Here is a 56247-nt window from a genome sequence, read left to right on the forward strand (position 1 = left end):
TTTCGTGGGCTCGGAAAAGGGGAAAAGAGACAGCCGCGCCATCGGCCAACGTCGCCCGATTGAGCAGAACGAGCGCGCAATGGCTTGCGAGAAAGCAGATCAAACCCGCAAGCCCGACCAGCGTGAGATCATGCCGCCCGGTGATGCACGTCAGAACGGTAAACATGGGAAAGGCCCTCGATTTGAGGGGCACGCTAAGCAGTGGGCGCTTAAGGAAGGTTGAAATGGGTAGGGCGGATGGGTGGGAAATGGGGCTGTTTGGGCGGGTTGTTCGGTGGGTTGTGAGATTAGCGTTTACGGTGGGTGTCTGGGTATGGTGAATGAATTGGTGCGGTGGGGATCGAAGTGCTCATCGTAACGTTCGAGCTTCTCGCTCCCGAGTTACAGCAAGGCCAAATGGACAGGCGTGCGGAATACGCTTGTGACCATAGATCCATCTGGCGATATTGCAGATCTCAAATCAGGATGTGAAAGGCGGCAGATGACGTCGCTGGCGTTGATCACAATAACACCGTGTGCAGCAATGCTCATATCTGCATGCATCATGCGAAGGGGATTTCGGACCTGGATTTCATTGCTGCTGGCTTGCTCCGCAGTGGCGATTGCAGCCTTCGAGCTGCGAAGCGGATTTAAGCAGACTTGTGAAATAGCCGAGAGCGAATGCGTCGGCGTGACCGCCATTGTGTATCTCATTCCGCGCTGTGGGGATGTTTGCAATCGCTTTGCTATTTCGTCTGGTTGCGATCCACCGAAGGTAGCCGTGAACGATCGAGAATGACCGCTTCGGGGCCGGAAGCGGACCGTCCACTATGCGTTTCGACTTCACGGAGAGCAGCCACTCAGCGGCCTGTCACCCTTGGGAATGCCAATCTCCGACAGCAATTTCGCTAGCCCATCTGTGGCGTTGGGCACGGGACGTCAGCCGCGCAATATGGACTGCCCGGCAAGGAGGGGAGCGTATCCGGCAAGTCGGTGGGATATGAACTCTGTGAAAAGCCGGACGCGCTTCGTCTTGCGTGTCTCTCCCTGCGTGAGAAGCCAGATCGTCGCACGTGATTTCAGATCGATGCCCGGAACTCTCGCCAGCAGGTGATCGGCATCTCCGACGAAACAGGGCAGTCTGGTGATACCGATCCCTTGCCTTGCCGCAGCGATCTGCGCGTCGGCGTCCGGCGTCCTGAACGGAACCCCTGTGGCGCGAAACTCCCCTTCGTCGACCCAGTCCGGAAGAGCCTGACCGCCGATGACGATGGGCCGGATTGGATCCGGCGCACCCGCACGCCACGCGGCCAGTCTATCGCGGGAAATATAAACGCCCGCGAGCAGATCCGGACCTTTCAGGCCATAAAGATTGAGCGGCAGGGTCTTGCGATCGGAGACCATCCGGATCGCCAGATCCGCCTCACGGTTGGTTAGATTCACGACCTCGCCGGTCGATACGACCTCCATCTCGATGTCCGGATGCAGACGCGCAAAATCTGCGATATCCGGCATGAGCAGGTGTGTCGCGAGGAACGGGGGCAGCGTCACCCGCAGAAGCCCGCGTACACTCTGATCGCGCCCGAAGACACGCGTCTCCAGTTGACGCGACGAGGCTTCCATCTGGCTCGCGAACTCGAGAACCTCCTCGCCCGCGGCCGTCAGGCGGTAGCCCGAAGGCAGCTTTTCGAACATCTGCGCCCCGAGGTGCTCCTCGAGCTGAGCAATACGTCGAAGCACGGTCGCGTGGTTGACGCCCAGGCTCTTGGCGGCAGCCCGCACTGAGCCGCCACGCGCAGCGGCAAGAAAGTAGCGAACGTCATCCCAGTCGATCATGGTCCATTCCCGCGCCGCATAGAGGGCGGCTTCCGACGACCAGTCTACCCTACTGGGCGGGATTGCGCATGATCGTCGCTGCGTTCGATCACGTAAGTGGATCGTTTTCGCACCAGGGATGCGCGCGATTGCGCACTCATCGCCTGGCGCCAACGACCCCATATCGAGGCTGTCGGAGGATATCTCCGCAAAGCGATGACCCGAGACACGACACAAGGAATGCATGACATGTCCAGATTGAACGGAAAGACCGCCGTGATCACGGGCGGCGCCACCGGTATCGGCCTCGCCGCTGCAAGGCGCTTCATCGAGGAGGGTGCCCTCGTCTTCATCTACGGCCGTCGGCAGCAAGCACTCGATGCGGCTGTGGTTGAGCTTGGACCAAACGCCCGCGCGGTGAAGGGCTCGGTCTCGGATGAGGCCGATCTGGATCGGCTCTACGCGGCGGTGAAAGCCGAGCGCGGAATCCTCGACATCGTGTTCGCCAATGCCGGGGCCGGAAGTCCGCTTCCTCTCGGCCAGATCACCGCCAAGCACATCGACGACACTTTCGACACCAACGTGAAGGGCACGATCTTCACGGTCCAGAAGGCGCTACCCCTGATGGGTCCAGGCGGTTCGATCATCCTGACGGGATCGAGCGCCGGGACCACCGGCGCCCCGGCATTCACCGCCTACAGCGCCAGCAAGGCAGCTGTGCGCAATCTTGCACGGACCTGGGCGGAGGATCTGAAGGGTACCGGTATCCGGGTCAACGTGCTGTCGCCCGGCGCGACGGCGACCGAACTCGCGAAGGAGGCGCTCGGAGAGGAGGGCCAGAAGGCCTACGGCGCGATGACCCCGCTCCAGCGCATGGCCGATCCGGCGGAGATCGCGGCCGCTGCCGCCTTCCTCGCGTCGGACGACAGCAGCTTCATGACCGCCAGCGAAGTCGCCGTCGACGGTGGCCTCGCCCAACTCTGACCCCGGCGCGGTTCCGCGCTTAACTTACACACAGCGAAAGGCAAAGATTATGAAAGCACTCGAAGGTAAAATCGCAGTCATCACGGGCGGAAGCAGCGGGATTGGCTTGGCCACAGCCAAGCGTTTCGTGGAAGAAGGTGCGCAGGTCGTGATCATCGGGCGACGCGAGAAAGCCTTACAAGAGGCCGCGGCCCTTATCGGGAAAAACGTGACAACAGTCGTGGGCGACGTCTCGCGCCTGGAAGATCTGGACCGGCTCTACGCCACCGTGAAGGAGAAACATGGTCACATCGACATTCTCTTCGCAAACGCGGGCGCAGGTACGGTCGCGCCGCTGGCGGCAGCGACTGAGGCCCATTTTGACCAGACCTTCGATGTGAATGTGAAGGGTCTGTTCTTTACGGTGCAGAAGGCCCTTCCTCTCTTCAAGGACGGTGGTTCGATTATCCTGAACTCTTCGGTCTCGAATGTGATGGGGCTGCCAGCGTTCAGCGCTTACGCAGCAAGCAAGGCGGCTGTTCGCAGCTTCTCGCGGTCTTGGACCCAAGAGCTGAAGGACCGCAATATCCGCGTCAATACAATGAGCCCCGGCGCGATCGAGACCCCCGCCTTGGCGACCACGACCGGCCTCACCGCTGAGCAAGCCGAGGAGGCGGTCGCCCAGTTTGCCGCACAGATCCCAATGGGTCGGAGGGGCAAGCCAGAGGAAATAGCGGCGGCGCTCACGTTCCTCGCTTCCGATGAAAGCTCCTACATCACCGGTATCGATCTCGCCGTCGATGGTGGTTGGGCGCAGGTCTGACCCGGCGTCAACACAGGATCGGAGAAGCATTATGAGCTACGCAATCATCGGCTTCGGCAATATCGGCCGAGCTCTGGCCAAGGCGTTTTCCCGCAACGGCATCGAAGTAGCCGTTGCAACCACGCGCGACCCGGAAAACTTTGCTGCTGATGCGGCCGCGATCGGGCCCGAAGTCATTGCCAAAACGCTGGCGGACGCAGTCAAGGCGGACGTCATCTTCTTGGCCGTCCGTTTCGAGGCGCATCCGGATGTCGCGAAAGCGCTGCCGACCTGGCAGGGCAAGACGATCATCGATGTGACCAATGCCTACGGCGTGCCCCCCCGAGGACCTGGTAGGACAGCCGTCTTCCAAATTCGTCGCGCAAGCCTTCCGTGGTGCAAGGCTGGTCAAGGGTTTCAACCACTTGGGCGCTGCCGTTCTTGCCCAAGATCCTGCCGTGCAGGGCGGCAGGAGAGTCGTGTTCCTGGCGAGCGACGACGATGCTGCCGCCGCGGAAATTGATACACTCGCAGAAAATCTCGGTTTCGCGCCCATCAAGCTTGGCGGGCTGGCGGAAGGCGGGCTGCTGGTCCAGGCGCGCGGCAAGAGCTGGGGTCATCTGATCTTCAAGGATCTGGTCAAGTTCGACGGATAAACGACAGCCCTACCGACTGGACCACGGTGTACGGATCGGATCGAGCGCGATCCGATCCCAGCGAAATGGAGATATTCCCATGAGTATTGAAAAAAACATCCAGACCGTGAAGGATTTCTTCGCCGCGATAAGCCGCGGCGACAGACAGGCTCTGTTGACGCTGGTTGCCGAAGACATCAGCTGGATCATTCCGGGCGAGGACTGGCCGCTCGCTGGCACGCACCGCGGACACGCGGGACTGGCAGATTTGCTGGAGACGGCATCCAAGTCGATGGAAACCTCCACGGAACCCCGTGAATTCGTAGCGCAGGGAGACCGGGTTCTCGCCGTCGGCTTCGCCAGCGGGAAGGTAAAAGCCACGAACAAGACGTTCGAGGACGAGTGGATCTTCGCCATCACTGTCCGGGACGGCAGACTGACCGACATCCGGGAATACATCGACACGCAAGCGTTGGCACGCGCCGCGCAGATGGACGTGTCCGGGCCCGTATAGCGCAGGCCTTCTGCAACCATCGGCTTTCGCTGAAGGTGAATGAGCCGCGGATCGCCGTCTCGCGTGCCGAGCGCTCGCCGAATACCCAACCCTAAAAGAGATTGAGATGTACGACCAATCCAAATTATCCGAGTTGATCCGGTTCGCACGCATTGACGCGGGTACCACCGTCATCGACGTTTATCCAGGCGACGGCGACTGGACGCGCCTGTTCTCCGACATCGTTGGACCCGAAGGTCGAGTCACCAGCTTCGTGCCGGCCGAAGTCGCGCATTTCAAGAACGATCCGGTCGGCCTCATGCGAACTATCGCGCAAGAGCCAGGCCGGGAAAACGTCGAAGCAATGTCAGCGGACCTCGTGGCAATGCCGGAGTTCACACAGCCAGCGGATGTCCTGTGGCTGCACCTGTTCTACCACGATCTCCACACCGCACTGATGCAGGCCAGGGGCGCGACGGCGGCCGACTTCAATCGAGCTGTCTACGAGCGACTGAAGCCCGGTGGGTTCTACGTCATCGTCGATCACGCCGCCGCCGCCGGGGCCGGCACAGGTGATGCCCAGTCATTGCATCGCATCGACCCTGCCTGCGTGCGCGAGGAGGTGGAAGCTGCCGGCTTCATACTGGATGCGGCAAGCACGCTGCTCGCGAACAGGAACGATCCGCACTCGATCAAGGTGTTCGATCCCTCGATCAAGGGCGAGACCGATCGCTTCGCCTATCGGTTTGTGAAGCGGTGACAAGTGCCGGCGCCAACCTCAAGTCGGCCTCCGAAGGAGGCCAGGATACTGCTCAACTGCGCCAGTCTGCAGCACGTCAGCTTTAGGAACTCGCTGGAGAGCCTGCAAACGTCAAGCTTGGGCAAATGCAAGAAGCAGCGTCGCGGCCGTCACGCCCCCTCACCGCCCATGAGCTGGTATCGTGATCGGGGTGCTGGTTGTTGCTCGCTTTGATTGCCGCAGCCCAGTCGGCGCCGTTGGTTTCGGTCGCGCCGGTGTTTTCTATGCTGGTGATCGTATCGAACCAGGTCACCATGTTTTCGGTGCAGGTATTGGCATGCGGCGCGAAGGCATTCGAATCGTCAAGCGAATTCTCAGTGGCAGGTCATCAGGTCAAGTTCGGTCAGGCTGTGGGCGAGCCCCGGGCCGGCGACTTAGACTAGATCTCCCCAATTTCACCCAAGCACTGTAGTAGCGGACTTGGATGAGGGGAATCTAGAATGTCGATCTTGCTAAGAAGTTTGTCGCTACTGGTTGGAATAACATTGGCGGTACCAGCCTTTGGCAATTGCCTAACCGCCAATGAGACCAAACAGGGCGTGCTGCTGACCAGAGAGGCGCCTTTCTATTCCGTATTCTACAAGCCGGACGGCCCGGGTCTCACCGAACAACGGCTGATGGAGCGCGACGGTTCGTTGCAGCCGGTCTCGGCTGTATATTTGCACCCCTTGCTCGTCGAAAAGAGAGTGAGTGCCAGCGGGACGCATGAACTGAAATACGCGAATGCGATTGCGTTAGACGATCTACCGCAGCAGAAGAACTGGCAATCCGAGACCACGCTTTTCATCAATAGCAAAAAATCCGTTTCGGGCACGACTTTCATGAGGTTCGACGGCTTGAGAGAGGAAACTATTGCATCTTGTTCCTACAAAGTCTGGGCCATCAACAGCCGTCTGGAACTGACGGAATTGCCTCCGATTATTTTCGAACAATATTATTCCCCCGAGCTTCATCTCGTTCTTCGTTCGGTGAGGCTGAGCGCCTCCAACCAGCCCTTGAGCGAGGTTCGATTTGATCGGTTCCAAATTGGCTGGGGCAACTAGGGACATTGTCCACTCTATCATCCCAGAAAGCCCGCTCTCTAAGGCTTCTGCGCGATAGTGGGGCGCTCCCTCCTTGCCTACCACTCTGTCGTCGCGAGTCGATGCGACCGCTCGCCCCCTATCACCAGACATTCAAGAACCGTCCGCTTTCCGTGGATACTCACTTCCGTGTCGTCCACCTCGACGCCGTCGGTCACAAAAAAGGAATGACGGCTCGATGGTGGTGGATCGCCTGGACATTACCTCTTACGGCTTGTTGACTCACCCGCGGTTGAACAATAACTTGCTAACTCAGTCGTTAGGCTTGTCCTCACATGACGGATCCATCTCTTCAGCGTCGCCTTGCTGCCATCGTCGTTGCCGATGTGGTGGGATATTCACGCCTGATGGAGGCTGATGAAGGCGCAACGCTGACGAACCTCAGGGAACTCCGTTCCGGCATTATCGAGCCGGCTGTGACGCGCCACAACGGTCGCATCTTCAAGGTCATGGGCGACGGATTCCTAATCGAATTCGGTAGCGCGGTGGACGCGGTCGAAGCAGCGTTGGAAATGCAGCGGGCCACCGCCGCTGTTGAGGCTTCCGGAGACCGGCGCCTGCTTTTGCGTGTAGGCGTCAATCTGGGAGATGTCATTGACGACGGTTCAGACGTCCTCGGCGACGGCGTCAATGTCGCGGCGCGCTTGGAGACGCAGGCCGCGCCGGGAGGTATCTGCATTTCAGCCAATGTTCACGGCGAGATCGTCGGCAAGATTAGCGACCGGTTCTTTGATGCAGGCGAACGCTACCTGAAGAACCTCACTCGCCCGGTCCACGTGTGGCATTGGCCGGATGCGCTGCAGAGCATACTGCCGCTGCCCGAATGTCCCTCGATCGCTGTATTGCCGTTCACGAATATGAGTGGGGATGAAGCGGACGCGTCTTTCGTCGACGGCTTGACCGAAGATCTGATCACCGACCTTTCCCGTACGGCTGGCCTGTTCGTCATCGCGCGCAATTCCGTGTACGGCTACAAGGGCAAGCCGGTCGACGTAAAGCTGGTCGCCCAGGAACTCGGCGTCCGCTATGTCCTGGAGGGGAGCGCCAGACGCGCAATGGGACGTGTCCGCATCAATGCCCAATTGGTCGACACGCTTGCCGGCCAGCACTTGTGGGCCGACCGGTTTGACAGGACGCTGGAAGATGTTTTCGAGTTACAGGATGAAGTTAACGCCAAGATTGTTGAAGCCCTCGTCGGCCGGCTGACCATCCCGACGCCGCGCAATCGGCCGAAGAACTTTGAGGCGTACGATCTGTGTGTGCGCGCCCGCCTCCTGACGGAAGAGTCGCCGCAAACCGAGCGTGAGGCCTATATGCTGCTCCAGCGCGCGGTTAAGCTCGAGCCATCATATGCCGAGGCGCTCGGTCTGCTCGCCTATAACCGTTGGCTTGCCTGGGCTCATTTCGGCGAGCCCGAAGATCCTAACCGTGAGATGGCGGCGACATCAGCGCAGAAGGCGGTCGAGCTGGATCCCAACGATGCCGGCTGCCGTTACGTTCTGGGGACCATTCTGGCTTACGAGCGGCGATGGGAGGAATCGGAGGCCGCCTTCGCCAAGGCCCTGGAGCTGGACCCCAACCACGCCGACACCTGGGCCGCCATGTCGGACATCTCGGTGCTGGACGGCAGGGTTGCCGACGGACTGGCGCAGATCGAAAAAGCTCTGCGGCTCAATCCCTATCCAGCCTGCTGGTATCTTTGTCATCTTGGGCAGGCGCAATACGCCGCGCGTGACTATGAGGCGGCAACCGCTACACTCCGCAGGAAAGACACGTATCGTACCAACTCACGCAAATTCCTGGCTGCTACGCTTGCGCAATTGGGCCACGGTGAGGAGGCGTGGCGAGAAGCAGAATTGTTCCTGATCGCCCACCCGCATTTCACGATCGGCCATTGGCTAAGCTCCCAGCCGCTGCGCGATGCATCCGTACGAGATCACTTTGTCGACGGCTTCCGAAAGGCCGGCCTGCCGGAGATGTGACAGCGAGTGGGACAATCCCGACGCGTTCGAGGACTTGATCAACGGATATGCACTGCGCGAGAACGGCGGTCTGGATCGCAGTGCCATGCTTTCAGAGGCTCCACAAAACGATCTCGAACTGTACAGGGCGAGCGACGGGGTGAACGGATGCAGCCCGCGCTTGCATCCGTTCTCCCCGTCTGGATCAGGCAAGCTCGGATAAGGTGGCTGGGTCGAACCCTTTCAAGTCTGCATAATCGCCATTCTCAACCTTGGCGACCCAATTTGGATCGGTGAGCAGCGCGCGACCCACGGCAATAAGGTCGAACTCATTGCGGTCCATGCGGTCGATTAGGCGATCGATGCTAGCTGTGGCTGCTCCCTTACCAACAAAAGCGCTTGCAGTTACATCGGTGTCGAGGCCCACCGAGCCGACTGCGATTGTCGCGGCACCCGTCACTTTCTTTGCCCAGCCCGCGCCGTTGAGGCCATTCTCGCCATCAATTTCCGGGAATTCCGGTTCCCAGAAGCGACGCTGCGACACGTGAAGAACATCTACCCCTGCCTCAACCAATGGCAGGAGCCAAGCCTCCATCTCTGTTGGTGTTTCTGCAAGGCGCACGGTTAAATCTTGCTGCTTCCATTGACTGACGCGCATGATGATCGGGAAATCAGGTCCCACCGCTTTGCGCACGGCGGAAACGATCTCGCCAGCAAAGCGCGAGCGCTCCTTAAGCGTCGGTCCGCCATACAGGTCGGTTCGCAGGTTCGTGCCCGACCAGAAGAATTGATCGATCAGATAGCCGTGCGCGCCGTGGATTTCAACAGTGTCAAAGCCGAGCCGCTTGGCGTCTGCCGCCGCTTTGGCGAATGCTGCGACAGCATCGGCGATATCCTCCTCAGTCATCGCAACGCCGCGAGCCTCACTGGGCGCGTTGAGGCCAGACGGGCTTTCCACCGGGGCGTCGGGCTCCCAATTATTGATGTAGCGCGTCGCTCCGGTGTGCCAGATCTGTGGCCCCATCCGACCACCAGCACCATGAACAGCGTCGATCACATTTTTCCATCCTCTCAGGGCCGCATCACCATGGAAAAACGGAATCCCACCGTCGTTGCGGGAAGCCGGGCGATCAATCACCGTCCCTTCAGATAGTAGCAGTCCCGCACGACCTTCTGCTCGGCGCCGATAGTAGTCGGCAGTTGCCGGCCCCGGCACGCCTTCGGGCGCAAACAGGCGGGTCATTGGCGCCATAACTATACGATTTTTCAGTTCAAGCGACCGAATGGTGAAAGGTCGAAACAGGCTGCTTGTATCGGGATTGGGCATGAGTGGAACTCCGTTGCGTAAAACGGACTTCCAGGTATACGATGTAAACCTAGCGTCAATCAGGCACCTGAAGTCGCCTAGGTATATTGAAGGAAACCGACATGCTCGAACTTGAACCGCTCTGCTTCTCTTCCGAATGCCCGAGCCGGGCTCTATTCGATCAGATCGCTGACAAGTGGTCGATGATGGTGATTGCAGTTCTCAATGAGGGACCTCAGCGCTTCAACGCCATCCGCCGCCGTTTGCAAGGGGTGACGCAGAAGGCTCTCACGCAATGCCTTCGCCGCCTCGAGCGCAACGGTCTCGTCGCGAGAGAGGTGATTTCACTTTCTCCGGTCGCGGTTCAATACCAGCTGACGCCACTCGGTCACACCTTGCGGGAACCCCTTCAGGAACTGCACAAATGGACGCTCGTAAAACTGCCGGAGGTCACCACAGCGAGAGAGGCTTTCGACAGCGCTGATGGTGGGAAGAAGGGCGATCGACCGCTGATTCAGCTACGCCTGTGACGCGAGGATGCCGCACTGCAATCGCGGGCGCCGGAGGATGTGCGCAGCGCCCCGAGAGCCTCCTGGAGGTGCTCCGCAGGGGTCTCGAAGGACGAGGCGGGAGGCGGGTGTGCCGGCGCCCGGTGAATGCAAGAAGCGGCGTTGGAGCGTGTCCTTCGAGGCTCCGCCCTATGGGCTACGCGCCTCAGGATGAGGGATGTTGGAGGATGCCGCGCCCAATAAGAGGCGATGGAATACCGTAGTTTCGCTCCTGGTTACGTGACGCCACCGCCTCGCGCCGGCGCCCCAGAGAGCCTCATCCTGGAGGTGCCCGCAGGGGTCTCAAAGGACGAGGCGGGCGCCACTGCCTCACCCCTCCAACTCCACAATCGCGCAGCCATAGCCCTCAAGCTGCAGCCTGCCCGTTACCGGCTTCTCCCCATCCAGCAGGTCCCGCCCGGCCGGCACGCCGCCGATTGTGGCGGGCTGGTCGGTATAATTCTGCACGAACAGCAGCCGCCGCTCGTCATTCATCCGCATCGTCACCTCCACACCCTCGGGCAGTCCGCCGACCAGCGGTTCGATGCCTGCCTGGGGGAAGAGGCGTTCGGTCAGCGCTTCGGTCAGTTCCGGCGTGAGATAGGTGCCGAGATAGACCACCTGCCCCTTGCCGACCTTGCGCGCGGTTGCCATCGCCTGTCCCTCGGCATAGCGGTTCGACCAGGCGGCGATCACTTCGACGTCGCTGTCGACGGTGAGGTTTTCATAGAAGTGGCCGGCGGTGATTTCGCGGTTGCCGAGCTTGAAGCGGCGCTGGCGGCGCTGAGATTCGGCCGGTTTGTTCGGCGGGATGACGAGGCCGCCGGAGCGCTCCATCACGTCGAACAGGCCGTTGGAGCCGGGGGCGGTCAGACGGCCGAAATCCTCGACGCGCACGCCGGTCAACTTCGACAGCGCGGTCCCCGGGGCGGTTTCGCGGATGACGTGGTTATCCTCGTTGCGGGTGCCGGTGCGGGCGCCGATGACGACAGTGCCGCCCGCCGCCGCGAAGGCTTCGAGCTTGGCCGTCCATTCGTCCTTCCACATCACCCAATGCGGGACATAGAAAAGCTTCAGCCTGGAAAGATCGTCCTCGGGATGGATGAAGCCGCAGGCAATGCCCCTGTCATAGCAGTGCTGATGCATGAGGATCGCATCGTCCTGCGGGCTCGGCAGGCCGATCGGATAGGTCTTGTGGGCTTCCTGATTGTCGAAATCGGAGCCGGCGATGCCGACATCCATGCGCACATAGGTGCCGAGGATCTTCGGCTGCAGCGCGATCATCTCGGTCGCGAAGCGCTTGGCCTCCTCATAGCGGTGGCGGCCGATATCATCATGGTCGATGATGCCCATCCAGTAGATCTCGGCGCCGAAATGGGCCGGGCGCCAGCGGAAGAACATCAGCCCGTCGGCCCCGTGGGCGACGGAGGAGAGCGCCATACGGCGCAACTCGCCCGGTTCCGGCGTCAGCGTGCAGAAGCCCGGCTGGCTGCCGAAACCCGATTGCTGCTCGGGCACGATGTAATTGCCGGAGAAGCCGCGGCAGATATCGAGGTGCAGCGCCTGCACCTTGGCGTGGTTTCCGAGCCGCTGGAACTCGTCATAGAGCATCGGATAGATGTCGTAGCCGACGAAATCGAGATCCTTGCTGAACTGGCCGCGGAAATCGATATCCCTGAGGCCACCGAGATTGTGGAAGATGAACCAGGCGGGTTTGACGGCTCTGAGGATCTCAACCTGATCGTGCTGGAAGCGCGCTGTGGAGAAGGCGAGGAAGCGGTGGTAATCCTGCAGATGGCCGGGGCTCGGGAAGGTCGGGCCGAATTCGATCGGCAGCACCACCTGGTCGAAACTGTCATAGGCCGTCGCCCAGAAATCGCCGCCCCAGGCGCGATTGAGCTTTGATATCTCGCGGTATTTATCGGCGAGGAAAGCCTGGAATTCGCTGAGCGTCGCCTGGGAAAAGCTCTCCGGCATGCTGGTGTTCAGCTCGTTGTCGGTCTGCCATCCCACCACATGCAGGTTGTCGCGATAGTGCTCGGCCATCGCTTTGGTGATGCGCCGGCTGTGCTCGCGGAACACAGGGCTTGCCGTGTCGCAATGCTGACGCGAGCCGTGGCTCATCGGCCGGCCCTTGCCGTCTACCCTTAGAATTTCAGGATGTGCTGCGGTCAGCCAGCGCGGCGGCGTGGCCGTCGGCGTGCACATAATCGTATCGATGCCGTAGCGGCCGAGCATTGCGATGGCGCGGTCGAAGAGGTCGAAATCGAAGGTGCCGAGCTTCGGCTCGAGAATGTGCCAGGCAAATTCGGCCATCCTGACGATGTTGAAGCCGGCTTTGGCCATGCGCTCGGCGTCGCGCTCCCAATAGCTTTCATCGACATGCTCGGGATAATGCGGGGCGCCGACGAGGAAGCGGTCGGTCTTGACGGGATTCCATACGGAGAGGGTCTTGTCGGACACGGTGGGTCTTTCCTTATCGGTCGAGAATGGTCTTGCGGGCGCTGATCGTGCGGCCGCCTTCGGATGAAAAGAGATAGAGCTCGCTGGCATCGAGCTTCAGCACCACCTTCTGTTCGGCGGCAAAGGGTGCGACGTAACTCAGCTGCACCGTGATGTTGCCGGTGCCGCTCTCAGAGGCGATGGTCCGCATATTGCCGGCATCGATATAGAGGATGGTCTCGCGGCCGAGATGCTCGACCAGCCGCACCTCGCCTTCGATCGCCCCGCCCTCGCTGGCATCGGCGACGATCGATATCGTCTCCGGACGAATGCCGAGCGTCAGGCCGGCACCCTTGGCCAGCGCCGTCGGTTCGGCCAATTCCACCGTCACCGGCACGAGACCGGGTGCCGAAACGGTAACGTTGCGGCCCGACACGTCGTCGACGGTGACGCCGAGGAAATTCATTCTGGGCGCGCCGAGGAAGCCGGCGACGAAAAGATTGTCGGGATTGCGGTAAAGCTCCAATGGCGAGCCGACCTGCTCGATGATCCCCTGATTGAGGACGACGATGCGGCTTGCCATGGTCATCGCTTCCACCTGGTCATGGGTGACATAGACCATGGTGGCGCCGAGTTCGGCATGCAGGCTGCTGAGCTCGACACGCATCTGGGTTCTGAGCGCCGCGTCGAGGTTCGACAACGGCTCGTCGAACAGGAAGACCTCGGGCGAGCGGGTGATCGCCCGGCCGATCGCCACGCGCTGCCGCTGGCCGCCGGATAGCTGCTTCGGCCGCTTGTCCAGCTGATCGGTGATCCTCAAGATCTTGGCGGCGCGTGCGACGGCCGCCTCGATCTCGGCCTTCGGGCGCTTGGCCATGCGCAGGCCGAAGCCCATATTCTCCGCCACCGTCATATGCGGATAAAGCGCGTAGGACTGGAAGACCATGGCGATGCCGCGATCGCCCGGTTCCTGCTTGCTGACATCGCGGCCGTTGATCAGGATTTGGCCGGAGGAAATCTCCTCCAGGCCGGCGATCGATTTCAAAAGCGTCGACTTGCCGCAGCCCGATGGACCGACCATGACGATGAACTCGCCTTGTGCCACCGAAAGATCGATGCCGCGCAGCGCATGATAGGCGCCGTAATTCTTGTTGATCTGCCGGAGTTCGAGACTGGTCATGTCCTGGCCCTCTCTTGTTGAAATAAAAGACGCACACTCATCCCTTCACCGCCCCCATGGTCAGGCCGGCGATGAAGTGCCGCTGCATCAGGAAGAACATGATGACCGGCGGCACGGCGACGATGATGGTGCCGGCGGATATCAGGTTCCAGGCCGAGACCCATTCGCCGCGCAGATTGGCAAGGCCTGCGGTGACCGGCTTGACGCTGTCGCTGACGGTCAGCACCACCGCCCAGAAATAGTCGTTCCAGATGAAGGTGAAGATCAGGATGGCGAGGGCTGCCAGCGCCGGCCGCACCAGCGGGATCGCCACATGGATGAGCGTCTGGAAGGGTGAAGCCCCTTCGGCGCGGGCCGCCTGAAACAGTTCGTCCGGCAGGGCTGCGATGAAATTGCGCATGAACAGCGTCGCGAAGCCGGTCTGGAAGGCGACGTGGAAGATGATCAGCGCCGCCGTCGTGTCGATCAGGTCGAGCCGCACCATCAGGTCGCGCACCGGGATCATCATGATCTGGTGCGGCAGGAAATTGCCGCCGACAAACAGCGCGAAGATCAGCATGTTGCCGGGAAAGCGGTAGCGCGACAGCACGTAGCCGGCGAGCGTCGAAAGTGCCAGCACGCCGATCACCGAGGGAATGGTGATGATCAGGCTGTTGAGGAAGTAGCGCGCCATCGGCGTCTGGGTGAAGACGGCGGTGTAGTTTTCGATGACGCCGATGCTGGTCGGCCATCCCCACAGATTGCCGCCCATCACATCCTCGGTCGAGCGGAACGAGGTGAGGATGATCGCAAACAGCGGGCAGAGCCAGAGCAGCAGCACGATGACGACGGCAAGCACATAGAGGCGGCGCTGCCAGACGGCGGCCTCGGGAATGGGACGAGGATACATCAGCCTCCCCTCTCTTCGCTGCGGATGATGTGACTGAGATACCAGGCGATGAAGACGGCCATGATCACGAAGAGCACGGAGGCGATCGCCGCGCCGTAGCCGAAGCGGTAGGAGAAGATCGACTGCTCGAACATCTGGTAGGCAAGCACCGAGGAGGAGCCGAACGGGCCGCCCGAGGTCATCACCGACACCATGTCGAAGGAGCGCAAGGCGCCGACCACGGTGACGGCAATGGCGATGAAGGTCACCTGCGTCAGCTGCGGCAGCACGATGTGCCACAGCATGTTCCAGCCCCTCGCCCCATCGACGCGGCCGGCGCCGATCAGCTCTTCGCTCAAATTGTTGAGGCCGGCGAGATAGAGCACCATGCAGAAGGTGACTTGCGGCCAGAGGGCGGCAATGACGATGGCGAAGGTGACGAAATGCTCGTCTGACAGCACCGCCGGCGCCACCGCCCCGAAGGCCCGGAAGATCAGCGCGAGAAGGCCGAACTCCGGCGTATAGACCCAGGTGAAGACGACGCCGACCGTGACCGACGCCAGCACCAGCGGAATGAAGAACAGCGACTTCAGGAAGCGCATGCCGCGGATTTTCTGGTTGACCAGCAGCGCGATGGCAAGCCCGATCGGCGGGGCGGCCATGAACATGACGAGCCAGATCAGGTTGTTCTTCAGCGACACGTAGAATTGCGGATCGTTGTAGAGCTCGACGTAATTGCCGAAGCCGATCCACACCATCGGGCCGAAGCCATCCCAGTCGTGCAGGCTGATCCAGACGCTGCGGACGGCCGACAGCAGGATGACGGTCGAAAACAGCACGATCGCTGGTGCGATGAGCAAAGTCGGGGTAAGCCACCAACGCTGGCGGCGCCATAATGTCTGCATGTCTGGAGCCTCATGTTAGAGGTGCGAGGTCTTTCCGCTCGAGCCGCCGGCAAAGCCCGCCAACCTCTCTTTCGTCATGCTCGGGCTTGTCCCAAGCATCTGCACACGTCGATGCGCAGCAGATCCTCGGCACAAGGTCGAGGATGACGTCGAGTGGAGGCGGGCGTCGCCGGGAGTAGAGCGACGCCCTCGGTTTGCTGGCAAAGCCTGCCAACTCCCCCTTCGTCAGGCTCGGGTTGTCCCGAGCACCTGCAACCAATCGATAGGGCAGCAGATCCTCGGCACGAGGCCGAGGATGACGTCGAGTAAGGAGCGCGGTCCGTCACCAAACCGGTTGCAAGCTCAGATCTTATAAATCCGCTTCCGCGTCCCCTCGAGGCGCGTGAGGATCGCCTTGCGCCGGTCGGGCTTGGCCATGAACTCCTGGAAGCCGACGAGGCCGGCCTGGGCCATATCGGGGTCGCTGTCGCGGTCGTAATATTGCGAGGTGCCCTGCACCGTCTTCATGGTCTCCACAGCGATATTGACCAGCGGATCCTTGCTCGCAGGCAGGTCGTTGCGCGGCGGCACGTTGCCGCCTGGCTCCAGATAGACCGCCAAGTTCTCCGGCCTGTAGAAATAGGCGAGGAAGTCGCGCGCGCCCTGCTTATTCTTAGCCTTGGCGGGAATGTGGATCGAATTGACCGAGAACTCCTCGAAATGGCCGACCTTGGCGTCCAGCACCGGGAAGGTCGCATAGGCGAGCTGCGGCAGGTCCTCGGCGGTGAAGGCCGAACGCAGGAAGGCGCCGAGGTTCATCATGCCGGCCTTCTTCTGCGCCAGCAGCGCTGCGGCCTCCTGCCAGCCGAACGAGGTATGGTTCGCCGTGAAGAAACCCTTGGAAATCATCGCTTCCCACTGGTCGAAGACGGCGGTCAGCGACGGGTCGAGATAGCTCATTTCGCCGTTCATCAGCGCCATGTGCTTGTCGAGGCCGTTGATGCGCAGGTTCATCTGATCGAACCAGCCGGCCGCCGGCCACAATTCCTTGGTGCCCATCGCAACCGGGGTGATGCCGGCCGCCTTGCACTTGTCGCCATAGGCCATGAAGTCCTCGGCCGTCTTCGGCACGGTCAGCCCATGCTGCTCGAACACGTCCTTGCGGTAAAACATGCCCCAGAGCGTGCCGCCGGTGGGAAGGCCGTACTGCTTGCCGTCTTCGGTGACGGCGCCGGCCGTCGCACCCAGCACATCCTTGTATTTTTCCTTCTCGAACAGATCGGAAATATCGTCGAACAGGCCGCGCTTGACGAAGGCGCGCATGCGGTTGCCGGAAAACCAGGAGCAGACATCCGGCGCGCCGGCGACGAGATAATTGCGGATTGCCGTCTTGTGGGCCTCGTGGTCCATATTGTTGATGACGACATTGACGCCGGCTTCCTTGCTGAAGCCCGCGGCAATCGCCTTCAGGGCGTCGAGCGCAGCAGCATTGTTTTCGTCGGAGATCATCGTGACCTCCTGCGCCTGCGCGATCGCCGGGATCGGGAAGCTGCCGGTAACAGCCGCTGCGGAAACCATACCGGCGCCCTTCAGGAAGCGTCTGCGCGTGGTCGACGGAAATTGCTTCAAAAATGTCATTGAATTCCTCCCAGTTGATCGATCGACATCTCCCGACCGCCGCCTCCTCCATGAAACGACCGACCAGGCTTTCAACGTTGCGATCCACCCGCAATTCCAGCGATAATCCGCTTGGCTGAGTTGATCCGCGGCCGAACTTATGCATAGATCTTTTCGGCCCGCAATAATTAATTTACAAAATTAAGGAATGAATCGTGAAGCTCAAAGGCGACCAGACCACGGCGAGAGCCATGAACCGACGCCTCATTCTCAACCTTCTCCGGCGTGAGGGGCCGAGGAGCCGCGCCGATATCGCCGCCGTCATCGGCTTGAGCCCGGCCGCCGTCACCTTCGTCGTCACCGACCTTCTGGAGGAAGGCATCGTCATCGAAGGCAAGACCGTGCCCGGCCTCACCGGCCGCCGGCCGATCCCGGTCGACATCAACTACGAACACGCGCTTGCCGTCGGCTTCAAGCTGATGGTGGATTCGGTCGAGTGCGTGGCGACCGACCTTGCCACCAACCCGGTCGCCGCCATGCGGGTCAGCCTTGGCGGCCACGACCCGGATCAGGTCGCCGACCTCTTGGCGGCCACCGTGCCCGAACTGGTCAAGCTCGCCGGCCGGCCCGACGCCAGGCTCGCCGGCATCGGCATTTCCATGCCCGGCGTCATCAATCACGAGCAGACGGCCTGCGTGCGCAGCCACCGCTTCGGCTGGAACAATGTCCCGCTTGCCGCGCTGGTGGCGGCCCGCGTCCATGTGCCGGTCTGGCTGGAGGACGACACCAACGCCTATGCCATCGCCCAGCAGCTCTTCGGGCTTGGCCGCCAGCACCGCAACATGGCGGTGCTGGCCGTCGGCGTCGGCATCAGCTGCGCGCTCGTGATCGACGGCAAGCTCTATCGTGGCGCCAATGGTGCTGCCGGCAAGTTCGGCCACACGCTGTTCGAGGACGGTGGCCGGCTCTGCGAATGCGGCAAACGCGGCTGCCTGATGGCCTATCACTCGGAAATCTCGATGCTCCGCCGCTGGCGCGAGGCAACCGGCCGCGACGAACTCGGTCTTCCCGATCTCTGCAAGGCGCTAGCATCAGGCGACGCCACCGCCCTCGCCATCGTCGGAGAGTCCGGCCGCGGCATCGGCACCGCCCTTGCCAATCTCGTCAATATCACCGATCCCGAAGTCATCGTCGCCGGCGGCGAAGCCGTCTCCCTCGGCGACCCGTTCCTGACGCCGCTGCGCGAGGCGCTGGCCGCCCGGACTTTCCGCACCGCCCCGCCGCTGCTGCCCGACTGGGAGGACAATTCCTGGGCCCGGGGTGCGGCGGCCCTGGTGACCCAGAAGATCTTCGACTTCGAATCATCGGGGGGTGTGACGGATATCGCGACGCTAGGAGGTGTTAGAGGCTCAACGTCGGCGGCTTGAGGCGCGGGGTAGCCACTTGCCAATCTCCCCACCTGTGGGGGAGATGGCCGGCAGGCCAGAGGGGGCTGGCGCGGCACAGCAGAGAAACAACACCGCAGATACACTATCTTACAAAAATGCCGGTTTCCCGACATATCCCAGGTTCAATCATCGACTGAAATGCCATTGCGGCCAACGAGCCGGAAAGGTCAATTCAGGAAGGACGACAAGATGAAAACGATCCAGGCTATAACGCTCGCCCTCGCTCTCGGCGCGGCCGCGGCAGCGCATGCGGAACAGCCGCTGCAGCGCACCGATCTGATCAAAAACGATATCGACGTGCCCGGCCACGAGGCCGTTCAGGTGCGCGTCGACTTCGCCCCCGGCGTTCTGGCGCCAAAGCATTCGCATCCCGGCGAAGAAATCGCCTTCGTGCTCCAGGGCACGTTGGAATACCAGCTCGACGGCAGGCAGCCGGTGACGCTCAAGGCCGGCCAGTCCCTGTTCATTCCGTCGGGCGTGGTGCACTCGGCAAAAAACGTCGGCGACGGCAAGGCTTCGGAGCTGGCGACCTACATCGTGCGCAAGGGCGAGGCGCTGGTCGTGCCCGCCAAATAGGCCGCATCAGAATTGGGGCGGGCGCGGGCAGCGCTTGCCACGTGGACTTTCCCGCCCGCCCCGTCGTTTCGGTTTAAGCCTATTGCTGTTGTTGCTGCTGCCCCGGCGGCGGTGTGCCGATCTTTTCCAGCACCTTCTTGGCCAGAGCCGGGTCGCTCTGCGCGGCCGTCAGGATCGAGGAATATTCCTCGACGGAGATATCTTTGGAGGCTTCGACGGTGTCGACCATCTGCTTCTTGGCTTCTGCCTGCAGCTTCTGCTTGCCAGCCTCGTCCTTCGCCGCGCCGACCTTTTCCGAATATTCCTGCCGGACCTTATCGACCTGCAGATAGGCAACGGCAAAGGCCTCGAGTTTCTGATCGCTGACGGCAGCAGGCGTGCCGTTGCCGCCGGTCTGCCCCTGCATCGGCGCCTGGCCTTGAGCCGGCGGCTGCGCTTGTGCCGAAGGCTGCTGTTGTGCCTGGGCCATCTCCGCTGCGGAGGCCGGGCTGAAAGCAAGCAGGCCGAAGACCGCAGCGGTCATCATTGCCAGGGATGTGTAACGAGTGATCATATTCGTTCCTTTTCACGCGCATGATTTGATTGGCAGCAAGCCGCCTCGGTCGATCGCCAGCCGCTGAAGGGCTGGCGCGGTCGCGACCATGGAGCCCTTAAGAGGGCACGGTGCGGCGGTAACGGGGCGATTTGCTGACGATTGAACGGCGGCTTTGTGACCAGGACTGGCACAGCCGCGCCGATGCCCGATGACGTCCGGATCACCCGAGGGTAGCATTCCCGCCTCGATGAGAAGTCGAGTTGTGCAGCGCCTACGGCAATCGTATGGTCCTGCACTACGCCAAACGGAGGAGCCGAAATGCCCATCGCCGCTTTACCTGAGCCGCCCTATTATATGGTCAGTTTTTCCTCTCAACGAACCAAGGTCGACGATGGTTACGGCGAGATGGGGTATGCGATGACGGAACTTGCAAAACTGCAGCCCGGATATCTCGGCTTCGAAAGCGTGCGCGGCGCAGATGGTTTTGGCATACTCATCTCCTATTGGAAGGATGAGGACAGCATTCGAGCCTGGAAATTAATCGTCGACCATATCGAGGCGCAAAATCGTGGTCGGTCAGATTGGTACAGCCGCTATGAAATTCGCGTTGGCCTCGTCGACCGAGCCTATGGCTTCAACACTGAAGAGGCGTGAGGAGGCTCGGTCAAGAAAGGTGGCGACGTACCCGTCCGTTACTGGATCATTTCCTACCGCGCAAACCTCTTTGCACCCACGACGCACAGAATCACGGCAACCGTCACAGCAAGCATGCTCCACGTCACAGACTCATGCAGCAGCGTGGCGGCGAGCGCGAGGCCGAAGAACGGCTGGAGCAGCTGCAGCTGGCCGACGGCGGCGATGCCGCCTTGCGACAGGCCGCGGTACCAGAAGATGAAGCCGATCAGCATGGAGAACAGCGAGACATAGGCGAGGCCGACAAGCGCCGGCGTTTCGATGCCGGCAAAACTCGCCGGCCGATGGAACAGTGCAACCGCGACCATGACCGGCAGCGACAGCACTAGCGCCCAGGATATCACCTGCCAGCCGCCGAGCGTGCGCGAAATGCGGCCGCCTTCGGCATAGCCGATGCCGCAGACGATGATCGCCGCCAACATCAACAGGTCGCCGACCGGCGATGCGGTCAGGCCCTGCACCAAGGCGAAACCGGCCACCAGAGCGCTGCCGAGAACGGAGAACAGCCAGAAGGCCGGCTTCGGCCGCTCGCCGCCGCGGATCACCCCGAAGATCGCCGTCGAGAGCGGCAGCAGGCCGATAAAGACGATGGAATGGGCAGAGGTGACGTGCTGCAACGCCAGCGCCGTCAGCAGGGGAAAACCGACTACGACACCGAGCGCGACGACGCCAAGCGAGAGGATGTCGCGCCGGCTCGGCCGCTTCTCTCTGAAAGCGATCAGCAGGCCGAGCGCGAGAATGCCGGCGATCGCCGCGCGCGCCACGGTCAAGAAGACCGGATCGAACTGCATCACCGCCACGCGCGTCGCCGGCAGCGATCCGCTGAAGATCACCACCCCAATAAAGCCATTGATCCATCCCGACGCCATGCGGTCCATGATGCCTTGCACTCCATTTTTGCCGTCCCTTTATCGGCCAACACGGATGGCCAGGACAGTGACAGTCTGATACGGTTTTGCAAAACTGTTATGGTGCAGGAAGCAATACGGATGAACGAAGCACGCACGCGCGTCGAGATGGTCGTCGCGACGATCCGGCAGCGCATTGCCGGCCGCAGCCTGACGCCCGGCGCAAAGTTGCCGTCCGTCCGCGGGCTGGCAGCGACATTGAAGCTGTCGACCTCGACCGTCGTCGACGCCTATGAGCGCCTGGTGGCCGAAGGGGCGATCCTGGCAAGACCCGGCTCGGGGTTTTACGTCGCCAATCAGGCAGCCCCCTTTGCGCTTGCCGAGGCCGGGCCGAAGCTCGACCGCGCCGTCGATCCGTTCTGGATATCGCGGCAATCGCTGGAGGCCGATGAAACCGCCCTGAAGCCCGGCTGCGGCTGGCTGCCGCCTTCCTGGCTGCCCGCGGACGGCATGCGCCGCGGGCTCAGAACGCTTGCCCGCGCCGATGGGCCAGTGCTCGCCGATTACGGCTCGCCGCTCGGTCTGCCGCAGCTGCGACAGCTGATTTGCCGCCGCATGGGCGAACGGGGGATCGAAGCCTCGCCAGACCAGATCATGCTGGCCGATTCCGGCACCCAGGCCATCGATCTGCTCTGCCGTTTCCTGCTCGAACCCGGCGACACGGTGCTGGTCGACGACCCTTGCTATTTCAATTTCCACGCGCTGCTGCGCGCCCACCGCGCAAAAATCGTCGGCGTGCCCTACACGCCGTCCGGGCCCGATATCGAGCGGTTTGCCCAAGTCGTCGCCGAGGAGCGGCCGCGGCTCTACATCACCAACTCCAGCATCCACAATCCGACTGGTGCAACGCTTTCCCCGGTGACAGCCCATCGGCTTCTGAAACTCGCCGATCAGTTCGACCTCACCATCATCGAGGACGATATCTTTGCCGATTTCGAATATACGCCGGCGCCGCGCCTTGCCGCCTTCGACGGCCTTGAGCGGGTCATCCACATTGGCAGCTTTTCGAAAACCCTGTCAGCCTCGGCCCGCTGCGGCTTTGTCGCGGCGAAACCGGAATGGATCGACGGACTGATCGACCTCAAGATCGCCACCTCCTTCGGCGGCGGCCGGCTGACGGCGGAACTGGTGCTGAACGTCTTGAGCGACGGCAGCTACCGCAAACATTTGGAGACGCTGAGACAACGGCTCTCCCGAGCGATGAGCGAGGTCTCGGCCAAGCTAGAGGGCTTAGGGATAACGCCCTGGCTGGAGCCCCAGGCCGGAATGTTCCTCTGGTGCCGCCTGCCCGACGGCGTCGATGCGGCTGATGTGGCGCGGGCCGCGCTGGAAAAGCGGATCGTTTTGGCTCCCGGCAACGCCTTCAGCCTGTCGCAATCGGCAACGAATTTCATGCGCTTCAACGTGTCGCAGACGCTCGATCCGCGTGTCTTCGAGGTGTTACGCAATGTGTTGCCAAGGCAAGGGGCATAACCAAGGAGCCGAAAACAACCAGTTGGGCGTGTCGTACCCTTGCCGCGCGATAGACCGCCTCATATCCTCCAAGCGCGGCCGCGCCCCTCGATCAGAGCAGCTATGGCGGAACCGCAAGGGAACAATGATGCTTCGTATTTTGAGTGGATTTTTCAGTCTTCTTCTATTGTCGTGCCTTTCCTGGTCCGCCTTCGCCGCGGACAATGCCTGCCCACAGCGGGAAACGATCCTGTCCTTCAGCGATATCGTGTTGGCCGATCGCGGCGCCTTGCCGCCACTGATCGCGAAGCGGTATGGCGCCGAGGCTGCCTACCTCAAGATCCGCTATGCACCTCTTTCGGACGAGGAAACCCGTAGCCTGCTGCAGACCCTGCTCGCATTGAATGTCCGTACTGCTGATGACCTCGCCTATGCCTGGCACATTCACCGGGAGGGTTACGAGGCGACCATCGCATCGCTAGGCCAGGAGCAGTTTGACATGCTCGTCACGACGCTCGGCACATCGACAATCCGCGCCCTGCTGCTGAACGAAGGTGGCGAAGACATCCTGATGAAACGGCTGGCTCCTATTGCGACAGAGCCGAGGAGCAAAGCACCCGGCGCGTTCACCAATGGGGGTAGCGCCGTTGCAGCGGCTATCATCGATCAGCCGGACGAGTTCAAAAAGAGGATCGTCCTTGCCGCGGAAGGCCAAGGCTTGGTTGACATCGCGGCCTATGTCTCCGCCAGCGAAAACAATCCTCAGGCATGGAACACTTTTCTAAAGCGCGGCGCCGGAAAGCCAAGCTTATATCTACTGTACGCCAGCCAGATGCGGGCAATGGTCGGCAATCCCAGGCTTGAGCGTCCCAATGTCCAATCGGCGCTTCAGCAAGACGCCATCCATCGCATTCAAATGGCCACCGCTTTCGAACCCGAGCAGGACTTTCTTCTCAATTTACTGAACCAGACGGGAGCGATCGGTAGCGTCGACCGCATGGCTCGAATCCTGATGCAGCAAATCCAGAGCGGCGCGATCAGAAGGAACGGCACGATGGATGCCGCGTGGCTATTCGCCTACCGAAGCGCTGTCTATTTTCTGGGGCATTCGCAAATCGATCCTCCACTTGACCGCCTACCCTATTCCGGCAGGCGGTATGTCAGGTCTTCAGGCATTTTCATGATGCGGGATGTCTTAGACCGACTGCTGGCTGTCGAGGCACTGCAGCCTTACGTGACAGGTAAGGTGAGCGACGTGCCGCCCTGGCCTGCCGGCGTATCCGACAAGATCAAGGCCGACTGGCCGCGTTGGACCGAGATGGCTGCCAAGGTCCGTGACGGAACCGTTTCACCCACCCTCGCTGCCGATCCCGCAACCTTCGGCATAGTGACGGAACTTCTGTTTGCCAAAGCGGACCAGCCGGTTCTGCAGGCCTTCGTCGAGCAGGCCCCCGCCGGCCAGGCCCGTGTCTCCGTCGCCAACGATTTCGCCATCCCCCTCGACCGCGCCTGCGCCGCTTACCTCTACCACCCGACCGAAGCCGGCACGCTGCAGGGCCAACCGATCTTCAAATTCGACACGCGATAACGGAACGGGGCCAGCGGACACCGGCCTCTCCATACCTGCCGGGCGGCGGTCAAAACGACCGATTGACCGCCTTGTCGTTCTCCAGCCGCGTCACGCAACCTTCGAGCTTGGCGAGCAGCAGGTCGAAATCGAGCGGCTTGGTCAGATAGTCCGCCGCCCCGCCGCGCAGGCCGGCGAGCGTATTTTCCCGGTCGGTTAGCGCCGTCAGCAGGATGAAGGGGATGTTGGAGAGTTCGGGATGATTGATCTGAATTTCGGCCAGAAGCTGATGCCCGTCCATGACAGGCATCGAAATATCGCTGATGACGATGTCGGGCCATTTCGACAGGATCATTTCCAGCCCTTCGGCGCCGTTCGAGGCCTCAAGCGTCTTATAGCCGGCTTCGCTCAGCTCTTCGACGAGGAGGTTCCGGATCTCGACTTCATCTTCTATGCACAGGACTGTAACCATAAGCTTTTCCCTAAGCTGCGACGTGCTGATCAGCCGATAGAAACTCTATTGGCAGAAGGATGGTAAAGGTTGTGCCCTTGCCGACCTCGCTCGTCACCTCGACGGTGCCGCCATGCAATTGGACGACCTGCTTGACGAGGTTCAGTCCGATGCCGGTTCCGGCAATGCCAGTCGCACTGCGGGCGCGATAATAGGGTTGGAACAGCTTCGGCAGATCGTCCGCATCCATGCCGATGCCGCTGTCGGAGATGGCGATCTGGATCATCTTTTCTTCAACCCGAGCACGAACATAAATGTCCGGCGCGTTGGGGGAATATTTGACGGCGTTCGAAATCAGGTTGGTGAACACCTGTTCCATCGCGCTGCGGTCGAACGTCAACAGATCGGGCATCGATTCAAGATCGAGATGGAACAGATGAGAGCGGCTGAGGTGGCGCTGTCTATCGCAGCAGGTAACCAGCAGCGCTTTCAGATCGCCTTCGCTCCGCTTCAGGGTGATCTGCCCGGTTTCGAGCCGGCCGCTGGCGAGGATGCTCTCCATCAGATCGACCATGCGCACCACCGCGCTGCGGATCACGCCGGCCTTTTCGTGAACGTAATCGCCGCTGACATTGGTGGTCGAGCGGCAGAGCCGCTGGGCGGCGGCATCGATGATCGCGAGCGGCGTGCGAAACTCGTGCGACGCCATGGCGACGAACTGGCGCTGGAGCGCATTGACCTGGCGTTCGTGTACCAGCAGCCGGTCCAGTTCCTCCCTCTGCCTTTCGATCTCGGCCGTGCGATCGGCCACCATTTCTTCCAGATGGTTGCGGTGATGGGTGATCTCAGCCTGGCTGTCCAGCAAGGTCAGCGAGGTGCGATGCAGACCGCGTCCGAGCCAGAACACGACAGCGATCAGCAGCGCCAGGCAGCCAAGCCCAGCCGGTGCGATCTGTTGAAGCAGCATGAATCCGGGCAGGATAGGCGGCCACACAAGATAACCGATCGTTCCGCCGTCATGGGACAAGACCGGCACTTCGGCCCGCCCGTCCTCACTGTTCGACGCGAAATGCAACCCTTCGAGACGCGCATAATGGGCGATGCTTTCGGCGGCTTTTCCATCGATGAACTTGACCGAGACGGCAATGAATTCCTGGCCCGCTTCAACCTGCATTCTGACCGAGCTCGGCAGAATGGGGCGCGCGCTGGCGATTGCCGGCCGGCTGCCGATCATGATCGTACGAACTGTCGCCAGTTGACCAAGCGGTTTGGCGCTGGGCTTTGCCGTCCGGTCGACAAGAACGGCGCGCATCTCTCCGGCGAGAGCGGTCATTTCTTGGCCGTCGTCGCTGCCAAGCCGCGGCGGCATGGCATCCGCGCCGTCGCGGAACGCAAACATCAGGCGATTGGTATCGTCGAAGATATAGGTCCTGTCGTGCCCGAAATACTGGCTCGTCCACCGGCCGATATTGTCGAGCAGCCATTCATGGTTCCGCTGCTTGGCATAAAGGAAGGCATCGTCCCATTTGGCAATGCTTTCCTGTTCCCGGGGAAGTGCTGCGATCTGCTCTTCCAGTCCCTGTTGGACAAAGTCGGCCTGCCGGCGCAGCGAGAGATCATCGACCTTCACGGCGGCGAGCCAGGCAAATCCGCACAGCAACACAGCCGCCGCACAGGTGAGCGTCACCAAGACGAATGTAATGTGGGATGTTAGCCTGACCTTCAATATCTGCAACCTTTTGACAGCGCCCGCTGCCGAGAAATTGACACGCAAAGGTTGACGGACCGTGAATTATACGCTCCCCTGAGGTCCGCGGCATGCCGCCGAATGCATTCGCGATCGTCGAAGGAGAAATGCATGGACGCCGCCGCGTCGGACACGTCAGGCATCAGGATCGAACCGATCGCTGCTGCCCGTATCGACAGCTTTCATCGCGCGCTCGATGTGGTCGCGCGGGAGAAAAAATACCTGTCCATGCTTGAGGCAACGCCGCTACCGGAAACGCGCGCCTTCGTGATGGGCATGATTGCAAAAGCCAATCCGCAATTCGTTGCTATCGCCCAAGATGAGGTCGTCGGCTGGTGCGACATCGACCGGCATTTCTTCCCGTCGCACGCCCATCGCGGAAAGCTCGGAATGGGGATTCTTCCCGCCTATCGCGGCCAGGGTCTCGGACGAAAGCTCATCGAGACGACCTTGAGGGCCGCGCAGGAAGCCGGCTTTATCCGGGTCGAACTCGATGTTTACCAAGACAATCACCGGGCGATCGCACTCTATGAAAAGATGGGGTTCGTGCGCGAGGGCATCATCCGGCGCGCCGCGCGCATCGACGGCCGATTCATCGATGCCATCGGCATGGCGCGTCTGTTCGATGAGGATCCAGCGGTATAAGTCGGCGTATCGTCGTGCTGCGATTGTGAGCCTCGGAGAGGAAATCACCGCCAAGGGCTCGTGACGCCGGCCGATCTCATCGATGCGGACAAGTTGCGGAGTTTGAGCAGGTCGTTTGTATCGGCGCCCGCTCACGTGATCATCGCGCTTCTCGAAAAACACGTTACGCCGGCAGGCTTAGTTGGCCCACCCCTGCCCCTATCGGGCGAAGGCCTCGAACGGGTTCTCATGGGTCAGGCGTACCAGGGTCGTGTCGTCCAGGCCTCGCCGTCGTAGCTCGGGCAACAGAACCGTGGAAAGATGGGTGTACGGCTTGGGTGTCCCGCCCATCGGCTGCGCCGGATCGAACCAGCCCCGGTCATGGCTCAACAACAGGCGGTCGCCGCAGCCCGCCTCCAGCGCCTTCATCACCAGGTCCGCCACCTCCTTATCTCCGGCTCTGCCGACATGGTCATACTCGATCCAAGCGCCGCGCTCGGCGACGGCGACGTTGTAGGCGAAGTCCTTTTCTTCCTGCGTATGGATCGAGATGAACCTGTCGGCCCTGTAGCCCTCCGCCTCGATGACATCGAGCTGATCCATGACGACCCGTCCTCTGATCGTATGACTGCCGATGACGGCGTCTGTCTGCGCTGCCGCGCGCGCGGCTGCCCGCAGGATTTTCGTCTCGAGCGCCGTCATGCCATCATCACCGGCGCTGAGCTTGATCCAGCCCGCCTGGAACCCGGTCTCGCCGATCTGCTCCGTCAGCTCGGCAAGCATCCACGCCTCGAGCTCCTTCTCGGAAGCATGGCGGACCCATTCGGGGATCCACGGCTCGCGGTAATTGCCGGTGGGAACGACGATCGGAAAATCCGTCGCAAGCGACACGGCAAGATCGATATCCGCACGACGTCCGACGCCGCCCGTCGAACATTCGACGAGTGCCGTCACCCCGAGCTTCTTGATCCGCTCGATTTCCGGGGCCATCAGCCGAACGACGGCGTCGGTCTCTGCTTCGGCATAACCGGGCTGGTCGGGTGTCCTGAGGTCAACGAAGACGTGCTCATGCGGGAGGATCATCCCCAGTTGGGATTTGCTCCTGGGCCCAAGCGTTGTGCGAAGATGCTTCAAAGTCTCTCCCTGCGGTCATAACGGCTTTGCTTAGAGCCCTCGCCCGACACCGCGAAGGTAGATCGTTAAGTGACGAAATCAATCGCCCACTCGATCGAAATTCTGCAAGTGAGCTCGTGTCAATTTCCGGCTTCGCACTGACTGCTGGTGAGCAGACGGCCGCTAGGGAGAGGATAGCCGCATCGGCGTCTTCGGCGCAGCGTCAACGACGCCTCTTCCCGTCCTTGCCTCTGCGCCCCCGCAATCGATCTATTGGATCGATGGCTCCCACTTCGCGCGACCTGGCCCCACCACAGTGGCACCTGGCTCTCACCCCGGTCGGCGCACCGCGCGGATCTTGCCGCTGCCGCCACCGCCGCAGAAGAAGCAGTCGCCGCCGTCGGATTCGAGGCCGGAGACACCGGTGCCTTCGGGCATGTCGAGCCGTTCCAGCACCTCCCCCGTTTCGGGGTCGATGCGCCTGACGTCGCTGTCGTCGCCCTCCCAGGTGCCGTGCCAGAGCTGGCCGTCGACCCAGGTGACACCTGTCACGACGCGGTTGGATTCGATCGTGCGCAGGATCTTGCCCGTCTCCGGGTCGATCTGATGGATTTTGCGGCCGCGGTGCTGGCCGACCCAGAGCGTGCCTTCGGCCCAGGCAAGACCAGAATCGCCGCCATTGCCGGGCGCCGGGATGGTGGAAAGGATACGGCCGGTCTTCGGATCGATCTTGTGAATGACATCCTCGGCGATCTGATAGAGGAACTCACCGTCGAAAGCCGTCCCGGCATGCGACGCGACCTCGATCGAGCGCACCACCTCGCCGCTTGCGGGATCGAGCGCGTTCAGGCGGTCGCCCGAGGCAAACCAGACATGTTCGCCGTCGAAGGTGACGCCATTGACGCGCTCAGCGCCGGGAAACGGTCCATATTCACGCAGGATATTCGCAGCCGATTTTTTCATCTCTTCCTTCCCCATTACTCCGGTTCTTTATAACTCGAGCCATCCTAATCGCTCGGCAGCGGCCCGGGGAGTAACAAGATCGTCGGGAAACCAGGCAGCGGCGGGCTCATCCAGCGCCGTGCCCGCCCGCGCCCCAACGATTGTACCTTGCCTTCACCGGCCAGCGAATCCAGCGCCCGCTGCACGGTGCGGGGGCTGGCCGCGAGCGCAATCGCCAGCGCCGAACTCGACCACGCCTCCCCGTCGGCCAGAAACGCGAGCACCGCGCCATGCGCCCCTTCGACGAGGGGCGCCAGCACGGCAATCTCCTGGGCGCCGCGCGGCGAAAGCGCAAAGCCGCGCTTCGTCGCCGAAACCTCTGCCAGTCCGCGCAGCTCGGCGCGCAGCCGGCCGATCTCGACCCGCAGCCGGGCGCGATGCGATTCATCGGCATGTTTGCCGCGGAAGGCGCGGGCAATCAGCGTGCCCCGTGCCACATCCGCCGGCCAGGCTTCGGCAAGGGCGCGGGCAAGCGCAAACAGCACCGGCCGCGTCGCCAGCGAGACCGCCATCCCTGCATTCCACACCACATGGCGGCACGCATCGACGACGAGCGTGCCGGAGGAAAGCAGCTCTTCCACTCCAGCAAGCAGGAGCGGACGTTCCTGCCCGCGCGACATCAGCCGCGCCGCCGGAGTATCGAGCACCAGGGCGGCGGCTTCGACCTCCGCCGTCAAAGCCGGGATATCGGCCGCTCGCGCAGCAAGCCTTGCCCGGTCCAGCGCCGAACGCGCCGCCATCGTCTGCAGGCGGCGGACGGCAATGCCCGCCGCCACCAGCTCGTGGGCAGCCCGCAGAGCCGGTGGCAGCGGCGCCGGATCGAGTGCGGCGAGCGCGCGCTCGGCCTCGTCAAGGCGGCCGATCAGCACCAGTCTGCGGATGCCGACATTGCCCGCATGGGCGGCATTGACCCTGTCGCCATGCGCTTCCAGCACCTTGCGCGCCGCTTCCAGCGCCTTCGGCGGCCAAATGAGATCACGCGAAACCAGCGCGATCTCGGCCTCGGCGACCACGCAGCGCGCTCGCGCCACCGCCTCCCGCGGGCCGAAGGCGCGCGCCGCGCTCTTCAGCAGCGACTTGGCGCGAACGAGATCGCCAAGCTGTGCCATCGCGATGCCGCGCAGCGCCAGCGCCGGCGCATCGTCGCGCAACGCCACCCGCTTCAGCGCGCCGAGCGCATCGCCTGTCGCCAGCGCCCGCGCCGCGGCTGTGATCAGCGAGTCCATTCAAATCCCGTCACACTTGTCACTCCCGCTATTCCACTGCCCGGCCGTAATCTGCGTGAGACCGGCAGGCAAGCCTGCGCCGGATGCTACGACGATAGACAGGCAAAGGAGAAGACCCAATGACGGCACAACCGAACGCAACGCGCCAGCAGTGGCTGGCAGCCAGGCTCGATCTGCTCGAGGAGGAGAAGGAACTGACCAGGCAGAGCGACGCGCTGGCGCTCAAGCGTCAGCAATTGCCGCGTGTGAGGATCGAAAAAGATTACCGCTTCGACACCGAAGACGGCAACGTCTCGCTGAAAGACCTCTTCGGCGGCCGTTCGCAGCTTCTCGTCTATCACTTCATGTTCGGCCCCGATTATACCGCCGGATGCCCGTCTTGCTCCTCGATTGCCGACGGTTTCAACGGCTTGTTCGTCCATCTCGAAAACCACGATGTCGCCTTCACGGCGGTCTCGCGCGCGCCTCTGACAAAGCTTCAGGCTTTCAAACAGCGCATGGGCTGGAGCTTCCCCTGGGCCTCGTCCTTCGGCAGCGATTTCAACGGCGATTTCAGCGTTTGGTTCAGCGCCGAAGAGCAGCACCGCGGCGACGTTGACTATAATTACCGCCGCGAACCGCCTGCCCCCGAACCGCTCGCCGGCAAGACCGTGCAGGAATGGCAATCGCCAGGCAGCGAGGGACCGGTGGCCCAGATTGCTGCCATGACCGGCACCGATGTCGCCACCTACACCCGCGACCGGCCGGGAGTCAGCGCCTTCGAGCTTGTCGATGGTGCCGTCTATCACAGCTATTCAAGCTATGCCCGCGGGCTGGACGGGCTCTGGGGCATGTACCAATGGCTCGACCGCGCCCCAAAGGGCCGCAACGAAACCGGCATCTGGTGGCGCCATCACGACCGGTACGGCAAGGAGTAACGCCGATGCTGCTTTCGGCCCACACTCCAAAGAGAGGCGACGGCAACGCCTCTCTCAACGCCGCCGAATGGCTGTCGCTGGCCGCCGCAGCAGACGGATCAGCTGCTAAGCCGAGCGGTGGAATGGCTGGCCCAGGCGGCGGGATCGCCGCCCACGCCGCGGACTGGCTATCACTCGCCGCCGCCCCGACATTCGCACTCATGGCGCTGCTGACGGCCGCGACCGGCAGCGCCGATATGATCTGCACCACGACGCCGAATGCCTTCCCGATCGGCGGAATGGTGCTCATGTACCTGCTGATGAGCGGCTTCCACCTGATGCCCTGGCTACGGCTCGCCGCCGGATGGCGAGGCTTGAGCGAGCGGTGATGGCGCCAAGCGCCGCCACATCTCTCCTCCGTCATTCCTGTCCTCGGGCTTTGACCCCCAAGAGATGTCACAGGAGTGTCGGAGATTGGGGTATTCTCGCCAAATTTTCTGCTGACGGGTCATGGCCGGGTGTTCGATTGCTCGCTCCACACCGCCCCCTTGCCGACGCGGCTAAGTTCATGCCTTCACCTCGATGAAGTCAATCGGCCCGCCGGCGACGTCATCATTAAACACCGCACAGGAAAGCTTGCCGCCGAAGACGCAGCCGCTATCGATATTGGTGCGGTTTCCTGTCGTCACTGGGTTGGACAGTGAGGGCGTATGGCCGTGGACCAGATGCTTGCCCCAATACTCCTCAGACCGGCCGGGAGGAAAGCGGATCCATAGAAGATCGTGCTCGCTCTGCTGCGCCAGTGGGAATGCGGTATCGACACCGGCATGGACGAAGATGCGGTGCCGATCGACATGCATGAACAGACGATCGGCCGCCCATTGCAGATGCTGGGGCAGAACCCTGCCGCCAAACGAAATCTCGGTTTCAACTCCGCCATTGCCGAGCCATGCGGCCCTGTTATCGCTATCGGCATAGGCAGCGACCATCATGTCCTCATGATTGCCTTTCAGGCAGATCCAGCGCCACGGGTCGGACGGACCGGCAATGAGCCGGTCGAGGACACGTCTGCTGTCAGGCCCGCGATCGATATAGTCGCCAAGGAAAACCACAGTCCCTTCGGAAGCGTAAGTTGAGATACGATCGATCATGCTGTGGAGCGGATCGATGCAGCCGTGAATGTCGCCTATGGCAAACGTGTAGCGCATGTTCCAAGCCTCGGCGGCGATGTTACGGCCCATGGTCAAGGCCGAGAAGGCGTGCAGGCGCGTGGCACGAAGGCTCCCGCTCCCTTCGCGGTCCGCCGCATCATAACAAACGCAAACCCCTCCGCCATCGCGAAAACCGACTCCGTCTCCGACATTTACCGCGATTGCCTCTCCTTCCGCTTGAAGAGATTGGCGGGCGCGGCTGTTGGCTCTCTCCAACCTCATCTCGAGGTGCCCCGTGAGGGCCTCGAAGGACGAGGGCTGATCGGCGTGCCTCAGAGCGGCAGGGAGTTGCAGCAACCGGCGTTTGGCGTGCCTCCCGCCAAAAGACCGGTTCCGACAACACCGATGCGCCCCACCAGGCAGTTCCGATTGTCTTCCGGGCCGAAACTGTGCGATGACGCATCACCCCCAGATACAATAGTTCAAGGTGCGGCATCGGCATGAAGAAGATCGGTTTCCTCTCGTTCGGGCACTGGACGCCCTCGCCTCAATCGCAGACACGCTCGGCCGGCGATGCGCTGCTCCAGTCGATCGACCTTGCCGTCGCGGCCGAGGAGCTCGGTGCCGACGGGGCCTATTTTCGGGTGCATCATTTCGCCCGCCAGCTGGCCGCACCCTTCCCGCTACTATCAGCCGTCGGCGCAAAAACCAGCCGGATCGAGATCGGCACCGCGGTCATCGACATGCGCTACGAGAACCCGCTCTATATGGCCGAGGATGCCAGTGCCGCCGACCTTATCGCCGGCGGCCGGCTACAGCTCGGCATCAGCCGCGGTTCCCCCGAGCAGGTGATCGATGGCTGGCGCCATTTCGGCTATGCCCCGCCCGAAGGCCAGAGCGAGGCTGACATGGCCCGCCATCACGCAGAAGTATTCCTCGAAGTGTTGCGCGGCGAAGGTTTTGCCAAGCCCAACCCGCGGCCGATGTTTCCGAACCCGCCGGGCCTCCTGCGCCTCGAGCCGCATTCGGAGGGACTGCGCGAGCGGATCTGGTGGGGCGCAAGCTCCAATGCCACCGCCGTCTGGGCGGCCAAGCTCGGCATGAACCTGCAGAGCTCGACGCTGAAGGACGACGAGACAGGAGAGCCGTTCCACGTCCAGCAGGCCGACCAGATCCGCGCCTACCGCGAGGCCTGGAAGGCAGCCGGTCACACACGCCAGCCGCGCGTCTCGGTCAGCCGCAGCATCTTCGCACTGGTCGACGACCGTGATCGCGCCTATTTCGGCTACGGCAACGACGAGGACGACAAGATCGGTTTCATCGACGAAAAGACCCGGGCGATCTTCGGCCGAAGCTATGCCGCCGAACCCGATGCCCTGGTTAAGCAGCTCGCCGAGGATCAGGCGATCGCCGAGGCCGACACACTGCTGCTCACCGTCCCCAACCAGCTCGGCGTTGCCTACAACGCCCATGTCATCGAGGCGATCCTGACCCACGTCGCCCCGGCGCTTGGCTGGCGCTGACACCTGCTATTTTCAAACCCGCAGATATCGCGCGCGGAATTCGCGGGGACTGCAGCCTTCGCGTTCGTGAAAAATACGTGAAAAATAAAATGGGTCTTCCAGGCCGACCATGGCGGCCACCGCTTCGATCTTTTGGTCGGTGGTTGCCAACAGCTGTTTGGCATGGTCCATGCGCACCCGAAGCTGGAATGCTTTGGGAGGAAGTCCGGTTTCAAGCGTGAACCGCCTGCGCAGCGTCGCCGGCGACATGCCGAGTTCGGCGGCGAAGGCAGCGAGATCGAGCGGTTGCATCGCCCGCTGCCGTAGCGTTTCGACGATGTCCGCCATATCAGGCCTTCGCTGGTGTCGATCGGCCGCTCCACTCGCCTGTCTGGCGGCTGTGATGACGATGTGATGCAGCATCAATGCCGCCGACGCCTGCCCAAGGTTGGTATCGTCAAGCAGATCGGCATGTAGCTTGCCGAAGAGCCGCGCCAGCTCATCGGGATGATGCAGGGGCACGACGGGATGCCGCTCGGCAATCATCCTCAGCCTGACGAAGTCTCGCATGAAGGATCCCTCGAAAAGCGCCCAACGCTCGTCCCAGCCGCCTTCGTCGGGAGCGTAGGAATGCGTGCGGTTGGGAAACAGCCAGAACAGAGCAGGCCCAATCAGCCTGAGACGGCCGCTGGCGGCGGTTTCCAGCCAGCCTTGCCCGCGCTCCACCAGCACGACGGCGAAACTCGGAAGTTTACGGTCGCTCACCGCATGGCGGGCATGCTGCCTGCCGCTGCCGATGACCGCCAGTCCGCCGGCCGCGTCGAGCGGTGTTCTATAGATGGCCTCGGCATCTTTCATGATGAGCGAAAAGTCCAGCTGCCAATTTTCTCTATGTCGGTTGTCCCTGCAGACCAGCTAATTATTGGCAAATCAACTTAAGCTGAGGAAGGCTGAAATGTCGATTGCCACCGGAGCCATGCAGACCAGAACGCCGGAATTTCCTCTTATCGCCCATGGCAAGACCTTGGCTGCGGAGCGGATGGGCTGGCTCACGCCGACCGATCCGGCCATCGGCGTCGACGCCATCCGCCGCCGCTACCAGGACGATGGCTATGTCTGGCTGAAAGGTCTTCTGCCGCGGGCCGATATCATCGACTTCCGCGGTTGGGTGTTCGAGCGCCTCGCGATGACAGGACTGGTCGAGCCCGGCAGCGATTTTTCGCAAGGGATCGCGTCGGCCGCCGGCCCCGACTGGAGCCTGGCGAACCGGCGCCTGATGTCGCTTGTCCGCTCCGCCGCTTATGAGGGCTTTTGCACGCAACCGCTGCTCATCCGCTTCATGGACGAATTTCTGCAGGGCATCTCCTACTTGCACAAGCGCAAGATCATGCGTTTCACTCAGCCCGGTTCGCCGACAGCCACCCCCGCCCACTACGATCTCGTCTATCTCCGCGGCGGCACCAGCCGCCTGGTGACGGCCTGGATCCCGATCGGCGATATCCCCTCGGAGATGGGCGGCCTCGTCTACCTCGAAGGCTCGCACGCGCTTGGAGTCAAGATGGAGGCCGAGTTCCAGGCCGCAAGCGGCGATCTTTCGCCTGAAGCGCGGATCAGCGCCTATAACAGCCACATGACGGAAGGCGGCTGGGTCTCGAAGGATCTCCCGGATATGGCGGAGCGCTTCAACACCCGCTGGCTCGCCGCCGATTATGAGGCTGGTGACGTCGTGCTCCACTCGCCCTACATGATCCACGCCTCGACCACCAACCAGGATCGCGGCGGCCGGCGGCTGCGCCTCTCCACCGACATCAGATATCAGAATGTCGACGACGAGATCGACGCCCGATGGAACAACCATTGGAGCCTCGGCGATATGCTGTAGCCCAGTTCCAGCACCCCAGCAGTCAAGCCTCGGGACCTTACTGCCGCGGTGAGCGTTGATGGTCCGAGCCTTGAATCGGTTGCATGACTGACCGACTTATGGCTGGGACCGAACCGCTCGAGTTGCCTGATGCCGCGCACGAACCTGAACGATATCCTGATCTTCATGGCCGTCGTCGATGCCGGAAGTTTTATCGCCGGCGGCCAGGCCATGGGCCTGTCCCGCTCGGCGGCGGGAAAGGCCGTCATTCGCCTGGAAGGCCGGCTCGGCGCACGTTTGCTCAACCGCACGACGAGAACGCTGAGCCTGACCGATGAAGGGCGGGTATTCTACGAGCGCGGCCTGCAGATCCTTGCATCGGTCGACGAGGCGGAAGCGAGTCTGGGAGGCCAGAGCGGCCTGCCGCGCGGCATTCTCAGGCTCACCGTACCCGATGCCTTCGGTCGGCTCATCGTGCTGCCCCTGCTGGAAAAATATCTTCGGGCCTGGCCCGACATCCAGGTCGAGGTGAGCTTTACCGATCACCTCTCCGACATCATCGAGGACGGCTTCGATCTGGCGATCCGGATCGGCGCCGCAGCGTCGGATACGCGGCTGGTCTCGCGCGTGATCGCCACTTACAAGACACGCCTCTGCGCCTCGCCGTCCTATCTCGCCGAGCACGGCGAGCCGCCGCGCGAAATAGACGATCTCGCAGCCCATGACTGCCTGATTTTCGCCAATCGCAATCAAAGGCAAGGCTGGCGTTTTCGCGGCAAGGGCGGCTCCTGGATCAAGGCGCAGGGGCGCAGCCGTCTGAGGCTCGACAGCGCAGAGGCGATCCGCGACGCTGCCCTGGCGGGATTGGGAATCGCGCTCCTGCCCGATTTTCTCATCGCCGGCGATCTCGCCGCCGGGCGCCTTCGGCAGGTTCTGCCCGACCTGGAAGCCGATGACGCCAAGATCGTCACGCTCTATCCCGACAAGCGCCTGCTGGAACCGCGCATCCACCGTTTCGTCGATCTGATGGTCGAGGCGTTGGGGCATGAGAGATCGGACGCGCGCTCATCGCCTTGATACGGAAGTACTAGCATCGGCAACCGCCCTGTCGAAACCGCGGAAGCTTTTCAAGGCAAGGGGAAAGAGAGTGGCGACGAGATAGGCAAAGCCGGTGAGCAGCAGCGCCGCGGCAAGACCGATCGTGCTGATCAGCGCGCCGCCGACGAGGCCGCCGAAGGGAATGAGGGCGAAGCAGAGGCCGGTATTCAATGCGATGACGCGGCCGGTCAGCGGCTTGGGGATGCGCTCGAAGATCACCGCCGACAGGATCGGGTTGAGGAAGCCGGAGGCGAATCCTCCGATGGCCAGGGTCGTAAAGACAAGGCCGAGCGGCGCATCCAGCGCGACAACGAGAAAACGCGGAAAGCCGGTCAACAGGAATGCCACGGTATAGACGATCAGGCGCGGCATCCGTTCGCCGATTGCTGCGGCAATCGCCGCACCTGCAATCGATGCGCCGGCGAATGCCGCAAACATCGCTCCCAGCAGTTCCGGACCATGGCCGGAATCGCGTGTCCAGACAGGCAGCAGCACCGCATGATAGGCCTGGTCCAGCAGATTGGTGATCGCCACCATGACGACGATGCTGACGAGCACCGCCTCGCCGCGCAGAAAGCGCCAGCCTTCACGGAGATCGTCGCGATAGGAGGCTCTTTTGGCCGGTCGGGCGCCGGGTGCGCCGGATAGCTCTGGCGTGCGCCGCATATCGGGGATGCCGACGGAGACGATCAGCGCGGCGGCGGCGAAGGTGGCGGCGTTGACGAGGAGCGCCTGGCCCGGGCCGATCAGGCCGATCAGCGCACCGGCGCCGGCCGCCCCCGCCGTCGAGGCCAGCCGCTCGATGGCGCTGGCGACGCCGGTCACCCGTTCGAGCGGCACATTCGCCAGCCTGGCGATGTCGGGAACCATTGCCTGCTTGGCGGCGTCGGAAGGCCCACGCAGCACGCCCATGGCAAAGACGACAGGCAGCAGCACCGGCATGCCGAGCAGACCGAAAAATCGAGCAGCGGCACCAACCCTACCACGGCCACCGAGGCGATATCGCAGGCAATGGCGATACGCTTAGCGCCGACGCGGTCGATCAGCGGCCCGCCGAGCGCCTTGGCGACGACATAGGGCAGCATCTCCACCATCGCCGTCAGCCCGGTCAGGACAGGGCTACCCGTCGTGCTCAGCACCAGCCAGGGAATAGCAATGGTCGATAACCGGGTGCCGGAAAGCGAAAGCGTCTCGGCTGCGGCAAGCGCCAGGAAAGGCCTGCCCTTCCTCACGGCTAATGCTCCCCTTCGCGATGCGGAATGCGGCCCGGATAGGGGAAGGCGTGCAGCATGACGTAGAAAGGAACGATGCCAGGATTCCGAGACGCCGCCTCGCCCAGCGGCGGGGCCGCCCGCATCGCTTCCAGGATGATGTCGGTCAGCCGCTTCGTCAGAGCCTCGGCCTGTGCTGCCGTCATCGGAATAATGATGTCGTCGGCAGCCGTCGCCTTGCGCCACTCCGCCGGCAGTTCGGCATATTCCTCCAGCGCCTGCTGCATCTGGCCGACCTGCAAAGAGAGTGCAGCCTGGTTGAAAGCGAGGTCGAGATCGAGCCCCTCCCCCTCGGCCTCGCCTGGCGGCACCGAGGTCAGCTCATGGCTGGCGCGCCACCAACGGTCTCGCCGTGAGGCATGCGGCGCCTCCTCGATGAAGCCATATTGGGCAAGCTGGCGCAGATGATAGCTCGTCGCACCGCTGTTCAAGCCCAGCCGCGCGGCAAGCTGCGTCGCCGTGGCAGGCCCATCGATCCTCAGCATGCCGAGCATGCGCAGCCGGACGGGATGGGCCAGCGCCTTCAGCGCCGGCGGTGCGGGCACGACGCGGCTGACGGTGCGGGAGACTGCGGCATCTGCTGCGGGCTTAGGGTGCGGATGTTTCATGCTTCCAGCATATAATCGCAAACATATCTTTGCAAAGGTTTGCTTGCAAAAAATAGCCAGCATCGAAAGACGGCTTAAAACCGGGCTGTGGCCTAGCCAAGCATGATCACGCACCCTAAGACCGTCACCCTGATCCGCATGAAGCGAGGGGCAAGTGATGGCTGGGGAAGCGCAGAAAAACATCGGCACGTGGTATATCGACCCCGATGCCGAGGACAGGATGGCCGATGGTCATGCGCCGATCTGGCGCCACCTCATCGACCTCATCCTCGAGCGTGACCTGACCGACAAGAGCGTGCTCGATTTCGGCTGCAATCAGGGCGGCCTGCTGCGTCATCTCTATGCGATCCGCCCCTTCCGCAAGGCGCTCGGCATCGATATCGCCGAAACCTCGATCGCCAAGGCCGAGACGCTGAAAGGCAATCTGCCGGTCCAGCATCAGGTCGGCGGCAGGCTGGAAGGCTGGAGCGAAGAATTCGATCTCGCCATCAGCCACGAGGTTATCTACCTCGTCCCCGATATCGACGCCCATGCCGCCGATATCCGGCAGGCGCTGAAGCCCGGCGGCGTCTATTATGCGGTAACCGGATGCCATACGGACAATCCGCTCTGGCCGAAATGGCGCGAACTCGTCGCCAACCGCACCAACACTGTCGTTCAGGACCGGTCGATCACCGATTACTGCCGCGCCTTCGACAAAGCCGGCTTTCAGGTCTCGGCCCGCAAGCTCGAATATGAGGGCTTCATCCCCTTCGTGGCGGACGGCTGGACGCCGGATTTTGCCGACGCGCTGAACTACTACACCCAGACGAAAATCGTCTTCAGGCTGGTGAAGCGCTGATTTCCAGTGTCGGGCGCTGAAGCCGCATTAGCTCGAAGTCGAAATGCGGCGGACTATCGGCGGCGACTTGCACGAAGCGGCCCCTGACCCGGAAGATTTCCTGGATCAGCTCGCGTTCGGCGAGTTCTCGCGGGGCGCCGTCAAATCTGAGCCGGCCCTTTTCCAGCAGCGAGATGCGGTCGCTGACGGCGATTGCCTGGTTGATGTCGTGGATCGCCATAATAATGGTCACGCCCTTTTCCCGGCTCAGACGATGCACCAGATCGAGCACCTCGACCTGATAGCCGATATCCAGAAAAGAGGTCGGCTCGTCGAGCAGCAATATATCCGCCTCCTGGGCAAGGGCTGCCGATATCCACGCCCTTTGCCGCTCGCCGCCGGACAATTCGCTGAGGCTGCGATCGGCAAGCCCGGCAAGGTCGGTGCTTTCGAGCGCCCATTCGATCGCTTTCTCGTCGCCGCTATCATAGGAGCGGAACAGGCCGACATGCGGATAGCGGCCCTGCCGGACGAGCTGGGCGACGGTCATTTCGTCGGGTGCGGTCGGCTGCTGCGGCAGGAAGGCGAGCCTTCTGGCAAGCATCCGGCGCGACATCGAGGCGACGGCGACGCCATCAAGTAATGCCATGCCCTCAGCCGGCCTGATCAGGCCGGCAAGCGCATGCAGCGCCGTGCTCTTGCCCGAGCCGTTTGGGCCGATCAGCGCCCGTATCTCGCCCTTTTCGAGCGAAAGATTGAAAGCATCGAGGGCCTTTCGCTGGCCGTACATGACCGAGAGGTCGGAGCAGGACAATGGCATTTCGGCCTCACATGGTTTTGCGCAGCAGCGCGAGCAGGACCGGTACGCCGAAAACGGCCGTGACCACGCCGATCGGGATTTCCTCAGCCTGCCCCAGCAGCCGGCCGATGAGATCACCGAGGGTAACGATGATGGCGCCGAGCACGATCGCCAGCGCAAGCGACAGCATAAAATTCTTCCCCGCAAGGAACCGGGCGAGATGCGGCACGATGAGGCCGACGAAGACAATGGGCCCAACAGCGCCGACGGCGCTCGCCGCAAGCGCGCATGACACGATCAGCACGAGCGAGAACTGCATGCGATAGGCAAGACCGAAGGATCGTGCGACGGGCGCCTCGAACTGCAGCAGCAGCAGCGGCCGGTAGATGACCGGCAACACCGCGAGCCCCGCGATCGTGAACGGCAGCAGGAAGAGCGCGTGATCCCAGCTGCGGGCGTAGAGGCTGCCCGACAGCCATTCGAGAATGATCTCGATGCGAGCCGATCCCCATCCGGCAATGAGGCCGATCGCCACCGCATGCAGCACCGCGCCGACAGCCACGCCGCACAGCGTGATGCGCAGGGCGCTGAGGCCGAGACGGAAGGCAAGCAGATAGATGACACCCCCGGCGAGCAGACCGCCGGCAAGCCCCGCAGCGGGCAGCCATGCGACCGGCAATTCGGCCAGCGTGTTCGAGCCGGGCTCGAAGATATAGACGGTGAACAGCAGGAAGATCGTCACTGACAGCGTCGCCCCCTGCGACACGCCCATCAGCGATGGGTCCGCAAGCGGATTGCGGGTGATGGTCTGCAACAGAAATCCCGCCAGCGAAAAATGGATACCGGCCAGAATGCCGGTGGCGACGCGCGGCAGCCGGATGTCGAGAATGATCAAACGCGCTTCCGGCGAGCCGCCACCGGTTAACACGGCTGCGACATCGGCCATGGGGATATCGGCGACGCCGAGGAAGATCGCCGCCGCAAGCGACAGAACCGCCAATACGGCGAGCGCGGCCGCCATCCAGGACGTTGCCGAACCCGTTTCTAGCGATGCCGGGCCGTTCATCGCGTCTCACCGGCAAGGTTCAGCCGCCCGCGCTGGACGAGATAAATGAAGACGGGACCGCCGATGAGCGCGGTGATGATCCCGACCGGCAACTCGCGCGGAATGGCGATGCTGCGTGCCATAACGTCGGCGGCCGTCACGATCAGCGCGCCGAGAGCTGCAGATAATCCGATCTCCCATCCGGTGCCGCGCGGTTTGAGCAGACGGGCGATGTGGGGCGCGGCAAGGCCGACGAAGGCGACCGGTCCGGCCACCGGCGCAACCCCGGCGACCGGGATGACGGCCAGAATGAGGATGAGCGGCTTCCACAGGCCGAGCTGCAGGCCCATTGCGGCGGCGGCATGGTCGCTCAGCTTGAACATGCCGATCACCCGGCGCAGAGCGAGCGCACCGGCGACGCCGGCAATCGTCCAGGGCAGCATGTAGAAAAGATGCGACCAGGTGCGGCCCTGGAAGCCGCCGCTCAGCCAGAAAAGCAGCGATGCCGATTGCGGCCCGGTCAGCAGCAGCACATAGGTGGTGATCGCCCCGAGGAACAATGAGATGCTGACGCCGCCAAGCGCAAGCTGCAGCGGCCGCCCCTGCCCGCCGCGCGACACCCAGAATGTGACCGAGGCAGCCGCAAGCCCGCCGGCAAGGCCGATGAAGGGATAGTAGCCCGGCGATATCAAGGGCACGAAGACGAAACAGCAGACGATCGGCGCGACCGCCCCGGCGGTCACGCCGGTGATGCCGGGATCGGCCAACGGATTGCGCGTCAGCGTCTGCAGCACGTAGCCGGAAACAGCAAGCCCCGCCCCGCCGGCCGCCGCCGTCAGGCTGCGCGGCAGGCGCAGCGTCCAGACGAGGATGGATTCAATCTTGCCATCGGGCGCCAGAAGCACGGCGATGACCGTCTCGATCGACAGCGGCTTGGCGCCGACCAGCAAACCAAGCATCAACGCCAGCATGGCGACGGCGACGATGAGCCCTATGGCCAGGGACGATTGCCGGGGGCTCATCGCAGGTCTTGTCCTTAAGCTTAGTTCTGCAGTTCGGCCGGGATCATCTTGGCGGCTTCCGCCTTGACGTCGACGGCCGGGAACGTGTCGGGATAAAGATAATGCGCGGCCTCGCGCAGGACGATTTCGCGGGCGATCGGGCCGTTGGTCTCGACCCACTGGTCGCCGACATAGAAGACCCGGTTGTTTTTGACCGCCGACAGCTGCGACCAGATCGGATTGCTCTCATGCGGGCGGTCCGGACCGGAATCATAGACGAAAATGACCTCGGGGTCCTTTTCCAGCATGGTTTCGAGGCTGAGGTCGATGCCGAATTCACCGCCCGGGCTCTTCGGCCCTGGAATGTTGTCGCCGCCGATTGCAGCAACGATCGAGGCCGAGGTGTTTTCCGTGTGGAACGCAAAAGGCGTTGCGCCGCCCCACATGATCAGGAAGCGCGGATGGACATCTGCAGGCGCCTTGGCGGCGAAGTCGGCAAGATGCTCGCGGAAATCGGCATTCAGCTGTTCGCCGCGCTCGGGCTTGCCGAGCAGCTTGGAAAGTGCGGCGGTCTCGCTGTAGCTCTCTTCCAGCAGTTCCATGTTGTAGGCGACATAGGGCGCGATGTTCTGCAGCTGCGCCGCGTTGCCGACCGTGTAGCGGCGGATCGCGATGATGAGATCCGGCTTGGCTTCGGACAAAAGTTCGAGGTTTGGTTTGGCGCGCTGACCAATCTGCTTCATCCCGGAGGTCATGCCGAGCAGGAAGTCCGGCTCGCGGCCCGCCGTCATATAGGTGCTGGCGACCGGCTTGATGCCAAGCGCGAGCGCGACGTCATCGGCGAAATAGGAAATCGAGGCAATGCGCTTCGGCTGCGAGGGAATTTCGACGGTAACGCCGCGATCATCGACGATCGAGGCCTTCTTGCCGTCATCCGCCTGGGCAGCGCCCGCTACCAGTATTGCAGATAGCCCTAGGGCAGAGAAAAATATGCGTGCGTTTCGATCCATGTTTGAACCTCCCGTCCGATGTGGGGACAGGCTTTAGCCAAAAAAGCGGAGTTTCACAATCAGGATTCTTTTGACGAGATCCCAAACGTACAACACGCCGCCCGGAGCCGCATTTCCAACGCTGCGACGGCGCTGCACCACTTGAATGCCACGTCCTCATGACGACTCAAGCTTCCGGCAAAGTGAAGACCGCGCAAGGGGCGGCAATGCCGCGCAAGGCATGCGCTCCGAGCGGCATCAAGGCCGTCGTCGTATTCGCCGCCACCGCTCCCGAAATCAGCACGCTTCTGCCGAGCAGCTTACAGAGCCCTTCCAGGCGGCTGACCAGATTGACCGCGGGGCCGATGGCGGTAAAGTCCAGCCGGTCGGCCGCACCGATATTGCCCCATAGAATCTCGCCGAAATGCAGCGCCGCGCCGAACGGCAACGGCGCCAGCCCCTGGGCCTGGCGCACCTGGTCAAGATGGCTCATGCCGGCACGGGTGGCGGCGACCGCCCGCAGGGCGGCCTCGCAGGCCTCGCGATCCCCTCGGGCGATGTCTGCTTCGCTCGAGGTCGCGGCGACCGGAAAGATCGCCAGCACGCCGTCGCCGATGAATTTCAGCACCTCGCCGCCGAAGGCGTGCACGGCGCCGGCGACACGATCAAAATAAGCGTCGAGCGCGGCAATCATCGCCTGCGGCTCCGTCACTTCCGAAAGCGCGGTGAAATCGCGCAGATCGGCACAGAGAAGGGCAGCGCGGATGGTCTCACCGGTGCCGCGGGCAAGCGCGCCGGCCTGCACCCGGGCAGCACTGCGCCGGCCGAGATAGGCTTCGAGCAGCGCGGCCCGCGCCTCCCGCGCCGCCAAAGCGGCGAGCGGCGCTACGGCAAAACGCGCGACTTCGCGCAGCAGACTGGCCTCGGACGCACCGAATGCGCCGACCTTTGCCCCGTTGCCAACTCCCGCCCAGCCAAGCAGCGGCCCGTCCGATGCCTGATTATCCTGTGCAGGCCCGATCCGGCTCTCCCACACCGGCCCGAGCCCAGCCAGCCAGTCGCGCCCGGCCTCGCTCGGCGGAGCCGCAGCAAAGGCCAAAGCCTCAATGACCTCCCCGGTCTCGGCCCGCCACAGCCAGGTGCGCCGAGCGATGATTGGATGCGGCACGGAAAGCGTCAGCGCGCCGCCCGAAAGCCGCAGGCCGTCAGCCAAAAGCCGGCGCCCGAGCTCGGCCAGAAACCGTTCGGGACCAGGCGAGGCACCGGCCTCATCAACCAACCAGGCAAGGGGAGATGGCAGATCCATGCTTCAACATGACATCGCCCCGGGACGTCCGCAAGGATGCCTTCTGAAGCCCTGTCGGCTCCTGGAGCCATTCCACGCAGACAATTCCTCTCGAGATTCTTCCATCACGGTGAAAAGCAAAAAATAACGCTTTAAACCTGCGCCGTTTTGCTTCCATTATGCGGCTGTTCGTCATCGTGTGAGTGAGGGGTACGATGGGCACGATTTTTTGGCCGAAAGATCCGCTGGATGGAAATGACATGACGCTGCTGACGTCGATCCTTCGGCGGTGGTGCGACAGGCATCAGGTCGAGCTGACAGCACAGGAGAGCAGCCGGAAGGCGAAGGAACTTGTCGAATGGTATGAATTCGGCGTCAAGGATCCGATCGAACTCGAAGAACTGATCGACGGCAAGTACTGGCTGGTCAGCAAAATCTGACCTGACCACAGTCGTAACATTCAAGAGAAAAGGCCGGGCGAAATATCGCACCGGCCCTCGTCAATTTGCCGCAGGGAAGGCTTCAGTCGTCATCCCGCCAACGGCGGTGGTGATCGCCCCGCCGCTCATCGCGCCAGCGCGGACCATCCCAATCCCGGTGGCGCCGCTCCCAGCCCCAGCGGGGCGGACCGCCGTAAAAGGCTACCGGCGGCGGGCCTCGCCAGTTTGGCCGGCATTCGCCCCAGCGGGTCAGATGCCAGCCGCGGCCGCACGCATAGTCGACCTTGGTGACATCGCTTTTTACATTGCTCTGGACACTGATTGTCCCCATCGGCATCGCCTCAGCTGTGGCGACCGAAAGGCTGCCAGCGAGCAAGGCAGCCGCGATAGAAAGTGCCTTCATCGGAAACTCCATTTCATCCAGCCGTTCCCACCCTAGGGCCGCCAAATTGAACTGGAGATGAACTTCGCGTTCATGTTTACAGGCGAAAAAGAAGCGCTTTCGGACGGCTCATTGCAGCGCCGGCCAACTGGTTTTCCCGCAAGGGCAGGCGCTTCAGGGCAATCCACCGGCCCGCAAAAAACCGTTCATGTCCTGCCGTAAAATGCATCGGAACCCGGGTCACGCCCGGCGGCGACCTCGGTCAGCCGCCCCAGGTAATGCGCCCAGCCTTCCGCATGTCCGGCGCATTGATCGGCGCTCGGCAGGCCGCTATGTGTGAGTCGCAGCAGTGTTCCGCCCCCCTGCTCGATCAGGTCGATCTCGACCAGGCTCGACCCCGGCGGCACCACCTCGCTGCCGTCCCAGCCGAAGCTGTAGGCAAGGCGATGAACCGGCACCACCTCGCGAAACGAGCCGCGCGCAAAGCGGGCACCGGTGACGTTGACAAGATAGAGCCCGCCCGGCTGCGGCTCGACATCAGCCTCCGTCCCCATCCAGCGCAGGATCTTCTGCGGGTCGGTCATCAGCGCAAACACTGCGGCCGGCGGCGCCGCGATATGCGCCTCGCGGTGAACGACGAAGGATTCTGGCATCACGCTCTCCGATAGTTGTCATGGCCTGCCTCGCCTCGGGCGGGATCAGCGGGTCATGCTGTTTAGACGTGGGTGTCCTCGCGTGAGCATGTAGGTGGAAATACACGCTCAGCAAGTGCGCCGGGCCACACCGCCCCCGTCGCCCGACACCGGCGCGGTGGGTTGCAGCCAGCTAAGGTGGAGATCGCGTCACCCTATACCCGCATCCGCGATGAAAGCATTTCGCCCTATTGCCAGCCCCTCGTCTTCCCCCTATTGTCCCGGCCGTTCTCAGGGCGGGGTGAAAGTCCCTACCGGCGGTATGCAGTTTCGATTGCGAGCCCGCGAGCGCCTTCCTCGGAAGGGTCAGCAGATCAGGTGAGATGCCTGAGCCGACGGTCATAGTCCGGATGAAAGAGAACGCACGTTCCCAGCCCTTGCGGCTGTCGGGGACGTTCGTGATCGCCTTGGGTGATGTGTCTGTTCGCCAAAGGAGATTACCATGACACCCACCCGCTACGCCTTTATCAAAGCCAACTGGCACGCCGACATCGTCGACCGCGCCCTTGACGGCTTCTACCAGCTCGTGCCGCCCGAGCAGGTTGATGTGTTCGATGTTCCCGGCGCATTCGAGATGCCGCTGCTTTCCCGCGATTTGGCCGCAAGCGGGCGTTATGGCGCAGTCATTGCCGCCGCTTTCGTCGTCGACGGCGGAATTTACCGCCATGAATTCGTCGCCCAGGCCGTGGTCGACGGGCTGATGCGCGCCGGCATGGATACCGGCGTGCCGGTGCTTTCGGTTTCGCTGACGCCGCATCAGTATCAGGAAACCGAGCACCATAAGCAGATCTACCGCGCGCACTTCGTCGAGAAAGGGCGGGAGGCCGCAAAGGCCGCGCTGACGATCGGGAAGACACGCGCCGCTCTTGCTGCGTAAGGGGTTCCCTCCGAACCGAGGCGGCGGGACCGATCCCGCCGTCTTCATCAGGTCAGTTCCGACAGAATAATTGATTCGACGCCCTCGCCGCGCTGTGGTCCACTCGACCCCGACATGTATCGCCATTCTTAATGCGTCCCAAACCTCAAGGAGCTGAAGATGAGCAATGCAATGCGCAGTGAAACCCCTATCGAAAATTCGAGAACACGGCCCGTCGACACCAAGCTCGAGGTTGTCGTCATCCCCGTTTCAGACGTCGATCGCGCCAAACGTTTCTACGACAGCCTAGGCTGGCGGCTCGACGCCGACTTCGCCAATGATGCCGATTTCCGGGTGCTCCAGTTTACTCCACCCGGCTCCGGCTGCGCGATCATCTTCGGCAAGAACGTCACCGCCGCGCCACCCGGCTCCGCCCAGGGGCTCTACCTTATCGTCTCCGACATCGAGGCCGCCCGCCGCGATCTCATCGCTCGCGGCGTCGAGGTCAGCGACGTGTTCCACGACGCATCAGGCGTCTATGCCGGCAAGGACGAGCCCTATCTCTTCGGACGGCTGCGCATCGCCGGCCGCGATCCCGAAAACCGTAGCTATCGCTCCTTCGCCTCGTTCAAGGATCCCGACGGCAATGGCTGGCTGTTCCAAGAGGTCACCACGCGATTGGCGGGACGCATCGACGCCGACGAGACAGCCTTCGCAACCTCGAGCGACCTTGCATCAGCGCTGCGCCGCGCGGCGACCGCCCACGGCGAACACGAAAAGCGAAACGGCGGCAAGCACGACGAAGGCTGGCCGGACTGGTACGCCGATTACATGGTCAGCGAACAGTCCGGCAGAGAGCTGCCGCTATAGATGGGTATCGCGGTTGGAGGACGCAGACGCTCGTCGCGCCTGTGTTCCTTCTTAACAATGGTGCAATCCGCTTGCCTTTCGCTCGCCGCTCAAGGCGGAGCGAAGGACGATGGAGGACGTGCCGTGCTGCCCCCTCATCTGCCTGCCGGCATCTTCTCCCCGCTGGGGAGAAGGGGCAAGCCGCACGACCTTCATTCCCAAGCTGAGGTTTCAAGGGACGCGAGGCGCCGCCGCGATTCCGCTTCTCCCCTCGGGGGTCCGAAGGACGGGGCGAGACCCGTGGCTCGACCCAGGTCGATGCCGGCAGGCAGATGAGGGGGCCACACGGCACGTCTTTCATTGTCTCTCGCTTCACCCCCGGCGCAAGCGAAAGCAAGCCACCCCCTCACCGCTCGAAAAAATCCCGCCACTGTTTCTCACCAACCAGACAGTCCGCGGGCGCATCCCCCGCAATCCTGCGCACCGTCGCCGGTGGCGGAAGGCCGCTGATTTCAAGCACCAGCTTGCGGCGCACGGCGACCGCGAAATCCTCGATCTTGTGGACCGGCAGCACGAAGGCGCCGGGGCCGCCGATGACGCAATCGGCGTAATATGTGTCGAGCCCGTCGGGGGCATCGGAAGGCCGCAGCATGATGGCGAGGCCGTTGATGACCATGCCCGCTTCCACCGCCCTGTCGCGGGCTGGTGTCACGGGATTGCCTGAGTTGTTCGGGCCGTCGCCGGAAACGTCGATGACCTCCCGCCTGCCCTGAAAGGGACTAGCGATGATCATGCTGGTGCCCTGGGCAATGGCGGTAGAGATCGAGGTGCGCCGTTGCGTGGCGACCGGCCGGGCGTCGAGCTTGTCGGCAAAGGCGATCGCATCCGCCTCCGTCTCGATCACCTGCCAGTCGATCACCGAGCCCTGGACGACATAGCCCGCCCATTCGAAATAGCTGATGGCGATGCGCCCGGTGAGCCCACCCTTGACCGCATCGATGAATTCCTTGTGCTTGAGCGCCTCGACATAACCCTCGCGCTGGATGCCGATCTCCTCGACATCCATCGAGCGCGAGGTGTCGACGGCAAGGATCAGGGTTACGTCGACCTCGTTTCCCCCTGCCTGCGCTGCCGGGACGAGGCCGGAAAGACCCATAAGCACCGCAACTGTCGTCAGCATCGGCAAATCCCCGCGCCATCCAAGCGCAACCTTAGCACAGCTTGGCCGCCGCTGGACGCCCGGCCCCGCAGGCAGCTTCAATTTTCAGTGATGGCCGGCTCAATGCAGCGGCAGCCACAAAGGATTTTTCCATGCTTTCAGCGCGTCGATGAAGGCCTGCAATCTGGCGGGCAGGAAGCGGCGAGTGGGATAGACGGCATGCACGAATATTTCTTCGGACGACCAGTCCGGCAGCAGGCGGATGAGCGCACCTCTTCTGATCTCGTCGTCGCAATAGGTCGAAGGCAGCAGGCCGATGCCGTGGCCGCGATTGGTGAAGGCACTCACCGCGTCGAAATCCCGGCTCGAGACCGGCCCCGACACCTGCTGGCGGACCGACTTGCCGCCGCTGACCAGATGCCATTCCGCTTCGCCGTTGCGGCCGTTCAGCAGCACGCACCGATGCTCCTTCAGGTCGTCGGGCTTTAAGGGAAGCGGCCTGCCTTTCAGATAGTCCGGCGCGGCGACCAGATAGCGCACGCTCTTTCCGAGCCGCTGTGCGACCATTGAGGAATCCTTGAGTTCGCCGAAGCGGATGCCGAGATCGATATTCTCGGCGATCAGATCGAGGAACAGGTTGGTGACGAAGAGATCGACCTGGATCTCGGGATAGGTCTTCAGGAAGGACGATACGAATTCGTAGAAGACCTCCTGTCCGAAAATGACGGGCACGGAGATCTTTAGAAGACCTTCCGGCTTTTTCTGCGTTTCCGTGAGTGCCTGCTCGGCGTCGATAAGATGGGCGAGCGGCTCGCTGCACTGATCGAAATAGGCCCGGCCCTGCGCCGTCAGGCTAAGCTTGCGGGTCGTGCGCTGCAGCAGCGTCACACCAAGCTGCTCTTCCAGCGACGTCACCTTGCGGCTGACGGTCGAGACCGGCATGCCGAGAGAATGGGCGGCGCGGCTGAAGCTGCCGTACCGCGCCACCGTCACGAAAACCGCGATGTCGTTCAGGTCTGCCATGCCGCGATTTTTGCATAGATGCAAAAGAGAATCCAGATATTTCCGTCTAATCGAGGAATGGAGTTTTCGCCATATTCACCTTGCGAAAACGATCATAACCCGATGGAGGCGCATTCGCAGCTGCCCCATCTCGAGCGACCCGGCCTTTTGCAAACGCAAGACCTCCGTTGCCCGACCGAATTATGGAGTTCAACATGACTACCGCAAAGACTGTCATCGTCACGGGCGCCTCCCAGGGTATCGGAGCCGGGCTCGTCAACGCCTTCATCAAGCGCGGCTATAATGTCGTCGCCACCTCGCGCCAGGTCAGCGCCTCGGATGCCTTGCAGGCGTCGGACAGACTGGCGCTCGTCGACGGCGACATCGGCGAGGCCGAAACCGCCGCGCGGGTCGCAAAGACCGCGATCGACCGGTTCGGCTCGATCGACGCCCTCGTCAACAATGCCGGCATTTTCTTCAGCAAGCCGTTCGTCGATTACACCATGACCGACTTCCGCAAGTTGTCCTCGACCAATCTCGAAGGCTTCATCCACCTGACCCAGCTGGTCGTCCGGCAGATGCTCGCCCAGAAATCGGGCGGCAGCATTGTCAGCATCACCACACCGCTGATCGATCATCCGATCGCCGGCTTCTCGGCCTCGGTAGCGATGATGACCAAGGGCGGCATCGACGCGATCTCGAAGAACCTGGCGATGGAATATGCAAGCGAGGGAATCCGCGTCAACACCGTGGCTCCGGGGGTCGTCGATACGCCGTTGCACAAGGACAATCCGAAGGACTTCCTGAGCACGCTGTCGCCGATGGCTGGCATTTCCAACGTCGCGGAAGTCGTCGATGCGGTTGTCTTCCTGACCGAAGCTCCGCGCGTCACCGGGGAGGTGCTGCACGTCGACGGCGGCGCACATCTGGGCAAATGGTAAACCACCCGCAAGTGCAGGCAGCCGGCGCAGAACGCCGGCTGCAGGAACTCGGCATCACCCTTCCCCCGCCACCGACACCCCTGGGGGCCTATGTCGAGGCGGTCAGATCAGGCAAGCTGGTCTTCTTCAGCGGCATGCTGCCGGTTATCAACCGACAGCCGCGCTATATCGGCCATGTCGGCGGCCAGCTGACATCAGAGGACGGCAGGAAGGCGGCGGAGACGGCAACACTGAGTGCGCTGGCGGCCGCCAAGGACTATCTCGGCTCGCTGGACAGGGTCGTCAGGATCGTCAAGCTCGGCGTCTATATCGCCACCGAAGGGGATTTCCGCGACCACCCGAAAGTCGCGGACGGAGCGTCGGAAATGCTGCTCCAGGTCTTCGGCGAGGAAAAACTCTCCGGCCGCGTCGTCCTCGGCGTCGCCAGCCTGCCGCTTGGCGTCCCGATCGAGCTGGAACTCGTTCTTGAGGTCGAGAATTGAAGAGGACGGGCGCGCTTCGGCGCGCCCGTCTCACCGCCCTTGCATTCTTGGCATGGCGTGCGCTCAGCGCAAATGAGTGTTGTTAACGACCCATCCTCACATCGCCACCAATAGCAGCACGTAAGCGATGACGCTCACCATCAAACCGCGAAACGCAAAAGTGACGCAGCGGTATTTGCTGCGAGCGATGGCGGAGAGGATGTTGGCGTTTTCGAGATATTGGTCGAAGAGATAACGCTCGTCGCGCCGCAGTGCCGCGTCGAAGAACAGGTCTCGGTGGTTCTGCCAGGCGCCCCAGAACAACGAAGTCGAGCTATCCAAACGGCGCGGCAGCACGACGAGGATGGCTGACAGGATTGAGAAGACCGAGGCTGCGGCAAGCAAACCGGAAAACAGCGTGCTCCCTGATGTGCCGCTGACATAACGCCCCAGGCTGAAAACCGCCCTCACCTCGCTGGAGCTCACCAGGAAGGCCAGCATAAACGTGAAGATATAGGCGGCCTTTTGATCGGATATCTTGATCTGATCATAGAATATGTCGTTGATTTTCTTGATATGGTCGAAATACTCGACGCCGATATCCGCGCTCGACGGATGGCTTAGCATAACCTCAGTTGCAGTTTCGAATTCGCTCACATGAATACTCCGCCATCAAGTGTTTCTCTGATATTACACTTGGAGACGAAAGCAAGAACACGTGTGCAACACGCTTGACTTTTCCACTCTACACAGACAAAGGGGAAGTGGGGTTGGGGTCTGGGTCATGCGGGGTTATTCCAAGAACATCTGTCGGGCTGGCATGGCGCTGGCGCTTGCGATGCCCGGTTTCGCGCCGTCGGCAATGGCTGAGCCGGTACAGCGTGCAACACCGGTCGCCGGGTCGGTCATCGCCCGCAAGACCGGCGAAGAGGTCCGTTTCATCGACGTATCGACTTGGCGTGTCGTCGATATCAATCAGGATCTTCTGACCGGCGACGTACTGCGCACCAACGCCAATGGCCAGCTCGCCATCGTCTTTTCCGATCACACCCAGGTTCGCCTCGGCCGCAATTCATCGCTGCAGGTCAAGAAAATGGCCGCAAGTGGCGACACGACTCTGGAGCTGCAATCGGGAACGATCTGGGCGCGCGCCGAGCGAGGCGGCCAGGGGCTGACGGTCGAAACACCAGCGGCCGCTGCCGCCATCCGCGGCACCGACTGGACCATGACGGTCGAGGGCAACAAGACCTCGATGATCGTGCTGGAAGGCCGCGTGGCGCTTAGCAACCCGCAGGGTAGCGTCGAGGTGAACGAAGGCGAAGGGGCGGTCGCCACCATCGGCCAGGCACCACGCAAGCTGGTGATCGTCACGCCTGACGACCGCGAACAGATGCTGTTCTACCTGAACCTGCGTGATGGATTCGGCCTGATGCCGACCTCTCCGTTGCCGGCAGGCCGCATGGCCGATGAGCGCCGCCGGCTGCTGGCTTTGCCGGCGGACCGTCGCACCACCGAGGACTGGCTGGAGCTTGCCGAAGTGCAGAGCGCCTTCGACGGCCGGCAGGTCGCCGCAAAGACACTTCAGGAGGTTCGCCGGCGCAAGCTGACCACCCTCCAGAAGGCGCGCGTCGACCTGATTGATGCCACGATCGCCGGCTCCGAAAAACGCTATGACGAAGCCGCAAGGCTGTTTGCGGCGGCACTGCCGCATCTCGATCCGGCCCGCCGGAACATGGCGCAGTATGGCGGCTATTTCGCCCGTTCGCTTGCCGATCCAGCCCATGTCGAAAAGCCGCCGTCATCAGCGGTCGGCCCCTATGGCGCGATCATGCAAGCCTACACCGCAGGCTTCCTCAAAAATCCCCGCGCCTCCGTCGACCTGATCAAGGATGCGGAAAAGCGTTTTCCTGATGACCCAACCCTGCCCGCGATCCGCGCTCAGCTGGCGCAGCTGATCGATGACCGCGCTGAGATGCAGGAGGCGGTGAACCGCGCCCTCTCGCTCGATCCCAATCATCCGATCGCCCTTGCCGCACGCGCCGCCTACAAGGCGAGCTACGAAAGCGATATCGATGGCGCCCTGGCCGACCTGAACCGCGCCATCGAGCTTGCGCCGGGCGCTTCGGGATCGTTGAACTCGATGGGCCTGCTGCAAAGCGCCCGCGACGCCAATGGCGAGGCCGAGGCTGCGTTCCTAAAGGCGATCGCCCTCGATCCGCAGGATCCGGTCCCCCACGGCAATCTTGCCATCCTCTATCTCGACCAATCCAGGATGAAGGACGCCAAGCGCGAAATCGATGCGGCGCTCGCCGCCGATCCCTCCTTTGACATCGCCCTCCTCGCCCGCGGCCGCTATTACCTGCAGACCGGCGAGCGCGACAAGGCGCTGGAGGACCTGCTGGCCGCCAGCACCGCCAATCCCGCCCATTCGCAATCGCAGCTGATGCTCGCCGCCGCCCATTACGAAAAGGGCGACCGCATCCCCTCCGAGCAAGCGGTCGACAATGCCGACAGGCTCGATAAGAACGATCCGGTCATCTCCTCCTTCCGCACCGCCGTCGATATCGACGATTACGACGCCGACGGCGCGATCCGCAACGCGCAGGAATTTCTCCGCCGCTCGCGCGCCCGCGGCGGCGACTACAGCGAGCTTGGCGCCAATGAGGACGCCGGCTCGACGCTGAACAACGCTTTTCGCCTGCAGGGCCTGGATGCCTGGGGCCGCTATTACGGGGACGCGGTCTTCAGTCCCTTCGAAGGCAGCGGCTATATCGACCAGTCGATCAAGGGCAGCATCTTCCCTTACGTCAACGCAACGAGCTTCAGCGATGACAATGTCATCCAGAACCGCGGCAACGCATCGAGCTATTCGTCCTTTATCCAAGGCTTGCTGCTTGATCCGCACATGCTCTCCGGCCGCTCTCGTTCGGCAACGCTGCTGCGCACGCCGTTCATCGAAGGCTCGCTCGGCGGCGGCATCAACAGCGTCGACGGCCATACAAGGCGCATCGGCGAGGCCGAAATCCAGGGTTTTTCGAACGAGACTATCCCGCTCAGCTTCTTCGGCAACCTGACCTGGGAAGAACTGGCGCTCGATGGCGACTATCGCGATTTCGGCGGCTTCCAGACCGACAACAAGCTTATCGGCGGCAATGGCTATCTGACGGCAACGGTGACGCCCGACGATCGCGTGGTGGCCTATGTCAACCATGCCAAGAACGATGGAACGCTGAACGCACTGACGCAAGGCTCGTCACTGACGGACTTCCTCAACCTGCTGGGCGCCGGGATTCCAACGGAAGTCTCGTCGGAATACAACTATCGGCGCAATATCACCGAAACCACCAATGCCGGCCTCGGCTGGAGCCATACCTTCGGCTACGAAAATATATTGAACGGCGCCTTCCTCTATTCGGAAAGCAAATCGCAGACGTCCACCGCCCTTCAGGTCGACGATGCGCCGGTTCTCGGCCTGCGCGATCCTGACATCATTCCATTTTTGGACGGGACCGAGGATCTGTCTTCAAAAACCTATATCGGCGCGCTCAGCCATTCCATCGGCAGCGGACCGCTGACGTGGCGGTACGGCATCGAAGGCGGCTGGATCGATGCCAGCACAACCACCTCTTCTCGCCTGCATGAACTCTTTCCGCGCGTCGTGATCATCCCAGAGACCACGACCGGCCCGGACACATTCAGCAACCGCGTCAATATCAGCCGCGCCTACATAGACGTGCTGCACGAGATCACACCCGATCTCAAGGGCGAATACGCTCTCTTCGGCACGCATATGGAAGGCGACGGAGTCGACGTCAGCCGTCTGGAACCACGCTTCGGCCTTGCCTGGACACCTGCCCAGAACCATTGGCTGCGCGCCGCCTTCATGCGCCAGAGCCTCGACACCGGCGTTCCCACTCTCGCCCCGATCGGCATCCTTGGTTTGCAGGCCAACCAATATTCGATCGGCATCGAGGGTTATGCCGATACGGCCGCACTGCAATGGGATGCCGAATGGACCGACCGGTTTTTCACCTCGGTCGAATACCAGCACCAGGAATTGCATGATTTTTCGATCGACCTGCCGCTGATCGCGCTTCCCGCGGCCGACAGCCTGCCGCTGTCCCGCGGCAGCATCGACCGCGCCGCCGTCACCGCCAATATCGCGCTCGGCGCCGGTTTCGGCCTCTCGGCCACCTACGCCTACATGGAATCGGAGAACAAGGACCCGCTGGAGCCGAACTACGGCGGCTCCCTGCCATTTATCCCGAAGAATTCCGGCCAGATCGCGCTGACCTGGGTCAACGAGGCCAAGGTCAAGGCAACAGTGGCCGCCAATTATGTCGGCGAGCGCGACGGCGATGACCTCGGCACCAAGCTTGACGACTATTGGAGCCTCGACGCGCACCTGATCTGGGAACCGCTG

At 62.4% G+C, this 56247-nt stretch carries 54 protein-coding genes, 3 pseudogenes and 1 riboswitch (1 of these 58 only partly in view); of the genes and pseudogenes, 27 read left to right on the plus strand and 30 right to left on the minus strand.

What is annotated here, in order from left to right:
- Positions 1-223: hypothetical protein (locus tag GR197_RS32045; RefSeq protein ID WP_204330248.1), on the plus strand; the 223-nt coding region annotated here is incomplete at its 5' end.
- 158 nt (positions 224-381) lie between these two features.
- Here GR197_RS32045 and GR197_RS16555 read toward each other — a convergent pair.
- Both GR197_RS16555 and GR197_RS16560 read right to left on the minus strand, forming a co-directional pair.
- A complete protein-coding gene (locus GR197_RS16555) occupies positions 382-681 on the minus strand; it encodes a hypothetical protein (protein WP_164011352.1) in 300 nt (99 codons plus the stop codon).
- A 237-nt stretch (positions 682-918) separates the two neighbouring features.
- The gene (locus tag GR197_RS16560; RefSeq protein ID WP_164011354.1) at positions 919-1815 is read right to left on the minus strand and encodes a LysR family transcriptional regulator; all 897 of its coding nucleotides are present in this window, start codon (positions 1813-1815) and stop codon (positions 919-921) included.
- 228 nt (positions 1816-2043) lie between these two features.
- Between GR197_RS16560 and GR197_RS16565 the strand changes: the two genes are divergently transcribed.
- The 5 genes and pseudogenes from GR197_RS16565 to GR197_RS16585 all read left to right on the plus strand — a co-directional run bounded on the left by GR197_RS16565 (position 2044) and on the right by GR197_RS16585 (position 5447).
- Positions 2044-2778, plus strand: a complete 735-nt coding sequence (locus GR197_RS16565; RefSeq protein ID WP_164011356.1) for an SDR family NAD(P)-dependent oxidoreductase — start codon at positions 2044-2046, stop codon at positions 2776-2778.
- A 49-nt stretch (positions 2779-2827) separates the two neighbouring features.
- The gene (locus GR197_RS16570; RefSeq protein WP_130771187.1) at positions 2828-3580 is read left to right on the plus strand and encodes an SDR family NAD(P)-dependent oxidoreductase; all 753 of its coding nucleotides are present in this window, start codon (positions 2828-2830) and stop codon (positions 3578-3580) included.
- Positions 3581-3611: 31 nt separating this feature from the next.
- A pseudogene (locus GR197_RS16575) lies at positions 3612-4215 on the plus strand (NADPH-dependent F420 reductase).
- Positions 4216-4294: 79 nt separating this feature from the next.
- Positions 4295-4708, plus strand: a complete 414-nt coding sequence (locus GR197_RS16580; RefSeq protein ID WP_164011359.1) for a nuclear transport factor 2 family protein — start codon at positions 4295-4297, stop codon at positions 4706-4708.
- 106 nt (positions 4709-4814) lie between these two features.
- The gene (locus GR197_RS16585; protein WP_164011361.1) at positions 4815-5447 is read left to right on the plus strand and encodes a class I SAM-dependent methyltransferase; all 633 of its coding nucleotides are present in this window, start codon (positions 4815-4817) and stop codon (positions 5445-5447) included.
- A gap of 82 nt (positions 5448-5529) precedes the next feature.
- Here the strand turns inward: GR197_RS16585 and GR197_RS16590 are convergent.
- Positions 5530-5796: pseudogene (locus GR197_RS16590) on the minus strand (hypothetical protein); the annotation flags it as partial.
- A gap of 130 nt (positions 5797-5926) precedes the next feature.
- Here GR197_RS16590 and GR197_RS16595 point away from each other — a divergent pair.
- Positions 5927-6529 carry a hypothetical protein gene (locus GR197_RS16595; protein ID WP_164011363.1) on the plus strand — a complete coding sequence of 201 codons (603 nt, stop codon included), beginning with the start codon at positions 5927-5929 and terminating at the stop codon, positions 6527-6529.
- 314 nt (positions 6530-6843) lie between these two features.
- Positions 6844-8550, plus strand: a complete 1707-nt coding sequence (locus GR197_RS16600) for an adenylate/guanylate cyclase domain-containing protein (protein WP_164011365.1) — start codon at positions 6844-6846, stop codon at positions 8548-8550.
- Between the two features lie 184 nt (positions 8551-8734).
- Here GR197_RS16600 and GR197_RS16605 read toward each other — a convergent pair whose 3' ends face one another.
- The gene (locus GR197_RS16605; RefSeq protein ID WP_164011367.1) at positions 8735-9856 is read right to left on the minus strand and encodes an NADH:flavin oxidoreductase; all 1122 of its coding nucleotides are present in this window, start codon (positions 9854-9856) and stop codon (positions 8735-8737) included.
- A 101-nt stretch (positions 9857-9957) separates the two neighbouring features.
- Between GR197_RS16605 and GR197_RS16610 the strand changes: the two genes are divergently transcribed.
- Positions 9958-10365 carry a winged helix-turn-helix transcriptional regulator gene (locus GR197_RS16610; RefSeq protein WP_164011369.1) on the plus strand — a complete coding sequence of 136 codons (408 nt, stop codon included), beginning with the start codon at positions 9958-9960 and terminating at the stop codon, positions 10363-10365.
- Between the two features lie 348 nt (positions 10366-10713).
- On the opposite strand, the gene GR197_RS16615 is transcribed toward GR197_RS16610, so the two are convergent.
- The 5 genes from GR197_RS16615 to GR197_RS16635 form a co-directional block, all read right to left on the minus strand.
- A complete protein-coding gene (locus GR197_RS16615; RefSeq protein ID WP_164011370.1) occupies positions 10714-12846 on the minus strand; it encodes a beta-galactosidase in 2133 nt (710 codons plus the stop codon).
- A 13-nt stretch (positions 12847-12859) separates the two neighbouring features.
- On the minus strand, positions 12860-14005 hold the full coding sequence (locus GR197_RS16620) for an ABC transporter ATP-binding protein (protein WP_164011372.1): 1146 nt from the start codon (positions 14003-14005) through the stop codon (positions 12860-12862).
- A gap of 37 nt (positions 14006-14042) precedes the next feature.
- The gene (locus tag GR197_RS16625; protein ID WP_164011374.1) at positions 14043-14894 is read right to left on the minus strand and encodes a carbohydrate ABC transporter permease; all 852 of its coding nucleotides are present in this window, start codon (positions 14892-14894) and stop codon (positions 14043-14045) included.
- On the minus strand, positions 14894-15778 hold the full coding sequence (locus GR197_RS16630) for a carbohydrate ABC transporter permease (RefSeq protein ID WP_164011376.1): 885 nt from the start codon (positions 15776-15778) through the stop codon (positions 14894-14896). Before GR197_RS16630 ends, GR197_RS16625 begins: the two co-directional genes overlap by 1 nt.
- 342 nt (positions 15779-16120) lie before the next feature.
- Positions 16121-17395 (minus strand): ABC transporter substrate-binding protein, encoded by a 1275-nt coding sequence (locus GR197_RS16635; protein WP_164011378.1) that lies wholly within the window; start codon positions 17393-17395, stop codon positions 16121-16123.
- A gap of 194 nt (positions 17396-17589) precedes the next feature.
- On the opposite strand from GR197_RS16635, the gene GR197_RS16640 reads away from it, so the two are divergent.
- Positions 17590-18801, plus strand: coding sequence for an ROK family protein (locus GR197_RS16640; RefSeq protein WP_164011380.1), 1212 nt, complete (start codon positions 17590-17592; stop codon positions 18799-18801).
- 210 nt (positions 18802-19011) lie between these two features.
- Positions 19012-19398 (plus strand): cupin domain-containing protein, encoded by a 387-nt coding sequence (locus GR197_RS16645; RefSeq protein WP_164011382.1) that lies wholly within the window; start codon positions 19012-19014, stop codon positions 19396-19398.
- Positions 19399-19477: 79 nt separating this feature from the next.
- Here GR197_RS16645 and GR197_RS16650 read toward each other — a convergent pair whose 3' ends face one another.
- Positions 19478-19951 (minus strand): DUF4168 domain-containing protein, encoded by a 474-nt coding sequence (locus GR197_RS16650; RefSeq protein WP_164011384.1) that lies wholly within the window; start codon positions 19949-19951, stop codon positions 19478-19480.
- Positions 19952-20251: 300 nt separating this feature from the next.
- Here GR197_RS16650 and GR197_RS16655 point away from each other — a divergent pair, with 300 nt between their 5' ends.
- Positions 20252-20587: an antibiotic biosynthesis monooxygenase family protein gene (locus tag GR197_RS16655; protein WP_164011386.1), complete on the plus strand. Its 336-nt coding sequence runs from the start codon at positions 20252-20254 to the stop codon at positions 20585-20587.
- 53 nt (positions 20588-20640) lie between these two features.
- Here GR197_RS16655 and GR197_RS16660 read toward each other — a convergent pair whose 3' ends face one another.
- The gene (locus GR197_RS16660; protein WP_164011389.1) at positions 20641-21504 is read right to left on the minus strand and encodes a DMT family transporter; all 864 of its coding nucleotides are present in this window, start codon (positions 21502-21504) and stop codon (positions 20641-20643) included.
- Positions 21505-21594: 90 nt separating this feature from the next.
- Here GR197_RS16660 and GR197_RS16665 point away from each other — a divergent pair, with 90 nt between their 5' ends.
- Together GR197_RS16665 and GR197_RS16670 are read left to right on the plus strand one after the other, a co-directional pair.
- Positions 21595-23007 carry a PLP-dependent aminotransferase family protein gene (locus tag GR197_RS16665; RefSeq protein WP_164011391.1) on the plus strand — a complete coding sequence of 471 codons (1413 nt, stop codon included), beginning with the start codon at positions 21595-21597 and terminating at the stop codon, positions 23005-23007.
- Positions 22982-24574: a hypothetical protein gene (locus GR197_RS16670; RefSeq protein ID WP_164011393.1), complete on the plus strand. Its 1593-nt coding sequence runs from the start codon at positions 22982-22984 to the stop codon at positions 24572-24574. The genes GR197_RS16665 and GR197_RS16670 overlap by 26 nt, the downstream gene beginning before the upstream one ends.
- Positions 24575-24623: 49 nt before the next feature.
- Here GR197_RS16670 and GR197_RS16675 read toward each other — a convergent pair whose 3' ends face one another.
- Both GR197_RS16675 and GR197_RS16680 read right to left on the minus strand, forming a co-directional pair.
- Positions 24624-25025, minus strand: a complete 402-nt coding sequence (locus tag GR197_RS16675; RefSeq protein WP_164011395.1) for a response regulator — start codon at positions 25023-25025, stop codon at positions 24624-24626.
- A gap of 10 nt (positions 25026-25035) precedes the next feature.
- The gene (locus GR197_RS16680) at positions 25036-26778 is read right to left on the minus strand and encodes a sensor histidine kinase (RefSeq protein ID WP_204330250.1); all 1743 of its coding nucleotides are present in this window, start codon (positions 26776-26778) and stop codon (positions 25036-25038) included.
- 84 nt (positions 26779-26862) lie between these two features.
- On the opposite strand from GR197_RS16680, the gene GR197_RS16685 reads away from it, so the two are divergent.
- On the plus strand, positions 26863-27396 hold the full coding sequence (locus tag GR197_RS16685) for a GNAT family N-acetyltransferase (protein WP_164011399.1): 534 nt from the start codon (positions 26863-26865) through the stop codon (positions 27394-27396).
- Between the two features lie 198 nt (positions 27397-27594).
- Here GR197_RS16685 and GR197_RS16690 read toward each other — a convergent pair whose 3' ends face one another.
- The 3 genes from GR197_RS16690 to GR197_RS16700 form a co-directional block, all read right to left on the minus strand.
- On the minus strand, positions 27595-28509 hold the full coding sequence (locus tag GR197_RS16690) for a phosphotriesterase family protein (RefSeq protein WP_164011401.1): 915 nt from the start codon (positions 28507-28509) through the stop codon (positions 27595-27597).
- Positions 28510-28818: 309 nt separating this feature from the next.
- A complete protein-coding gene (locus GR197_RS16695) occupies positions 28819-29451 on the minus strand; it encodes a Vgb family protein (protein ID WP_164011402.1) in 633 nt (210 codons plus the stop codon).
- Between the two features lie 44 nt (positions 29452-29495).
- On the minus strand, positions 29496-30716 hold the full coding sequence (locus GR197_RS16700) for a helix-turn-helix domain-containing protein (RefSeq protein ID WP_164011404.1): 1221 nt from the start codon (positions 30714-30716) through the stop codon (positions 29496-29498).
- Between the two features lie 119 nt (positions 30717-30835).
- On the opposite strand from GR197_RS16700, the gene GR197_RS16705 reads away from it, so the two are divergent.
- Together GR197_RS16705 and GR197_RS16710 are read left to right on the plus strand one after the other, a co-directional pair.
- On the plus strand, positions 30836-31633 hold the full coding sequence (locus GR197_RS16705) for a DUF899 domain-containing protein (protein ID WP_164011406.1): 798 nt from the start codon (positions 30836-30838) through the stop codon (positions 31631-31633).
- Between the two features lie 5 nt (positions 31634-31638).
- Positions 31639-32001: a hypothetical protein gene (locus GR197_RS16710; RefSeq protein WP_164011408.1), complete on the plus strand. Its 363-nt coding sequence runs from the start codon at positions 31639-31641 to the stop codon at positions 31999-32001.
- 177 nt (positions 32002-32178) lie between these two features.
- Here GR197_RS16710 and GR197_RS16715 read toward each other — a convergent pair whose 3' ends face one another.
- Positions 32179-32820 carry a metallophosphoesterase family protein gene (locus GR197_RS16715; protein ID WP_164011844.1) on the minus strand — a complete coding sequence of 214 codons (642 nt, stop codon included), beginning with the start codon at positions 32818-32820 and terminating at the stop codon, positions 32179-32181.
- 443 nt (positions 32821-33263) lie between these two features.
- Here GR197_RS16715 and GR197_RS16720 point away from each other — a divergent pair, with 443 nt between their 5' ends.
- The gene (locus GR197_RS16720; RefSeq protein WP_164011410.1) at positions 33264-34286 is read left to right on the plus strand and encodes an LLM class flavin-dependent oxidoreductase; all 1023 of its coding nucleotides are present in this window, start codon (positions 33264-33266) and stop codon (positions 34284-34286) included.
- A gap of 12 nt (positions 34287-34298) precedes the next feature.
- Here GR197_RS16720 and GR197_RS16725 read toward each other — a convergent pair whose 3' ends face one another.
- Complete coding sequence (locus tag GR197_RS16725) at positions 34299-35123, minus strand: helix-turn-helix transcriptional regulator (RefSeq protein WP_164011412.1); 825 nt, start codon at positions 35121-35123, stop codon at positions 34299-34301.
- Positions 35124-35220: 97 nt separating this feature from the next.
- Between GR197_RS16725 and GR197_RS16730 the strand changes: the two genes are divergently transcribed.
- Positions 35221-36147: a phytanoyl-CoA dioxygenase family protein gene (locus GR197_RS16730; protein ID WP_164011415.1), complete on the plus strand. Its 927-nt coding sequence runs from the start codon at positions 35221-35223 to the stop codon at positions 36145-36147.
- A gap of 129 nt (positions 36148-36276) precedes the next feature.
- On the plus strand, positions 36277-37203 hold the full coding sequence (locus GR197_RS16735) for a LysR family transcriptional regulator (protein ID WP_164011416.1): 927 nt from the start codon (positions 36277-36279) through the stop codon (positions 37201-37203).
- On the opposite strand, the pseudogene GR197_RS16740 reads toward GR197_RS16735, so the two are convergent.
- Positions 37192-38456: pseudogene (locus tag GR197_RS16740) on the minus strand (MFS transporter). The gene GR197_RS16735 and the pseudogene GR197_RS16740 sit on opposite strands and share 12 nt — an antisense overlap.
- A 2-nt stretch (positions 38457-38458) precedes the next feature.
- A complete protein-coding gene (locus GR197_RS16745) occupies positions 38459-39103 on the minus strand; it encodes an ArsR/SmtB family transcription factor (protein ID WP_164011418.1) in 645 nt (214 codons plus the stop codon).
- A gap of 157 nt (positions 39104-39260) precedes the next feature.
- Here GR197_RS16745 and GR197_RS16750 point away from each other — a divergent pair, with 157 nt between their 5' ends.
- Positions 39261-39944, plus strand: a complete 684-nt coding sequence (locus GR197_RS16750; RefSeq protein WP_164011420.1) for a class I SAM-dependent methyltransferase — start codon at positions 39261-39263, stop codon at positions 39942-39944.
- Here the strand turns inward: GR197_RS16750 and GR197_RS16755 are convergent.
- The 5 genes from GR197_RS16755 to GR197_RS16775 form a co-directional block, all read right to left on the minus strand.
- On the minus strand, positions 39925-40743 hold the full coding sequence (locus GR197_RS16755) for an ABC transporter ATP-binding protein (protein WP_164011422.1): 819 nt from the start codon (positions 40741-40743) through the stop codon (positions 39925-39927). The two genes, GR197_RS16750 and GR197_RS16755, sit on opposite strands and share 20 nt — an antisense overlap.
- Positions 40744-40750: 7 nt before the next feature.
- Entirely contained in the window at positions 40751-41743 is a 993-nt protein-coding gene (locus tag GR197_RS16760; protein WP_204330260.1) for an iron ABC transporter permease, read from the minus strand.
- A 41-nt stretch (positions 41744-41784) separates the two neighbouring features.
- On the minus strand, positions 41785-42789 hold the full coding sequence (locus GR197_RS16765) for a FecCD family ABC transporter permease (protein WP_164011426.1): 1005 nt from the start codon (positions 42787-42789) through the stop codon (positions 41785-41787).
- Positions 42790-42809: 20 nt separating this feature from the next.
- Positions 42810-43778 (minus strand): ABC transporter substrate-binding protein, encoded by a 969-nt coding sequence (locus tag GR197_RS16770; RefSeq protein ID WP_164011428.1) that lies wholly within the window; start codon positions 43776-43778, stop codon positions 42810-42812.
- Positions 43779-43944: 166 nt separating this feature from the next.
- Positions 43945-45063, minus strand: coding sequence for an adenylate/guanylate cyclase domain-containing protein (locus GR197_RS16775; protein ID WP_164011430.1), 1119 nt, complete (start codon positions 45061-45063; stop codon positions 43945-43947).
- Between the two features lie 194 nt (positions 45064-45257).
- Here GR197_RS16775 and GR197_RS16780 point away from each other — a divergent pair, with 194 nt between their 5' ends.
- Positions 45258-45482 carry a hypothetical protein gene (locus GR197_RS16780; protein WP_164011432.1) on the plus strand — a complete coding sequence of 75 codons (225 nt, stop codon included), beginning with the start codon at positions 45258-45260 and terminating at the stop codon, positions 45480-45482.
- 82 nt (positions 45483-45564) lie between these two features.
- Here the strand turns inward: GR197_RS16780 and GR197_RS16785 are convergent, their stop codons facing one another.
- Positions 45565-45885 (minus strand): GCG_CRPN prefix-to-repeats domain-containing protein, encoded by a 321-nt coding sequence (locus GR197_RS16785; RefSeq protein WP_164011434.1) that lies wholly within the window; start codon positions 45883-45885, stop codon positions 45565-45567.
- A 185-nt stretch (positions 45886-46070) separates the two neighbouring features.
- Entirely contained in the window at positions 46071-46517 is a 447-nt protein-coding gene (locus tag GR197_RS16790) for an SRPBCC family protein (protein ID WP_164011436.1), read from the minus strand.
- A 262-nt stretch (positions 46518-46779) separates the two neighbouring features.
- A riboswitch (FMN riboswitch) is annotated at positions 46780-46922 on the plus strand.
- Between the two features lie 76 nt (positions 46923-46998).
- Here GR197_RS16790 and GR197_RS16795 point away from each other — a divergent pair.
- Both GR197_RS16795 and GR197_RS16800 read left to right on the plus strand, forming a co-directional pair.
- Positions 46999-47433 (plus strand): 6,7-dimethyl-8-ribityllumazine synthase, encoded by a 435-nt coding sequence (locus GR197_RS16795; protein ID WP_164011438.1) that lies wholly within the window; start codon positions 46999-47001, stop codon positions 47431-47433.
- A 159-nt stretch (positions 47434-47592) separates the two neighbouring features.
- Complete coding sequence (locus GR197_RS16800; RefSeq protein ID WP_164011440.1) at positions 47593-48282, plus strand: VOC family protein; 690 nt, start codon at positions 47593-47595, stop codon at positions 48280-48282.
- Between the two features lie 385 nt (positions 48283-48667).
- Here GR197_RS16800 and GR197_RS16805 read toward each other — a convergent pair whose 3' ends face one another.
- Both GR197_RS16805 and GR197_RS16810 read right to left on the minus strand, forming a co-directional pair.
- A complete protein-coding gene (locus GR197_RS16805; protein ID WP_164011442.1) occupies positions 48668-49441 on the minus strand; it encodes a DUF1194 domain-containing protein in 774 nt (257 codons plus the stop codon).
- Between the two features lie 99 nt (positions 49442-49540).
- Complete coding sequence (locus tag GR197_RS16810; RefSeq protein WP_164011444.1) at positions 49541-50443, minus strand: LysR family transcriptional regulator; 903 nt, start codon at positions 50441-50443, stop codon at positions 49541-49543.
- Between the two features lie 194 nt (positions 50444-50637).
- Between GR197_RS16810 and GR197_RS16815 the strand changes: the two genes are divergently transcribed.
- Together GR197_RS16815 and GR197_RS16820 are read left to right on the plus strand one after the other, a co-directional pair.
- A complete protein-coding gene (locus GR197_RS16815) occupies positions 50638-51363 on the plus strand; it encodes an SDR family NAD(P)-dependent oxidoreductase (RefSeq protein WP_164011445.1) in 726 nt (241 codons plus the stop codon).
- A complete protein-coding gene (locus GR197_RS16820) occupies positions 51357-51845 on the plus strand; it encodes a RidA family protein (RefSeq protein WP_164011447.1) in 489 nt (162 codons plus the stop codon). Before GR197_RS16815 ends, GR197_RS16820 begins: the two co-directional genes overlap by 7 nt.
- A gap of 96 nt (positions 51846-51941) precedes the next feature.
- Here the strand turns inward: GR197_RS16820 and GR197_RS16825 are convergent, their stop codons facing one another.
- Positions 51942-52481, minus strand: a complete 540-nt coding sequence (locus GR197_RS16825) for a Pycsar system effector family protein (RefSeq protein ID WP_164011449.1) — start codon at positions 52479-52481, stop codon at positions 51942-51944.
- Positions 52482-52608: 127 nt separating this feature from the next.
- On the opposite strand from GR197_RS16825, the gene GR197_RS16830 reads away from it, so the two are divergent.
- On the plus strand, positions 52609-56247 hold the 5' portion of the coding sequence (locus GR197_RS16830; RefSeq protein ID WP_164011451.1) for a FecR domain-containing protein. 120 nt of this gene lie beyond the right edge of the window; 3639 of the gene's 3759 nt are visible here — the first part of the coding sequence; the start codon lies at positions 52609-52611; its stop codon lies beyond the right edge, outside the window.

The organism is Rhizobium phaseoli (genome assembly GCF_010668805.1).
In the GTDB taxonomy this organism is placed as follows: domain Bacteria; phylum Pseudomonadota; class Alphaproteobacteria; order Rhizobiales; family Rhizobiaceae; genus Rhizobium; species Rhizobium phaseoli_A.

Bases quoted from the DNA above. Each gene is read 5' to 3' on its own strand.
- GR197_RS16655 (WP_164011386.1), top strand. From the start codon at position 20,252: ATGCCCATCGCCGCTTTACCTGAGCCGCCCTATTATATGGTCAGTTTT.
- GR197_RS16810 (WP_164011444.1), bottom strand. From the start codon at position 50,443: ATGGCAGACCTGAACGACATCGCGGTTTTCGTGACGGTGGCGCGGTAC.
- GR197_RS16790 (WP_164011436.1), bottom strand. From the start codon at position 46,517: ATGCCAGAATCCTTCGTCGTTCACCGCGAGGCGCATATCGCGGCGCCG.
- GR197_RS16700 (WP_164011404.1), bottom strand. From the start codon at position 30,716: ATGGACTCGCTGATCACAGCCGCGGCGCGGGCGCTGGCGACAGGCGAT.
- GR197_RS16570 (WP_130771187.1), top strand. From the start codon at position 2,828: ATGAAAGCACTCGAAGGTAAAATCGCAGTCATCACGGGCGGAAGCAGC.
- GR197_RS16755 (WP_164011422.1), bottom strand. From the start codon at position 40,743: ATGCCATTGTCCTGCTCCGACCTCTCGGTCATGTACGGCCAGCGAAAG.
- GR197_RS16635 (WP_164011378.1), bottom strand. From the start codon at position 17,395: ATGACATTTTTGAAGCAATTTCCGTCGACCACGCGCAGACGCTTCCTG.
- GR197_RS16685 (WP_164011399.1), top strand. From the start codon at position 26,863: ATGGACGCCGCCGCGTCGGACACGTCAGGCATCAGGATCGAACCGATC.
- GR197_RS16760 (WP_204330260.1), bottom strand. From the start codon at position 41,743: ATGGCGGCCGCGCTCGCCGTATTGGCGGTTCTGTCGCTTGCGGCGGCG.
- GR197_RS16730 (WP_164011415.1), top strand. From the start codon at position 35,221: ATGTCGATTGCCACCGGAGCCATGCAGACCAGAACGCCGGAATTTCCT.
- GR197_RS16750 (WP_164011420.1), top strand. From the start codon at position 39,261: ATGGCTGGGGAAGCGCAGAAAAACATCGGCACGTGGTATATCGACCCC.
- GR197_RS16595 (WP_164011363.1), top strand. From the start codon at position 5,927: ATGTCGATCTTGCTAAGAAGTTTGTCGCTACTGGTTGGAATAACATTG.
- GR197_RS16605 (WP_164011367.1), bottom strand. From the start codon at position 9,856: ATGCCCAATCCCGATACAAGCAGCCTGTTTCGACCTTTCACCATTCGG.
- GR197_RS16675 (WP_164011395.1), bottom strand. From the start codon at position 25,025: ATGGTTACAGTCCTGTGCATAGAAGATGAAGTCGAGATCCGGAACCTC.
- GR197_RS16770 (WP_164011428.1), bottom strand. From the start codon at position 43,778: ATGGATCGAAACGCACGCATATTTTTCTCTGCCCTAGGGCTATCTGCA.
- GR197_RS16610 (WP_164011369.1), top strand. From the start codon at position 9,958: ATGCTCGAACTTGAACCGCTCTGCTTCTCTTCCGAATGCCCGAGCCGG.
- GR197_RS16645 (WP_164011382.1), top strand. From the start codon at position 19,012: ATGAAAACGATCCAGGCTATAACGCTCGCCCTCGCTCTCGGCGCGGCC.
- GR197_RS16580 (WP_164011359.1), top strand. From the start codon at position 4,295: ATGAGTATTGAAAAAAACATCCAGACCGTGAAGGATTTCTTCGCCGCG.
- GR197_RS16720 (WP_164011410.1), top strand. From the start codon at position 33,264: ATGAAGAAGATCGGTTTCCTCTCGTTCGGGCACTGGACGCCCTCGCCT.
- GR197_RS16785 (WP_164011434.1), bottom strand. From the start codon at position 45,885: ATGAAGGCACTTTCTATCGCGGCTGCCTTGCTCGCTGGCAGCCTTTCG.
- GR197_RS16725 (WP_164011412.1), bottom strand. From the start codon at position 35,123: ATGAAAGATGCCGAGGCCATCTATAGAACACCGCTCGACGCGGCCGGC.
- GR197_RS16745 (WP_164011418.1), bottom strand. From the start codon at position 39,103: ATGAAACATCCGCACCCTAAGCCCGCAGCAGATGCCGCAGTCTCCCGC.
- GR197_RS16665 (WP_164011391.1), top strand. From the start codon at position 21,595: ATGGTGCAGGAAGCAATACGGATGAACGAAGCACGCACGCGCGTCGAG.
- GR197_RS16585 (WP_164011361.1), top strand. From the start codon at position 4,815: ATGTACGACCAATCCAAATTATCCGAGTTGATCCGGTTCGCACGCATT.
- GR197_RS16705 (WP_164011406.1), top strand. From the start codon at position 30,836: ATGACGGCACAACCGAACGCAACGCGCCAGCAGTGGCTGGCAGCCAGG.
- GR197_RS16735 (WP_164011416.1), top strand. From the start codon at position 36,277: ATGCCGCGCACGAACCTGAACGATATCCTGATCTTCATGGCCGTCGTC.
- GR197_RS16630 (WP_164011376.1), bottom strand. From the start codon at position 15,778: ATGCAGACATTATGGCGCCGCCAGCGTTGGTGGCTTACCCCGACTTTG.
- GR197_RS16800 (WP_164011440.1), top strand. From the start codon at position 47,593: ATGAGCAATGCAATGCGCAGTGAAACCCCTATCGAAAATTCGAGAACA.
- GR197_RS16775 (WP_164011430.1), bottom strand. From the start codon at position 45,063: ATGGATCTGCCATCTCCCCTTGCCTGGTTGGTTGATGAGGCCGGTGCC.
- GR197_RS16815 (WP_164011445.1), top strand. From the start codon at position 50,638: ATGACTACCGCAAAGACTGTCATCGTCACGGGCGCCTCCCAGGGTATC.
- GR197_RS16710 (WP_164011408.1), top strand. From the start codon at position 31,639: ATGCTGCTTTCGGCCCACACTCCAAAGAGAGGCGACGGCAACGCCTCT.
- GR197_RS16560 (WP_164011354.1), bottom strand. From the start codon at position 1,815: ATGATCGACTGGGATGACGTTCGCTACTTTCTTGCCGCTGCGCGTGGC.
- GR197_RS16565 (WP_164011356.1), top strand. From the start codon at position 2,044: ATGTCCAGATTGAACGGAAAGACCGCCGTGATCACGGGCGGCGCCACC.
- GR197_RS16620 (WP_164011372.1), bottom strand. From the start codon at position 14,005: ATGACCAGTCTCGAACTCCGGCAGATCAACAAGAATTACGGCGCCTAT.
- GR197_RS16625 (WP_164011374.1), bottom strand. From the start codon at position 14,894: ATGTATCCTCGTCCCATTCCCGAGGCCGCCGTCTGGCAGCGCCGCCTC.
- GR197_RS16660 (WP_164011389.1), bottom strand. From the start codon at position 21,504: ATGGACCGCATGGCGTCGGGATGGATCAATGGCTTTATTGGGGTGGTG.
- GR197_RS16820 (WP_164011447.1), top strand. From the start codon at position 51,357: ATGGTAAACCACCCGCAAGTGCAGGCAGCCGGCGCAGAACGCCGGCTG.
- GR197_RS16765 (WP_164011426.1), bottom strand. From the start codon at position 42,789: ATGAGCCCCCGGCAATCGTCCCTGGCCATAGGGCTCATCGTCGCCGTC.
- GR197_RS16795 (WP_164011438.1), top strand. From the start codon at position 46,999: ATGACACCCACCCGCTACGCCTTTATCAAAGCCAACTGGCACGCCGAC.
- GR197_RS16805 (WP_164011442.1), bottom strand. From the start codon at position 49,441: ATGCTGACGACAGTTGCGGTGCTTATGGGTCTTTCCGGCCTCGTCCCG.
- GR197_RS16555 (WP_164011352.1), bottom strand. From the start codon at position 681: ATGGCGGTCACGCCGACGCATTCGCTCTCGGCTATTTCACAAGTCTGC.
- GR197_RS16600 (WP_164011365.1), top strand. From the start codon at position 6,844: ATGACGGATCCATCTCTTCAGCGTCGCCTTGCTGCCATCGTCGTTGCC.
- GR197_RS16715 (WP_164011844.1), bottom strand. From the start codon at position 32,820: ATGCGCTACACGTTTGCCATAGGCGACATTCACGGCTGCATCGATCCG.
- GR197_RS16780 (WP_164011432.1), top strand. From the start codon at position 45,258: ATGGGCACGATTTTTTGGCCGAAAGATCCGCTGGATGGAAATGACATG.
- GR197_RS16670 (WP_164011393.1), top strand. From the start codon at position 22,982: ATGTGTTGCCAAGGCAAGGGGCATAACCAAGGAGCCGAAAACAACCAG.
- GR197_RS16650 (WP_164011384.1), bottom strand. From the start codon at position 19,951: ATGATCACTCGTTACACATCCCTGGCAATGATGACCGCTGCGGTCTTC.
- GR197_RS16695 (WP_164011402.1), bottom strand. From the start codon at position 29,451: ATGAAAAAATCGGCTGCGAATATCCTGCGTGAATATGGACCGTTTCCC.